The organism is Rhizobium sp. 21-4511-3d (assembly GCF_053522545.1).
Genome location: NZ_JBNWCF010000012.1, coordinates 167271 through 219379 on the forward strand (window position 1 = coordinate 167271; position 52109 = coordinate 219379).

Genomic DNA, 52109 nt, shown 5'->3' on the forward strand with positions numbered 1-52109 from the left:
CAACCCGCGACAATGCTGAGCGGCTTGCGCTTCTTGTTCCCGGCCAGCGCCAGCCGATCGCGCCGACCCACTGGAGCTTCGGCCAGCTCTGCAGCCTGGTTGGCGCGCCCGCTACCTATATGCGCCAGCTTCCGGCGCCGCTTGCGGCGATCAATTTGCAGCATGGCCTGCTCAATCACCGCGCCGAGCTCGTCAAGACGCTGGAGATGGACGATGGCCGGCTGGAACTGCGAGCGGTGACCGGACCCGACTATGGCCGCATCTGGGACCATGAGCTGGTGTCGGCGGTAATGGAGATCGCCGGCAATGGGACCGGCGACACGATGTGGAAAGTGCCGGGCGTCCTGGATTGGGCGACGATGACCCACAATCCCTTCGTCGATATCACCAGGGATACGACGACGCTCTATGCCAGCGACCGTGACGTCTTCCTGTTTTTGGTGGACGACACCCACCCGATCGAAGCCGGGCGGTTGGCGAACGGCGAGCCGGATCTCTACTTCCGCGGCTTCTACGCCTGGAACTCCGAGGTTGGATCGAAGACGCTCGGCATTGCTTCATTCTATCTCCGCGCGGTCTGCGCCAACCGCAACCTCTGGGGAACTGAGAATTTCGAAGAGATCACCATTCGCCATTCGAAGTTTGCCGCCCAGCGCTTTGCCCATGAGGCGGCACCTGCGTTGACGAGCTTCGCGAACTCCTCGCCGGCGCCCTTCATCGCCGGCATCAAGTCAGCCCGCGAGCGGATCGTCGCGCGCAAGGACGAGGATCGCGAGACCTTCCTGCGCCGCCGCGGCTTTTCCAAAGCCGAGACCGGTAAGGTGATCGAAATGGTGCTGTCTGAAGAGGGCAGGCCGCCGGAATCGATCTTCGATTTCGTCCAAGGCATCACCGCGCTTGCTCGCACCAGGACCAATCAGGACGCGCGTCTCGATCTCGAAGGCAAGGCCAGGAAGCTGCTAGAAAGCGCTGCCTGACAGGTTGGCGCGCCTGGCCCACAGATCCGGCGCGACTGCCAACCCCTCGTCATCTCAGAGCCCGGTCAGGCGCCGGGCCTCTTTGTCTGGGCCACCCTGTGCGTGATGGGCTATCCCCGATCATGCCGGGGCAATCTTCGGCACCCCGCTTTGCGCTTCGCAGCCGATGGGAATCTCGATCTTCTGGAACGCCTCGATGGGTCGACACGCCTTAGGTGCTTTGCGGCGTCGGCTGCAGTTACGGCAAACACGTCTTTGCGTCTTTGGCCATCTTCCTGATGCCCACCCCTCTGACCTCCACCGCCCGACGCCGATGATCTCATCGGCGTTATGAACAGCCAGACACGCTAAGCGCCGGTGATCATCGGCGCTCCTTGCTGGCGATCGCCGATCCCTCCTTGGCTGGCCGATGACACTTGTCCAGCCCATCCGGCCGGGCGCCGAGCCAGGTCGCTCTTTCTCGCTTCTGGAGATACTTCGATGACAATCCTCTCGCACCCACACCGCCTTTCCGCCGTTCCGCGGGTTGTCAGGTCCGGCCTTCACGCGCGTCTCGCGGCTGAAGAAACCAGGTCGTTTCTGCAGCGGAGTCGCGTCGTTGCTGGAGACAGCCTTGGCGCGAACGTGACCGCCATGTTGGCCGTGACCCGGACCTTGCGGGTCTGGACGGTCGATGTCGCGGGCTGGTCATGACGGAGGCCCGCCATGCTCTCCCCAGCCGAACTGGCGGAGCGTCTCGCACAAGACGCGGAGGCCGTCTGCCGCCACTATCTCTCCGCCGGCCGACGGGCCGGTCACTACTGGCTCGTCGGTGATGTCGACAACACCAGGGGCGCTTCGCTCTACGTGCATCTCGCCGGTCCGCGCGCCGGCCGATGGACAGATGCAGCGACCGGCCAGTTTGGCGATCTCCTCGATCTCATACGCGAGACCTGCGGTCTCGTCGATTTCCGGGACGTTGCCTTTGAGGCCCACCGGTTCCTCAGCTTCCCCGATCCGGAGCCGCTATCGCCCTCTGGAAGCGGCAATCAAGATCCCGCGGTAGTCGTCCTGCCGGCTTCTGAGCGTGCCAGACGTCTGTTTCGGGCGACGCAGCCTCTTGCCGGCACACTTGCCGACGCCTACCTCAGGGGGCGCGGGATCCTGCGCGGTTCTGACCACGCGGTACTGCGTTTCCATGCAGCCTGCTACTACCGCGATCTCGTCACCGGCCAGACGAGCAGCTATCCGGCGCTGATTGCCGCCGTGACAGGCTCTGGGGGCGAGATCACCGGGATACACCGCTGCTTTCTCGATCCGGCCGGCGGGGGCAAGGCGCGGGTCGATAATCCTCGCCGAGCGCTTGGAGCGTTGCTCGGCAATGGCGTTCGCTTCTGCTTCCCGCTCAACGCATCGATCCCGGTCGTGGCCGCGGGCGAGGGTCTCGAAACCGTGCTGTCCCTCTCACAGGTGATGCCCGGCATGCCTATGGTCGCGGCTCTCTCGGCCAGTCACCTTGCTGCCTTCCGCTTCCCGCCCGGGTGCCGGCGCATCTATATTGCCGCCGACGCTGATGCCGCCGGCCGCCACGCAATCGAGCGATTGAGCCGGCGCGCGCAAATCTCCGGGATCCTGCCGCTGGTGCTGTCGCCCGAGCTCAGCGATTTCAACGAAGATCTGCGCTGGCTGGGACCCGACCGGATGATCGCAAGCCTGAGGTCGCAACTCACGCCGGAAGACGCGATGACCTTCATGGCCTGACGCGGGGTGGTGGGACGGAGCCGCAGGTTGGGTCGCAGGCGGCCTGGGCGGAAGGATCGGGCCAGCTTTCCGGTTTCCCTTGGCGCGCCTGCGGGCCTGCCGAGAGGCGACCGGTATCACGCGGAGCTCGACCTTCAGCGGGTCGGTCGGGTTTCTTCCCCTGACAGTCCGCGGGCGCGGCCTGTCATTCCTCTCGCGTCAAGAAACCCTCCCTCCGCCGCCCGGCGCTTCGCTGGGCCGCCGCGCTCCGCTTGCGGTTCCGGTCTCGATCCGCATGACCGGGTTCGCCGTCAGGCCGCGAGAGGCGCGGCCCAAAATAACGGAGATCATCATGGACCCGATCCTTCACGCCGACGACAGCTTCGAGCGCAACCATTCTTCCTCCCCGACCGATTGCTTCATCTACGAGATGCAGGTCCTGGGCTATCGCCCCTTCCAGGACGAGCCGGATCCCCGGCCGTTGCCGGAGGAACCGCAGGTCCAGTCATCAATCACTGCGATCTTCGATGCCTTGGCCGACATGCTCGGAGACACCCGACTGGAGCCTGATCTCGAAGATCTGTTCTGGTCGATCCCCAATCTCTTCCATCGCGCTGGCGAGCGCATCCAGCGCGAGCTCCACCGCAACGAGGAAGCGCAGCGCACCGGCCAGCGCGAGCAGGACGGTTCGGAGGTGAAGAGTGTCGAGCTAGAACGCCTCGTCGCCGAAGGCATCACGCTCCTAGAGCGCCGCAATGCCTTTGAATTCATGCGCGACTACGCGGCCGACCTCTTCGAGGCGCAGACCGGTTCGTCCTGGCGGCCGCGCACCGGCTCCAAGGTCAACCACGCCACCGTGACGGCGGCGATGATCGACAGCCGCGACTTCCTCTCCGCCCGCCGCCGCGCCGAAACCGAGGTGCTGATACCGGCGGGCACCAAGATCGCGTTTGCCGGCGGCATGGACTATAACGATCATGAGCGCATCTGGGCAAAGCTCGATCAGGCGCGTGCCAAGCATCCCGACATGGTGCTCTTGCATGGCGGTTCCCCGAAAGGTGCTGAACGCATCGCCGCCTGCTGGGCAGACGCCCGCAAGGTCACGCAGATCACCTTCAAGCCCAACTGGACCAAGCATGCGAAGGCCGCGCCATTCCGGCGCAACGACGAGATGTTGTCCGTCATGCCGGCCGGACTGATCGTCTTTCCAGGAAACGGCATCACCGGCAACCTCGCCGACAAGGCGCGTCGCCTTGGTATTCCGGTCTGGCAGGCGACAGGAGACGGCGCGTGAGCGCCGATTCCTCGAACGACGCAAAAGACGGAAAGCATGTAAAAATTCGATATATGGAGAACCATACAGGAGACCAAAGCTATGAAGCAGTTCACCACGGGTGATCTGAGTAAACAAATTGGCGACATCACCGATGCCGCGAGCCGCGAGCCGGTCATGCTGACGCGACATAAGAAGCCGTGTTTCGTGCTGATGAGCTATGAGCACTATGAGCACATGCGCGCAGGCGGCAATCCACGCCGCGCCTATCATGTCTCAAAAATGCCCGCCCAGCATGCAGAATTATTCGATGAGGCGCTCGATCGGCTGGGGCGTGGCGAAGGCTACAATGATGAGCCATGAATTCCGCCCCGGCGAGGTCATATCTTGTCCGTACCTCTGCGCCCGGCAGCAGCGCAGCGAGGCCGAGGGGCGCAAGCTGGGCCCGATCTGTGTCGTCATCGTCATCCGAAGCGCCTCCGATTGGATTACCCGCTTTTCGCTATCACCACGCAGCCACCGCAGACGGGGCCGGCCGCTTTGGAGATCCCGGAGATCGAGCGCAAGCGCGCTGGCTTAAGATCGAAAGCAGTGCTGGATCATGGCCGATGAATACATTTATGATATCGTCAAACGCTCCCGGTACTTCGAGCCCGGTCAGGACGCCCTCGGCCGCTTCCCCAAATCCCTCATGGTGAAGATCGCAAGACTGTTGCCGGGACGCGCGGACGCTCTGGCCGGGTGAATAGCCTCGATTAAGCGGCGCCGATACGGTCATCATCCGGCACATCTCCGGCGGTTGCATCGTCGGGCTACCAAGTCGGAGGCCGTCCTCACGAGGCAAGTCTCCGACTGCCGGGTGTTTTCGGCTGGTCTCCTTTTCCTGATCATCACCGGCGCGGGAGCGACGCCGGGCAATCAAACCGGTGTTGTGATCTCACTGCACCCGAGCTGCAGTCGCGCAAGAGCGAGCAGCGATCCGAGCGCCACACCGACTGAAGCCATCTCTCCCAATGACGATAAGATCAGGACGGTGCTTATCTCTGGCGTCGCGTCAGATGAGTGGTGGTCAGGATCCCTTGACCTGAACACCCATCGAAGCAACCGACAAGCGCGGCACTCGGCGGGTCCGCAAAGGGCAGCGACGGCGAGGTCTCCTGCCGACGTCGCAATCAAGGACCATTCCCGTTCTTTGTGTCGCCTTTCTAAGGGACCGGCCGCGTTCGGCGTCAACCCCGCAAGGGGGTTTCCCTTCGCTAAAGCTTCGGTGACGCTTGCGGCGCAGCCCCTTCTTCGGGCGCCATCGGGAATGGTCCCGATGCAACGAAGGAGACAATTCCATGGCTACCACGATCGCAACCCTCACCGAAAAGACCGACGGCACTTTCGAAGGCGTCTTCGCCACCATCCGGGTCAATGCCCCGATCGCCCTCGTCCCGAACGCCAGCAAGGCGAGCGAAGAAGCCCCCGATTACCGCATCATCCATCGCAAGACCGGCTTTGAGATCGGCGCCGGCTGGAACCGCATCTCCCGCCAGACCGGCGAGGAATACATCTCGACAAAGATCGAAGCGCCCGAGATCGGCGTGATCTTCGGCAACGTCGCCCCGGCGCCCGGAGGCGAAGCCGGCAAGAAGGTCATCCTCTGGAACAACCCCGCATGAGCCGGATGCCGGCCCCGAAACGGGGGCCGGCATCCCCTTTTTCAAGGAGATCGCCATGAGCCGCTGCACGATTACGGTCACCCGCACCGCATCCTAGCACTCAGACCGGATGCCATCATCGGCTACGACCGCCCGCTCCAGACCTTCTTCCCCCAGGCATTTCTTGAACCCGAAGGCGATAACCTGGAGCTTTGGCTGGGCACGAATGACCAAGAATTCGAAACACTGTCGCAATTGAGGATCGCTGCGATCGCCCGCGGTCTCGACTTCATACGGCTCCCATCCGGCATCCTTCACAAGCTCTTGGATGACCATGCTCGCGAGGGGTCAACCCGCGGTCAGCGATACGATCGTCCGGGATCTCATCAACAGGCCGCTCTTCACTGACGCGCCGAAAGCAAAACAATAGCCCGGCTACGGCCGGGCTATTTTTACCAGGACTGCAGAATTACTTGTTCAGCGCGTCCTTGAGCGCCTTTGCCGGCGTGAACGCCAGCTTCTTTGCCGCGGCTACCTTGATCGTCGCGCCCGTCGCAGGATTGCGCGCTTCGCGCTCCGGCGTCGCCTTCACTTTGAACTTGCCAAAGCCCGGGAGCGAGGTCTCGTTGCCAGCAACCGCTGCCTCGGTGATCGAAGCGATGACCGCCTCGACGATGGCTTTGCCCTGAACCTTGGTGAGGCCATGCTCGCCTGCAATCTTGTCGGCGATCTCGTTGGTGGTGGTCACTTGATGTCTCCTTTTCTTAATCAATACGAAATCCCTGCCACTAGAGATGCTCGCTGTCATCGACGCGATGCCGCAAAACACCCCGCTCCGTCGGGATTTCCACAACTACCATTCCGGCTGTAGCCCTTGGCCTTCTTCTTGCGTGTAATATCCAGAAAATGGATTGCTGCTTCAAGTTCGCTACTGAACACATCAGTCTTCTCGCCGCCCGCCTTGCCACGCGGCCCCATGAGCGAAGGACCGAGGCCTCACCGAACAATGTCGGCTGTATGGAGATCGCGTAATATCGCGCCATGTTCCTGGTGGCATTGATACGCTGGCAGTAGAGACGGAATGAATTAACTCGGCACGGCGCGAGGTTTGCGAACTCGGCCGGCTCCGTCCAACGAGAGTTTTGAATCGGTCAACGGGGTTCGAAAGGCTGCCGCGACGGCAGGCAGAACAATATCCGCGCCGGCAACGCTCTCGGTTAGGCGACGACGAACGCGCTGCCCGAAGTCTATCACCGCCTTCTTAACGCTGCGCCAGGAGAGTGATCTCAACCATCAACCCGGCATTGCTGGCATGTCGCCTTCGGCGACGCGCCAGATCCAGGCGCCAAGATCAGGCCGCGCTTCTATCATGTCCTTCAGTGCTTCTTCGAAGTCAGCGTCGGCGGACGGCGGCACGATGTAGAGCGCATGTGGACAAGGTCTCGTCTCCAGCAGCATCGCATTGGCCAAAGGCCGGTTTTGGGCAAGGTTGAATCGCAGGCCCTTAACCGACTTCAGCCGCAAACGCGTCAATCGCTCGACCAGCCTCTGCTCGAAAGCATTTTCGATCGGCAGCCACTGTTCGCTAACGCACATCAAGGCGATCTCATCAATGGTGACGATCCCGGCCTTGCCGCTGCCGATCGTTGCAATCAGCATCAGGTGTAGATTTTCCCCGCTTTGCCAGAGCGCAAATTCTGCCTCGAAGCGGCGTTGCACGCTCTTCCAGGCGTTTTCATCAAGATAGAGGCGGAAGCCCGGCATATGCTTGACCACCACGAGGCGCCCGTCCCTCGTCTCCGCGAATTCCTTGACCTCGCCGAGAAGCAACATCAGGCGCTTCGGGCCTTGCTGGAAAAGCCCGGCCATCTTCTGCGCCCGCCTGTGTTCGATTACTGTCTTCTCCTCGGCCTTGAAAGGCTCCGGGATAATCAACCTCTCCGACAGGCTCTCGCCGCGCACCGCCATGTTGCCGGCGGCCTCCAGCAGATGATGATAGACCTGCCACCAGTGCCGCTTTCCGGCCCAATGCGCCGTCCATTCCGTCAGACCGCTCTCGTGCCACAGGAAATGCAACAGGGCGCGTAGCGACAATTTCCTACCTTCCGCTTTCACGCTTTCACCGGCAGGTTCTGGCACGCCGGGACGATTGGTCGCCGCCCGCTTCGAAAGGGAAAAATCAAGCTTCAGTGAGGCCGTTCCGACCGAGGCATCCATCTGGATTGCAGTTCCCATCAGCGGGCCGAGCCCGGACAATTCATACGGCGGCTCATAGGAGGGACATGCCGGGTCATGGCCTCCACCGGAAAGCGGCATGCGTTTGATGACGAGTTGATTGCCGATATCGGCGATGTACATCGGCGCCGCCGGCTCCCGGCAAAGGCAAAGCGGTCGGACCTTGGCGCGGTAGGCGCGGGCCAACAATCCAGCGAAATCCGGGTGATCCTCGTCGCATTCGACACTATCGAACCGGAACCGTCTCATGGCAACGGCTGTCCGCAGTGGGCGTGGGCAATCAAAAAGGGGTGCCACACGCGAGAGAAACCTGTCTGCTCAGATCGGGCGATTATGCCGGGCGGGAAGAGACAGCTCAAGGCCGCGCGGCCCCTCCAATTTTCTCTCCGTTCCGTTTCACTGCACTTCGACAAAATCGGTTCCTCCGCGCGCCGGCTCCGCCGGTCGTGTTCCACGAGCCTTGACCTGCCTCTCCCCACCCTGCGTGCCGCCGTCACCTTTCACAAACCTCAAGGAGACGACGATGACAATCGACCAGCACATCGAAGAACTGCGCGCTGAAGCCCGTAACGCCGAAACCACCTTGGAACGCCGGGCGCTCGAGGCCGAACTCGACCTGGCGCTGGCCGAGCGCGAAGTCATCTGGGCCGATCTCGACGGCCGCATCGACGCCGAGCCGCCCTTTTGAGGCGGCTCACGCCGCACGATCGAGATGTGCCGGATCGAACGACGCATCGCAATCCCTCCCTCAATAGCCGTTGTCTTCGAGATAGGTTTCAATGGCAGCCTGCATGATTACCGTCATTTTGACTTCGTTTTCATGGGCCGCTTTCACGAGACGCGCCTTCATCTCCTGCTCCAACGGCACGTTGACGTAAAATTTGATGGCGCGGTCCTTGGCGCGCTTCAGACTTTTCAGCCGCCGGCGGCTTTCGTCCTGCTCTGCCGCCCTCTTCGCGCTACGCTGTCGCCGCTCCCCTTCGGTGAGCCTCGGTAAAACCGTCTGACGGTCGGTGGAATTCTCTGGTTCTTGATTGACCGGTGCGACTTCTTCCGGAGCGGCTACCTCAAGCAGCCCTTTGCTCGTATCCGAAGTCGTTGGCTTCCGACGTGGCGCGAGCGAGAACTGCTGGAAGTCGATTGTCCCCTTGTTCATGCCGCCGCCTCAGCCGGTCCGCCCAACCGGCGGATTTCGATCTCATCGACCAAAGCCTTCACCTCGAGACGCGCCTTTCGGACTGAGTCCGTCAGGTCCTGCATTTGCAGTGTCCCGAGGCCGTTTTGGATCTCGCGATAGATGTTGCGCTCGTAAAGCTCGGTTTCCAGAAGCATCGTCTGGTAGTTCGCGTCGAGAAGACCCGCCACGAACGGCCGGATGTAGCGATAGGCTTCAAGATTGCGGCCCGGCAGCGTGATACGGGTGCGCACGTTCATATGCACGATCGATGAACCGAGGCGATCGTTGATGTCGTTCACCTCGGCGACGGTCTGGCCGGCGGCCTCGATTTCCTTGATGCCCGGCTGCACCGGTGACAGAACCACGTCCGACGATCGAATGATCGTCGTCTGCAGCACGCTATCGACGCCAGGCGCATCGATCAGGATGACATCGAAGGAGTTGGCGAGCTTCTTCAGAACATCGTCGATTGCCCGTTGAGTCGCGGCAATCGTCACCTCGATATTATCGGGTACATTGCCCTTGCTGTGGCAGAGCTTCCACCAGCCGGCCAGATTCTGACGGCTGTCGGCGTCAATCAACAGGACGCGCTGATCCGAAAGAGCATATTCGCCGGCAATCAATGTCGCCATCGTTGTCTTTCCGGCGCCACCCTTGTTGCTTACGACTGCATAGGTGCGCGGCATGGCCTTCTCCTGCTAACGGACTGTCCCGATGTCATGCTCGAAACATGAACCAATATAGTTCGTATTTCTCAGAGGTCCAGTCGGTTTTTTTGAAAGCGTCGCGTGGAAGATCATCCACTCGGTCTATCGATATCGTTGAGACCCATGATTGCTTGATTCGATGTGGAAGATCATCCACTCGTCAAGTTTCATCGCTATTTTCACGCCAAATGATACCATCTCACCCTCGCGCAGCCCTATCGAAATTCCACACGAGTTGCTCGTGTGATGTGGAAATAGCGACCTGTCATAGAACCTATCGAGCGCTTTCACCTTCACGCAGTTCATCGGTCGTCTTGCGTTTCCGAACTGAAACAGTTTATATTGGTTTGGCAGGATACGCAAATTTGTGATACAAATTTGCTGACGATCGACGGACCAGCCGTCGATGGCGCCTGCGGCGCAAGTGGACGAGGCATTGCTTTGGCGGATGGTAAGCAGAAGGCATTAGCTACGAGGCGCGTTGGAGAGCGCAAATCGAGGGTGGTGCATGCACGTTTCTCGATGTCGGAGCTGGCGGCGGTCGAAGATGCGGCACAGCGAGCCGGGATGACGGTTTCGGCGTTCATTCGGTCGCTGACGCTCGATGGCGCTGGTATCCTGCCATTCCTCACCGACGAGGATCGCGCCGTCTTGGATCTTCTTCACCGCGATCTCAGGGCCATCGGCGTAAACCTGAACAGTCTTGTTCGGTTTGCCCATCAGCGCTCCATGCCGGCCGACGCCGCCGATCTTTTGTCTGAGCTCTCGCCGCTCGTCGCAGGGCTTGCTCTCGAACTTCGCCGGCTCTCCACCCGTCCAGGTCGGACCATTGAGGGGCTTCGCTGATGGAGATCTTTCTCGGTGCATTCACGGATGATTGGGAGCAGCGGCGAGCCGCATACCTGCATGAGCGGCTCATTGGTAAATCACCTGCTGATGATGACGAGGAACGCCGCCGGCGTGGTGCTACGACGGCTGGCGCTTCGGCCAGCCGGGCACGAGCAACGCGTATCGCTGGACGTGCAAGCTTTCGAGGAGATGCATCGGTCGCCCGGCCGATGGCGAACCGTTTTGCCGGGCTCGCGAGCGGCAGCCAGCCCGCAGTAGTCAAGATGGCGTCGTTTGGCGGCGGTGGGCGACTGGGTGCGATGGCGGCCTATATCTCCCGCAATGGTGAGGTCGCGATGGAAAACCAGGCCGGTGAAGGACTGCGGGGGCGTGAGGCGATTGCAGAACTGTCGGAAGACTGGGCTCACCTCATGGGCAACCGCGCCGAGAGCCGCGATATCGGAACGTTTCATATCGATGTCACAGGGGAGCCCGCGGAGGGGGTGGCACTCAATGCCTGGGCGCGCGACGTCGCCAAATCGGCATTTGGCGATCGATCGTTCGTCTTTGCGGTCGAGGAGCGTGAGGGGCACCGCCGTATCGAAGGTGTTGTTGTCCTGCGGGACCGCAGTGGTGAGCGACTAACGGCCGATGAAAAGGCGGAAGAGATAGTCCGGTCGCGCATGTCTGGTGAGGGAACCGGCAGGGCAGACGCCGAGTTCCACTTTTCGGGTTACGGCAACGGCGTCGAATATGGCACGGCCCGTGTCCGAAAGCTTGTTGAACGTCATCAGGGGTCTGTCGAAACAGATCGCGGCGAGACGGTTGCGGATACCAAAAGTGCAGGGGATCTTGTGCAGCTACAATGGCGGGGAGAACTGCATAGCCGAAAGCCGCGAGACGTGATGCACTTGGTCATGTCCGCAAGAGCCGGGACTGACGCCGAAGCCTTCCGAGCCGCGGCACGAGATTTTCTTGCCAGCGAATTTGCTCACCACCGATATGTGTTTTCGATCCATGATCCAACCCAGGATCCGAAGGGCGAACGGGAGGGCGGTAAGCGACCGCACGTGCACGTCCATGCCATCGTTGCCATGCGCTCCGAGGATGGTGAGAGGGTAGAAACTTCGATCGCGGCGTTCCGGCGCTGGCGCGAAGGACTTGCCGAAAGTGCCAGAACGCACGGCATCCGGATGGAGATGACGGATCGCCGGGACCAGGCGAATGCGCCGGCGTTCACGCGCAACCAAGTGCGGCCCGTCAGCCGCGATGGCCGAACGGAGCATGAAGGAACGTCGCCATCTGCGCAGGAACGTTATGGCCGCAAGCGGCGCGAGACCCCGACTGTCTCTCACACCAGTCGCAGCAAGAACTATGCTGAAACGGTTCGCACTGAATGGTCAAACCTCGAGCAATTATCTGTCAACAACGTGAGAGATTTTGCGAGGGCTAAAGTTTATCGTTTGGAAACAGCAGCAAACCATCAGGCCTCTGACTTTGCTCACCCTCGCAAGGCCGCGGATTCCCACTCGCAATTCCGAACTGAATTAGTTAAGCTGTCTGCGCTTACGGAGGTCGATACCATGAGTGCCATGACGCGGTCCGAATTCGAAGCCTATGAAAAGCGAGTGGAGACGGCATTGTTCCGCGCCGAGCGTATCATGCCGGAAGAGCAGCGAAAGAATTTCGAGGAGATCGCCGCCGCAGCACGGGAGCATGTCGGTGTCCGTCGTGAGATTATGGAGCAGGCGGAACTCGCGAGTGATCGCGATGAGACCGATCCAAACCGGCAGTGGGATGAAGCCGTTGCCCGCCATGGACTGCGGGTAGTGGAAGCGGCGAACGAGATCATGATCGAAATCGAGTATTATCGCGAGCGGATCGAGCAGGCCGATGACGAGGAGAGCCGGGCGGACAATGTGTCACTGCGGGCGAGCCTTAACCTCGAGCTCGCGCGTGCGGGCGAGCTCGGTGCCGCCGGCAACGCTTACGTTCGCGAAATCGCTGAAGTCGACGAAGAACTGCGGATAGCGGTCGACGCGGCGGAACGTTCACGCGACCGGTCAAAGAGCAAGTTTGATGGCGCTGGAGATCGTAGTTCGCCGCCGCAGTCTTTCGATGATGGACGGCCGACGCGACAGATTGAGGATGGCCAGAATATCGAAAAGGCAGGTGTTCGAGAGGCCGGTGACACGACCCGATCGGATCCCGCCAAACAGCATGTTCCGCGCCTGGAACAGCTTGAACGTGAGGCGGAACGCGACCGTGACGAGCACGAGCGATAGGGGGCCCCATGCGTGATGACCGTCGGATTTTCATCCCTGACCCGGACCCGAAATCGGATGATGGCTACTGGAAGCTCGCAGCCTGGTTGTTTTGCGGTGTCATGACTGTGGCGCTGCTCGACAGAGGGGCGACCCTCGCATGGCAGGCTGCAGCTGGATGGTACGAGCGGGTGGTAGCTGCAATCTTCTGACAGCCACCGCCATCCCGCGCTAGCGTCTTAGGAACGATCTTCTGTATTCCCCGCCGAACTTGGTCATATCTCAACTTCAGCCGGGTCGGGGACGGTTTGGGCCAATATGTCCTGAATACTTTGCCGCTGTATCCTGGTGACCGCGGGAGCTTCTAGCGAGGCATCCACTGCTACCTTCAACCGACGCGCGCTGCTCACGAGTCTGGCATCGGTTGACCCTGTTTTGGGCGAAGGATTTTTTCCAAGGGATTTTTGCGACGCAGGTTTCACTGGCCTGAGTGGGCGTTTTGGAATCGTGGGAACGATGGGGCTTTCCTCGATTGCGGGTAAAGTTTCTTTTCCTTTGCTTTCATGGGACGGGTCATTCCCCGCATAGTCCTCAACGGTTGCGGGGACGGCCGGCAAAACCAGAAAATCCACCTCAGGGATTTCCACTTTCGTGTCTTGCGAGCGACGGGCCGCGCTCTTGAACGGCTCGATCCCGTAGTAGCGCACTTTGCTTGCAAAAATCGGCCGTTGACCTTCCACCAGCAGAATTGCGCGATCTTCGGGCATTTGCCGCACTTCTTGCGGCATCATAAGGTCGCGCTCACGGATCTGTTCGACTTTGGTGCGGCGCGGAAGTCCGAGTAATTCAAGCGTGCGGGATTCCGACTGGTATCGGATGGTTCGCTTGCCGAGAGCTCGAGAGGCGTACTCGGCGGTGGCCTGATCGTTTGCGCCAAGGATAAGCTGCAGACCGCAATTGCCGAGCAGCGAGTGACGCGAGGTCTCCCCGTAGATCTCGTCGATGTTTTTCAGGTCTTGAATGACGAAAGCCATCTTGATGTTATAGCCAGCGACATACGGAAGCTTGTTGAGGATCTCGTCCATTTTCTTCAACTGGCGGAATTCATCGAGAAGGAAATAGACGGGCAGGGCGCTCGTGTTGTGTTCGCGGGTCAACAGATCCATGACCTGCTGCACAAACAAGGTCAGAAGCGTCCGCAAGATCGTCATATCCGTGATGTTGGGAGCCAGATAGATCGTCACCGGCCGCCGCTGCATCGATACTATATCCATATCGGTCACGGCGGTTGCGGCGACGACCCGCTCGTTGCGGAAAGGGGCAAGTGCCTTCTGTATGTCGAGGAGGGCCGACCGCGCAGCCCGCTCGTTCAGTGCAATGTAGGCGTTGAAACTGTCGACCGTGAAGCGGGACAGGTCGATCTCTGTCTCCTTCACCAGTTTCATCAGGAGCTGAAGATCATGCCCTGCATTCAAGAAAGCGTTGACCTCGCCCAAATGGCGGCGGTTCTTATAGCGCCTGCTTTCCAATACATAGCTGATGACACCGGCGATCACCTGCTGCGCCGTGCCCTGCCAGACGGCGTTGTCGGATCCCGCAGTCTCCGGAATGAGAATCGCCGCCATATTCTGAATGTCGATCGTGCGGCTGCCGCGATCAGGCCGCACGAAGTCCAGCGGGTTCCAGCGATGCGACTTTGGCGATCCCGGCGAGAACAAGAAGACCTGGTGACCAGCGGCCTTACGATAGGCGGCTGTGAGATCGAAAATCTCACCTTTGAGATCGGTGACGATCATCGAGCCGGGAAACATCAGCGCGTTGGGAATGACATATCCGACGCCTTTGCCGGAGCGCGTCGGTCCGATGATCAAATGGTGGCGATCGTCCTGGCGGCGGAGGATGCGGCCGCCCAATTGCCCGAACACATGACCGCCCTTCCGAAACCATCCGGCGCGCCTGAGGGATGCCACGTCCTGGAAAGCCGCATCGCCAAGCGGATTGGTCGGCCTGCGCAATCCGAATGCTGCGGCCGCCACCGCCGCAGCAATCGCCGGAACTGCTGCCGCCAGGCCCACAAGCTGCAGGGACCGGTTGTTTGAATAGGCGAGAAACTGTCGGAAAGGTGCTGCCGGGTCGGACGTCGTCATCAGGTGAAGGATCCGACCGTCTTTCCAGACGATCTGAAGGATGAGGCTGTAGCTCAACATCCAAATTGCGACCGCGATCAAGAGGCAAAATAGAAGATAGACGGCGACGTATGGACGGTTCATGTCGATCGCCGCGCATAATAGATCTCGGACACGCCCCGCCGTCCGCCGTCACGTCTCAATTGGATGACGATCGGGATGACCATGCGGATGTAAGACATCAGGTCCTGCTTGGAGTAGCCGGAGGACATGCCGGCTTGCATCATCATCATCGCGAGTTGCTCGTATGCGCCCATTGGCGTATCGGCATGAACCGTCGACATGCTTCCGGGGTGGCCGGTGTTGATGGCGCGCAGAAATGCGAACGCCTCGGCTCCGCGGATCTCACCGACGAACAACCGGTCCGGCCGCATACGAAGCGATGCCTCAAGCAGGGTCTGGATCGACACGTGCGCCGTGCCCTGGTCGCCGCGTGACGCCAGCAGATGCACGCTGTTGCGATGGGGCGGGAAAAGTTCGCGGGTATCCTCAAGCGTCAGGATACGCTCGTGCTGGTCGATGCTTTTCAGGCACGCATTCAGGAAGGTGGTCTTTCCGGTCGATGTACCGCCGCTGATCAGCATCGACACACGCTCGCGAATGGCAGTTTCAATAAAGTCGTGGATCCGCTCAGCTTCGAGCAGCGCTGTCAGCTTCATCTCGATCTCGCTGGCGCCGCCAACGGTGACCGATACTTTATCGAGGCCGCCGCTGTCACGATACTCTGCCAGCGTGAAGTCGTTGACGACCTGCTTGCGGATTGAGATCGACCCGCCGTCCGCGGCAGCAGGCGGCAACACGATCTGGATACGTTCCCCGGTTGGAAGCGCTGCACTGAGCAGCGGATTGACGCGACTGATAAACTGATTGCTGGCCGCAGCGACGCGCTCGCCGATGTGCTCTATCTCCTTGGTGGTGAGCGCGGCAATGGCGTGAAATTCCATCGCAGCAGCTCCGAGGCGCTCGACGAACACCTCCCCCGGCCGATTGACCGATATCTCGATGACGGCAGGGTCACTGAGAAATTCGGCAAGCGGCGCCAGCGCCCGCCGCAGGAAATAGTACGGATCGTTACCGGCTACGACCTTGATCGAGGCCTCGTTCATGTTTGATCTCCTTCAGCGCTTCCTCGACCGGATCCGGATACATGGCGGAAAAGTCGAGATCCTGCCGGACGTAGACAAAGATGCGCTCGCCCTGATGGACACTGATCGTCGGTGGGATTTTAAGGTTTTCCGAAAGTGCCTGGTTCGCCATGTCGGAAAAGGTCTGGGCGATCGTCTCGCGCGCCAGGTCGGCGGCGCGATCGGAATTGCTCTCACCATTACTGCTACCGCTGCCCGAACTGTACTGGCCGCTTCCATAACCTGTCAGATAGGACGAGCCTGCGCCAACGATGGAGAGCAGGATCGCCGAGCCGAAGCGCTCACGCCACTTGTTGTCGACGAGACCGGTGAGACCGGACCTGCCGAGGCTGTCGGTCCCGATACTGTTCAGGCGCACGCTCATGCTGTCGTCGCGCAGCAATCTGGTCCAGATGACGAAGATGCGCTTCTGGCCACGAGTTACGTCCGACTGGTATTCACCGATCAGTCGCGTGCCCGTTGGGATCAGGACGCGCCTACCGTCGAAGGAATAGACGTCCTGGGAGGTGATTGCGCGGATCTGACCGGGCAGGTCGCTATTGATCGCAGTTTCGAGAATACCGGGGATAAGCGTCCCTTCCGGGATCATCGCATCAATCCTGTCGATTTTACGGGCTTTCGCTGACCGGTCGCCGACGGCCGACGCTGTCGCGAGGAACTTGCTGTTGCGATCTTCGCCCGCCACGGTGGGGCCGCCAGCCGCATTGCTGCCATTGAGGGATGATCCGTCGATGCCAACCTTGGCGGAATCGACGACGATCTGCTTCGAGTGGTATCGCTCCGGGAATTTTTCCGGTTCCGGTTCGGCTGCGGGCGCCGGTGTGGCAATCGTTGGCGGTGGCGGAACCGTGAATTCCGTCGTATCCGCCGGTGCGGGCTTTTCTGGCGGAGGCTCGGGTATCTGGATGATATTGTCCGCCGGTTTCGGATCGGGCTGAGGCTCCGGACGCAGGAATGACGGCGGCCTGAAGGTTGTCGTCGAAAATTCCTCGTCACCTTGCAAGACATCACGGGCCGGCTTTTGAGGCGCGAAAATGACGACATAGACGAGTGCCGCGCCGCCGAGCAGTAGTGCGGCGCCCCCAAGTAGTTGTTTCCGGCGGGCGCGGGTATCGCGCACCGCCACTTCGTCGCCAGCCAACATGGCTTCCAGTTCGGGGGAAAGCTGCGTCAATTGCCGCTCCTTCTGCGTGTTGTCGCTCGTATGTCCGGAGAGGGGCCAAGAACTGCCGGGTCCGGCTGGCCGAAATCCGGCTTGCGTAGATTGAAGATGCAGGTCCACTGGTCGCCGTCGCGCAGCGTGTATTGCGTTGCCGTACCATCGACGACGATGTATTCGCCCTCTCGGCGAAAATTGCGTAGGGTCTCGCTGAAATCGCTGTTCACCGCAAAGATCGCGGGTACCTTCGGACCGAACTTGAAGAACGTCTTCTTCCCGTCGTCGAACACCATCAGCGGCTTGAGACCCTGATCGCCGGAGAAGGAATAGTCGATATTGACGTTCGCCTTGTCGATGACGGAAATGTTCGGATAGCCCGCACGCGCTTCGGCTTCCTTGCGGAGTGAGGCATTCAGATCCTTGTCCGGATAGACGAAACGGATCCCGAAGACTTTTTTGTTATCCTCGGGCGCGTAGTCGTTGAGTTCCAGGTAATAGATCCGCTTCGTCGTCACGACGTTCATGTTTGTCGCGACGTTCTTCGCTTTCGGCTTCACAAAGAGGATATTGCCTTTGTCGGTCGGGACGACATCCCAGCTCGACGTGTCGCCGACCGCAATCGTCTCGAATTTTTCGTCTTCATCGAAGATGATCATTGTCGAGATGCCGTAGGTGGCAAACACGCGAACGACGTTGTTCGGCTGATAGACAACGCTGGTCACGCGCGGATCGAGCCGGCCGGCGGCGGGCGTCTCGACCGCATCCGATGTTTTCGCCATGGAAGCTGCGATCAGGAGACCGATCAGAAGGGGGCGCCTCACGGATTGCTCTCCGTCACCGTTTCCTGATCCCGCCGGTAGTCGTAGACCTGGAAGCCAAGTGGGTTTTCGAAGCGCCATTCGTTGGTAGCGGGCGTGTCCGTGTAGCGATAGCGAACCACCGCAATCCAGTGACGGGTAACAGCGTCCGTGTCGGAAACTTCGTTCGTGGCAAATCGAACGATCCCGGTCGAGTTGTTCGAAAACGTCACGGATGCGATTTCGGTCGTGACCCGTTTCGCTTTCCCGTAGACCTTCGCAGGATTTTTAGCGTTGGCGGCGCTATAGAGATCCTGCAACTCGCGGGCGGCGTTGCCGGTCGAAAGGAGTGCTGCTATGCCGAAATTCTGCTCGATCGCATAAGGATCGTAACCCTCTCGCGATCTAATATAGCGCACGATATTGGCTTGAGTGATTGCCTGCTGTTCGGTGAGGCTGGCCGGCCGTGTCAGGCCGCTCTTGACTTCAACATAGCCGGTATTCTTGTCGACCTCGACGATGTAGGGCTCAAAGGTCTTCAGCGGCACCAACATCACCAAGGCCAGCAGGCTCAGCAGTGTTATGCCGGCGAATATCATGGTTACGAACCAGGCAAGGGCACGGGAACGCTTTGCTTTTTTGACGATCTCCTGCTCCCAGATGGCCCCACTTTGATAATAGGTTCGAAGGTCAAGCTCTTTCGTGTCTGCCATTAGGTGCAATATCCGTTTGATCAGCCAGGGAGGCCTTGGCGGGAAATCTTCGTTTGCATCGCAGTCCTGGTGCCGTCACTGTCGCTGTCACCTCCTCCACGGTTCCCGAACCTGCTGGCGAGTGAACGGCCTGCACGATATGCGCTGCGGCCGGTGCTCGCGCTGCCTCGCGCCGCTGTCACAGGGAGTTGGATTCCGACGAATTGGGAAATGCCGCGTGCCGCGCTGCCGACGCCGACGGCAATTCCGCCGGCGATCCCCTGGCCGATCGACTGGATATAGAGCATTACGAATGCACCGGCTATGCAGAGCAGCAGGAAGCCGGCGATGTCGGCAAGGGTAAGTGTCCTTGACCCGCTCGCAGCATCGATCTTGGTAAGTTCCGGGTTCATCGCCGCAATCAGGAAAGCGGCGATGACATAGATGAACAGCGGAATGAGCGCATAGGTCAGGACCTGGTTGAACCAACCGATGCCATATCCCCGGGTGCGCTCGAAGAGCATGCAGGCGATGAAGATCGGCGCGGTGCCGATCAGCACCCAGAGCATCACCTTCGCGAGGATGAGGATTGCGAGCGCAATCGCGATGAAGACGCCAGCTCCGACCATGATCAGGATGCCGATCATGCTGGGAAGGATGGAGAAATAGCCGGATTGCTCGGCGAAGGCTGAAGCCGCCTCGTTGGCCGTCTTCCAGATTTGCGAAAGGCCATTGGTCGGCTCGGTGATCCCAGTCCCGGAAGCAGCAAGGATGGCCCGACCAACATCTTCGGGTGTGTCGTTGAGCCAGTGGTAAAAGAGATTGTTGAAATTGGCCCAGGAGCCGACAAGAGCAAGGATGATCATCATCCTGACGATCCGGCCGATGATATCGCCGACCGATAGACGCGAGGTGCCCACTACCAGCTGCAGGCCATACCACGCGACGTAGACCATCAGCATGATCCGCAGGAGCGGCATCAGCTCATTGCCGACCACGGTATAGGCTTGCTGCGAGAACGTCGAACCGGAGTCCTCGATGCGCTGCAGCAGATCGCCGAGAAAGTCCTGCATCTCGAATTCCTATTCGCTATTGGGATCGTCAATGCCTATTGCGGCAAAGGCGGCGGCGGGATTGTTGACCGCATGCATCGGCCCGCAATGGTGGCGGGCATCAGCTGCAAAGGACGTCAGGTTGGCCGGCCGTTTGCAAGGTGCAGTCTTTTCCTTGGCGGTGCCGCAGCCCGCCAGCATCACAAGGCTTATGACGACGGCGCTCAGTGTTGCGATCTTCATCTGTCAGTTGCCGTAGCTGAGCGCCTTCTTGGTGTTGGAAATATCCGTCAGCCGCCGTTGGTTCTCTGCCTGTAGCGATGTGACCGCGCCATTCATCACGCCGATCATCTCGTTCAAAGTCAGGCCCGACTGGACCTGGAGCTGGCTGTTCTGATCGATTGAGCCCTTGATGTCCTGGGAACTGCCAATCTGCGATCCAGCCTGCTCGAAGGCACTCCGGCGTGTTTCGATTGCCTGCTGTGACCCGTTGATGAGGGCCGAAACGCTGAGCACGGAGTTGACGAGCTGCTCGTAGGATTTGTCGCCGGAAAAGCTGCTGTTGTCCTTGCCGGACAGACTTTTCACCAGCTGCAGACCGTTGATGAAGACAGTGGCTGCCTTGGCGATATCGACGTTCATCGATCCGAAGTTGGGAACACCCTCTTTCAGGATGCTGTCAAAGGACGGGATGGACGAGACGCTGAAGCCGTTTCCGATGGCGAGATCCTTCAAAGGGGCAGCCGTGCTTCCGCGATCGCCGGTCACCGCTTTCAACGTATCCTGAACGGTCGTCAGGATGTTCTTGTTGGTGTCGAGGATCTTGTCCGTCGTCTCTGCGGTTTGTTTGGCGACCGCATAGTTGGTCTTATCGATCACCGGAACGTCGGCGAGTGCCGCCACCGGCGGCAAAACTAGAAACAACGTGCTCAAGGTCTTGGATATCATTGCAATCCTCCATTATTGCGGTTGCAGCAGAAGCCGCACATTGTTGCTGTCGGGACGTTTTTGGATGCAGGTGTGTTCTTGCTCGCTCCACACGAGGTTCTGCTGCGGGTCGCACAGACCGGTTGTATCGCGTGGCGAAGTGTCGTTCGCCTTGCTTCTTGCGGTCCGCGATGAGCCGGAGAGATTGGCTGATGACATCGCATTGCGAGAATCGACGAGATCTGCCATCGCCGTCGTCAGCTTGATGACGTTGTTCATCATTTCGAGATTGGCGTTGCGGACTGTGGAATTCTGATCCCAACTGTCCTGGACCGTTCCCGTCTGCACGGCGCCCAGTTGCTGGTACCAGCTGGCGACATTGCCGAGGCTGTCGGACGTCGAGGCGGTGGTGCCCATGGCATTGAGCGTCGATAAGCGCATGCCCGTATAGGCAGTCTCTCCACCCCCGAAATTCAAGGGGATTCCGGACTTTTCAGATCCTCCGAAGGCCGGCAACCAGTTCTGCGTGATCGAGGCGACGTAGCCTTGCGTTTCCTTGAACGGCGGAATGCCGCCATACTTGCTCACCGCTCCGGGGCCGGCATTGTAGGCGGCAAGCGCGAGATTTGTGTCGCCGTCAAACTTGCGCAGTTGCTGCTTCAGATACCGTGCGCCTCCGCGCAGATTGTCTTCGATATTGTTCTCGTCAACGCCAAGACCCGCTGCTGTTCCGGGCATGAGCTGTGTCAGCCCCGTCGCGCCGGCGGAGGACTTGGCACAGGGATTGAAGCGGCTTTCCTGATAGATGAGAGCGAGAAAAAGGCTTTCGTCGACGCCTTCTTCCTGCGCGACGCGACGGGCGAGCCCGGCGATTTCCGGATTGGCCTCCGCGGACCCTACAGGATCGTTTCTCCGGCCTGGCCGATACATCGAACACGTCACCGACGTATGGACGGTATATCGATCGTGATCCGTGTTTTCGAGGTTACTCGTCGTTTTATCACGATGATCTCTTGGGTCGAGATTGGTGTTGTCGATGGTTGGCACATCGGCCAGGGCTGGATCGGGGCCAACGCCAAGCGCGCATGCGAGAAGCATGAGGAAGGCCGTGGGATATGCCGGAGCGCGGCTTACTCTCATGGCTGCTGCTCCCAGCCGCAGAATTTTGCGAGCCACCGCGAGGGGGCGTCGCCGAACTCCTCGCGAAGCGCTGCGCATTCCTCGACCGTTTCCTTCCGCCCGGACAGCACCTTGATCAGGTCGGGCATGGAGCCCAGGTCGAGCCTGGCGATGACGCTGTCATTGCCGTGTTTGATGAGGAACGAGCGCTTTTCGGGCGGCGTATTGCGGATGAAGCCGAATTCCTTCGCTGTCAGCCCGAAACGGTTGATATAGCTTTCCTCATCGGCGCGGGGGTTCGGGAAATGAATATTGGTCGCCGACTGCTCGATCAGCGTATGGGCTGCCGGCGAGCGCACGATATCGGCGGCAGACTGTGTGCCGAACCCGACGATGCCGTTCAGTTTACGGATGGTCTTCATCTTGTCGATGATGAAGTCGCTGAAGGTCTGATCCCGCAGCAGGCGCCAGCCTTCATCCATGAAGATCATCACAGGCGTGCCGTCGAACAGTTCATCGAGGCGGTGGTAGATATACATAAGAGCCGGTGTGCGGACCTCGTCATTGTCGAGGATGCTCGTCATGTCGAAGCCGAAGACACGCTGGTCGGCGAAGGACAGGACGTCGTGCCCGGCGTTGAAGAGCCAGGCCTTTTCGCCATCGATCCACGGCCGAAGCCGAGCATTGAGATCGTTGGGATCGGCACGCGAGCGGCCGGTCAGGAGGCCGGCGAGGTTGACGAGGGTTCGCTCCGCCACCGGTTCGGACATGATCCGCACGATCGCCCGCTCAAGCGTGTCTTCTTCCTCCTGATCGAAGGCATCCTCGCGATCCTTGCGCAGCATCGCCTTTAGCAAACGCAACAGAAATTCCCGGTTTTCACCGGTGTTTTCGATCTGTAGCGGATTGAAGCCGGTTGGGGTCTCGGGTGAGAGGATCTCGTAGGAGCCGTTCATTGCCCGGATGAAGATCTCCGCGCCTCGATCCTTGTCGAAGAAGACAGCGCGCGGTGAGGGTTTTACTCGGAAGGCCTGGGCCAAGAGAAAGGTCAGCGCGACGGTTTTGCCGGATCCGGTCGGCCCAGTGACGAGGAAGTGGCCGATATCGCGCCGGTGGAAATTGAACCTGTAGGGCGTCTGACTCGTGGTTTCCAGGATGTGATCGGGCTTCCCCAATGCATGCCGTCCCCTTGTCCGGCCGCGAAATTGTGCATCGACGAAAGGCCGGAAAAGTTGGCGCTCGAAAGCATGGCCCGCCGGGCGATATAGGCATGATTGCCGGGCAGTTGCGCCCAAAAGGCTGCCTCAAGGTTCAGATCTTCGCGCAGCCAGTTGATGTTCATGTCGGTAAGACAGGCGCCGAGGTCGGAGACCGACTTGTTGACCCCTTCGAGATCCCGCGACAGGCAGAGGAGCGACAGATGGTGGAAGCCGAAGACAGCTTCCTGGTTCAGCAGGCTGTTCAGCGCGAAATCGATATCGGTTTCGACATCGCTTCCAGCCTCGTCCGAGGCTCCGATCTGTCGCTTCAGACGTGTGATCCGCTCCTGGGCGATCGGCTTGTCCGCCAGTGTAAAGGACTGGGTCAGGATGAATTCGTGATTCACCTGGAGGAGACCGTCCAGCATCCCGGGACCGGTGAAGGGCGGATATTCCTTGATCGACAGCATGGCGCCGAAGCGGTCGTCCTGCTTGACCGGCCCTTGCGCCTGCATGGTCCGCCTGGAGAAATGGAGACGCGATGTGCCAACGAAATTCGAAAGCCCCATGCGCGGCAGGCGCATCTTTCGGGGCACGCCGCACGTGAGAATAGAGTTCAAAAATTCGGCCGGCTCGGAATAGGGCGACCCTTCGATTGAGCGGATGCCGAGCGCTCTTGCGCCGTATTTGTTCAAGTCACGGACGATATTGCCGACAAGTTCCTCGAGTTCATTGATCATGTCCCGGCTCTGATCAGCTTCCGCATCGCGCCCGGACGCGCGGCCGAGCAGTCGGCGAGCGCGATCGCCTGCGGCCAGCGCGCCGCGCATCCCCGATCGAAGCACCGTCAGGTAAAGCTCGTTGGTGAACATGCGCTTGCCACCAAGGGCGGCCGCATAGCGCCGATCGAGCTCTGCGCAGAAAGGATCGTCGAACTCGCCGTCGATCGATGTATCGACCTGCCGCCGGACAACGGTCGACCAGAGCGAAAACCGGCTCGAACCGAGCGCCCTGATTAATGTGTTTTGCACGACCGAGCGCATATTGATCTCAGCCTGATCTTCCGTCTGAAAGAACAGGCCATCGAGCTTGATGACGCTCATAAGCGAGCCGCCTTCGAGCTTGATGACGGTGTCGGCGACGTGACGCAGATAGGGGATGTGCTTTGCCATGGGCCGTTCGCGGTGGCCAACCGAGCCGAAGCCGAGTTCTTCGCGGATGACACTAAGCATGGTCACGGTCCATAGGAATTGGCCCCCCAGAACGTCTTGTTCGGCGTTCCGGGCGTCAGGCGGCTGGAGACCTGGAGCACATCGAGTACGCGCGCATCCCAGCTGCAAAGGGTGAAGAGAGCCGCGTAGGCGACGGGTGCCGTGAGCAGTGCCCAAAGAGCATTGGTAACCAGCCAGGCGATGATCGTTAGGCCGATCACCAGGACGACCGCCATGTAGGGGACGCCCCAGAGCGTGGGTGACCGGGTCAGCCCGATCACCAGCGGGGTCAGGTGAGGCTTGTCATCCTGTGTGGTCAGCATCGGTCAGTTCCCGACCGTTGAGATCAACTGGTCGACAATTGCGGGCGCCCCGAAGACCAGACCTATGCCGAGAACGACCGCGCCCGCGGTAAACCAGCTTAGCCGGCCGGCGAACGCGAGAAACCCGAGGCCGATGACGGCAATGATAGCGATGAGGCGACCGAATGGCCCGGTGATGAAATCGACGACCGCCTGCACGACCGTCTGGAGCGGAGCGAACGCCTGATTGGTGGCTTGCGCCATCGCCAGATCCGCTGAGACGAGCTGCGCGACGATGAGGGTGCCGACGATGGCCGCGACCTTCGTTAGGCGCTTTTGACGACGAGACAGGATAAGCTTCATGGTCAAGACTCCCGTGGTTTTCAAAATTGCATGACGCCGCCGACGAACTTCGGCGTGCGCGCACCGATGACGTCGCTTGCGACGGCGACGCTGGATTTTTCGGGTTGGTCGGCCCCGCCCTTCGCTCGCTTTACGGGGATGCTGAGGCCGAACTGATGGTTGATCACCGAGGCGACGTAACGGATTGTCTCGAGATAGGCCGGGATGCCGCCATTGTCGTAAACCGATTGCTCACCGGCGTTATAGGCTGCCGCCGCAATGATCGGGTTCTTGAACTCGTCGAGAAGACCGCGGAGATAGCGCATGCCACCATCGATGTTTTGGGAGGGGTCGCACACGTCCTCGACGCCGAAACGCCGAGCCGTATCCGGCATGAGTTGCATCGCTCCCCGGGCGCCCTTCGGACTGTTGCGGACTTGATCGAACCGGCTTTCGGTCCAGGCCACGGCCAGAGCGAAATCTGGATCGACGCCGTATTTGTTGGCTGCGGACGTGATCAGCCCCTTGATGTCCTCCACAGAAGCCGACGATGGGCCACAGGCGGTTGGTTTTGAACCTGTGCCGATATGAACTGTATTAGTTCGCAAATGCAGATCGGAAAGCTCCACAACGCTGATTGGCTGGAGGATGCCGGCATCGGCGGAAAGCGAACCATTTTTGACGGTATTTTCGGTAGTAGACCCGCCGGTATTTACCGGCTTTGCGATGCCGTCTCCCTGGATTTCGAAGGAGGTTTGAGTAGGTGCTGGTTTGACGACGGCAGCGGGCGGCATGCCGGAAAATCGCGCGTAATCAAAGGCATGTGCGCTCTGTGCTCCCGCCGCTAAGGGGCAGAGGCATGCTGCCGCCACAACCGAAGCTATCCGTCGCGTATTTGACATCAGACTACCCTTGCGTGATATCCAACGCTAACCGACAGCAAAAATTGATAGTTGTCAACTCTAAAAATGAACTGTTATAGTTCAAAACCGGCGCGGTATCGTGCAGGTGTTTTAGGATGGGAGCCGGAGTATGAAACGAATGCTTGTGGTTCGAAATACAGCGAGGGCGGTCGGAATGGCGTTAGCGGCGGTCGTGGCCGCGGTCCCGATCGCTAGTGCCGCGGGGCCCGTCGACCCGACTTACATCAAATCGCTCGCGGCGCCGGGCAAGACAGTCCTGGTCGTCGAATACTACGATGGCGCAAACGCGGTCGTATCCCGTAAAGGCTTCGCTTCGGCAACGGGGTTTCGGGCAAGCTCACCGGTCGACATCGACGTCAATGGCAAGAGTGCGTTGCAGCTCTACGGTCTGGAACCCTGCGCGGGAGAGATGGTCAATCGGAAAGAGAATTATGCGGGCAGTTGCCGCGCTTTCGCGCAACAGCAACTGCAGATTCTCCTCAAATCGCCCAGGGTGATCCTTTGCCGCGCTTTTCTGTCGGAAGAGAACGCCGCACGGCAGGATGTCACGTGCTTCGGCTATTATAATTTTCCCGGATCGCTCGACAGCATCGACAACTTCGAAGAACAGCTTCTGTCGCTCGGGGCGCTCCGCTTGGAAAAAAACCGCGATGGTTCCCTGGTGCGGGCAGATCTTGCCGCCGCCGAGAAAATCGGGCGGCAGGGCTTCGGGATGTGGGCAGATCCGAGGACAGAACAATGAGGTGGGCTTCAGCTTCCGTGCTGGCGATCGCGTTTGCCTCCAGCGTCGGTCTTGCCGCGTCCGGACCTGAGATCCGTCTCCATCCCGGCGTCACCCTCGTGACGGGCGACACCTGGATCGACGGTCAAAACCGCTATCGCCTTTTCGGCGTCCAGTCCTGCCTTCGCCGCACCTATTTTACCAATACGACCGGCCGGCGCCTCGATTGTGGCGAGGCCTCGATGGCGTTTCTCGCTGCCTTCATTAAGGACACGGCCCCACGTTGCACGGCGATCGCGACAACGCCACAATTGTCTTACGTCGTCTGTTCGGCTTCGGTCGGCGATCAGGAGGTGGATCTCGGCACGGCGCTCATCAGTCGGGGTTACGACTTTGCGTCGCTCGATCAGAACGGTCTGCCGGCAAACCCGGCCTATGCGGTTGCCGAACAGCAGGCACGGCGATCCAAAGCGGGGCTGTGGCAGTTTCCCGACGTGCAGCATCCCTCGCTCACCCTTGGCGAAGCTGCGACTCGGGCGAGGGGGGAGCGACAATGAAGACGTCGGGCCTTCCCAGCCTCGTTCTTGTGAGCTTCTTGATCATCAGCGGCGCGGCGAACGGGGCCGACCTAGTAAAAGCTTTACCCGAGGTCGGGCAAACAACAGGACTCCCCGGCTCGCAAGCATTGAGCGGTAGAGCCTCTGTCGTGGACGGCCGCACGCTCTGGTTTCCACGCTACGGCGTGCAGGTGCGCCTTGCGGGCATCGACGCCTGCGAACTGCCGCAGTGGAGTTTCGAGCCCGACCCGCACGTGGCGACCGACAGGCAGTTGAAGCCCGTTCCCTGCGGTGCGTTCGCCAAGGCCTGGCTGAAGAGAACCATAGGGACCAGACAGGTTGAGTGCAGCGCTGAAGGGGATCGTTTGCTGTTTGTTGGGCGATGCCGTGTCGGGGGCCGTGACCTTGGTCTTGAACTGCTGAGCGTTGGTTGGGCAAAAGTTTCGAGCGGCGCAACGCCCACCGGAGCATATGGGCTTGCCGAGCGCCGGGCGAAGGCCGCGCGCTACGGAATGTGGGGCACTTACGTCCTCGATATGGAAGAATGGCGGGCGCAAGCGATCGACCGCACGAATAGTCGCCGTCCGATTGCCGACCTCAACCTTCTGCGCAATCGGCGGTCGGAGATTTCACCACCTTTTGCCGATGCCCGACGCTTGCCGAGTCGTACCGACCGATAATCTTCCCGGAGGCCAAATCGTGAAGCATTTTATCCTCACAGTCGTCGTTCTGGTGATCTCGATCCTGCCGCGCACGGCGATGGCGGATGAATGGGGATGCGAGGTTCTGCTTTGCGCCGCCTCATCGGCCCCATCTTGGCATGCCGTACCGGAATGCCAACCGCCGATGGAAAGGCTTATCTTGGCAATGAAGAAGCCGGGCTTCACCTGGCCGACATGCCCGGAAGGCGGAGCGGGCAAGCCCGGATACGAGCCGTTCGAGAATTGCCCGACTGGCTGGTCGCCGACCGAAGGGGGGGATGGGGGTGATGGCTATTTTCGCGCGGAGCAATCGAGATGCATGCGCCCGGGACACAACTGCCGGAGCGGTGGCTTTCGAGACCGAGACGGTTACGGCGCAAGCGATACCGGCGCCAATGGCGTGACTCGGATCTATCATGGCGACCGGGGCTGCGACTACACCGAATACATGTCTAGAAGTCGGCGCCAGCAGCCGTATTTCTTCGACATCGTCGACCAGACCACAAAGGTGCCGACGCGTTATTATTTTGACCTGCGCTAGCCCAACGTCGCGAGGCCACGTCTAGGGACCCGCCCTTGATTGTTGCGGTACGATGAAATCTATCACTTTAAGCCGAGGAAAACTGCTCGTAGTTATCGCGTGACCACAGGATTTCGATGCTGTGCTTCGACCTGCGTAATCGGAATATACACCGGTGGCGACACGACATCTTGCCACTTGGCGGCTTTCGGCACAGCGCGGCGACGTTATCTGACATGTTTGCAATATGCCTAAGCGGGACCACTGCATTCGGTACGTCGTTATCAACGGCCGCATGACCGCGGCGGTCTGACGGCGTCAGTACCCGCCCATTCATGGCCCGGTATCGCGAAACCGCTGCAGCTCGTCAACGATTGCAGCCAGAGAAAGCTCGTCGAACCCAAGGTCGCCTACCATCGCATGTATTAACAGATGAGTGAATTTCTCAATTGCAAAACGGCGCGCTGGCGGTACCCAGTCCAGGAGAGAGGTACGGGCTGCAGCCTCCGCCGCAACTGCAACTAGCAACGCGTACGCGACAGGTTGGCCCTGATCCGACTGCTCCCGGATGCTTACGAGATGTGAAACCGATCGTTTGTGGGCATTTATAAGCCGAAGTAAGTCGGCCCGAATATTGTCATCGTCCATGACGGAATTGTTCTGAATGGCATCAATCAGCGAAATATCTAATTAACATGCAACCTCCAACGCATCCGACAAAATGCATGGCCATTTGCACGGCAAATGCTATATCTAGCCGGAAATATCGGATGGGAATGCATGACGGCGAAAACGGACGAATACATCAATGAGGTGGGGCTCGTGGCAACGTCGGACCCCAAAGTCGAGCGTCCAGTATATCGTAAGCGCGGCTTCGGTGGTACCGCAACTCCACAGCAGATGGATAACGCCATTGCCGCGTCCTTGCGTTATGTCCGCCTAGAAAAACGCTTATCCAGAGCGGAACTATCCCTTCTCTTGGGATCAATGGAACAGGTTTATGGGCGATACGAGCGCGCATTGACGAAACTCCATGCCACTCAGGTTCTGCATCTCTGTGAGATACTGGAAGTGTTTCCTGACGATTTGCTGTTCGACGCTGCGCCGCATTTATGGGGCTCCTCTGAGGAGGAGGCCAGGGAACGCCGACGGGTCATGAAGCTTGTCCAAAAGCTCTCTCCTGAAACGCTTAAGACGGTCGGGACATTGCTTGATTCAATCTCAGCGCTGCAAAATTTGGACACTTAATCTTCCTCGAACGACTCGAATAATTCTCCTGCCGAGGCAGCTTCATGCCTAGTAGCTGTTTGCTGTCATCGGCAGCTTGCGTGGCAAGGTTTCATAAACGTATTCCCTCGGTAAGGCCGGGCGCCCCATCTTGCTGACGAGACTCCTCACATTTCGAGCGCTGTTGCTTGCTGCGATTGTGTAAAAGTTGCCGCTGTTCCACGTAACGTAACTTTCGACAAAGACCTTAGACAGGACCTCTGCGAGCTCCGCTAGAGTGACCTCGTTGTCGTTCATCCGTGTCAGAACTTCATCTTCTTTTGCCTGTATTTGCTCGGTGCTGAAGTAGCGGCCCTTGAATCCGAGGTCCTTCTGCTGCTCGCGACGGCGATACTCATCGACGTCCTCGTGCTGAAATTTTTCGACCAGGAGAAGGATCCCATCAGCCTTCAAATGCTGCATGACAAAAGCAATTTGATCTTTCCTGTTTGGCGAATACATCTGAAACGTCGTGTCTTCCATGATGATGTCGAACGCATCGGCGAACGCCCGCAGATCTTCGCGGCCCAACATCACACTCGGCGTCAGATGATGGAACGGGCCGCAAAAGAATGTCGCATAGGGTGGCGTGCCATATGCCATGAAGCTCCTCTCGTTTTCGACGTTAGGGCTGCATGACAAGGATCTGACGCCACCGGCAGCAAGCTCGCTAATTGTGCGTGCCATCGTGGCCTCGGCAGTGCCTAAACTGTAGAGCTTCAGCGGTTCAATACGATCTTCGGCGTATCGCAGAATTGCCGTTCCCAAGCGAACTTCTTCTTCAAACCTGTATGGTATGCTGCTCAGATAGTGCTGATCGAACGGACCCTGGCGCTTCTCATGAAGGTTTATAAACTTCGTTACCAGCGGGTCTCCTCGAAGAAGACGTCGATCAACATCTGGTCGCCTCCACGGCATACCGGAACGGCCCGCGGCAGTCGCCGAGAAGAACGAAGCCAGTTCGTTAAGACGGGGCGCGCGGTCACATTCCGCGATAAAGTCGGTGAAATCATGCATCGCAGTTTCCTCTTGCTCGGCCGCATCTCACTCCCGCTTACCTATCAGTGTTGCTACCTAAAGGAGGTGTAGAGCGGCTTCTCGGCCGGTACTTTGAGCGCGCATAGCGTACGGTCGCTTTCGAAAATTTGATGCACTTTCAGAATTTTGCTGTGATTTATGACCGGAAGTTAACAAGCCTTTGATTGGCAACTATGGGTAAACCTGTTTACGCTCACGGTTGTCATATAAAAGCGGTAAGGCCAATGCGTTTTGGATCTGACGACCACCATTTGAGGTCATCGACAGGCAATATCATTCTGCAGAGAACCGGCGCTTGGGACGGCATCACGGCCGAGCTGGTGCGCCGTCGGAGCCTGGGGCGGCAGGACTTTCGAGTGGGCGGCGACAAACACGCCATATTTCTCAATCTCGAAGGCACAGCTCGGTTTGGTGAGAACTTTCTGGACGGCAAACGAGCCGAGTTCGTTGCGCGGCCGGAGGGGTCGATCGCCTATATTCCTCCGCATCGGATATGGGCCGGTTGGGACGATGGCGATGAAACCGCTGCCTATCTGTTCCTTGCGGTTGACCGGGAATACGCCTCGCGGTTCTTTCGCGACGCTCGAAGGGCTGACGACCTGAAGCCAGAATTCGGCATTCATGATCTCGCTATCCAGCTGGCCGCACGCAAGATCGCGGCAGAGCTCCCTCGAATCGACCGCGCCAGCGGGATGATCGTCGAGGGCTACCTGACAACGATCTTCGGCCATCTCTTCAGACGCGCAAACATTGCTGAACGTCAGGTCAAAGGGGGACTGGCTCCCAGCGTCCTCAAGCGTGTACTTGACCGTCTGGGCGACATCCAGGATAATAGTTTGACGATTTCCGGACTTTGCAACGAAATCGGAATTTCCCCGTCCCATTTCAGTCGAGCATTCAAGCAGTCGACAGGCATGACACCGCACGCCTATTTCAACGGCCGAAGGATCGAGTATGCGTGTACGCTATTAAGGGGAACCGATTTACCAATCACGGAGATTGCACTCATGTGCGGCTTTGCTAATGCTAGCCACTTCTCGACCGCCTTCACCCAAGCGCTTGCCGACAAGCCCACAATATACCGTTCGATCTGGCGCGAGCAGAGCGGAAAAATAATATCAAATTCTTGAAAGCGGAAATGTTCAGCCCTTGTTAGCGTGGCCTGCAAAGCAGCTTCACAGGATGGTTGGACATGAGCAATTTGAGGAAATCCGATATTTGGATGCGTTACATGGCCGCCGTTTCCGCATCTGCGGCGGGAAGAAATGCCTATTTCGTCATTGTTGCATGGCTTGCGGTTGATCCGGCCGATGGGCCATCGGTTATAGCGATCCTCCTTGCAGCGGGCAGCATTGCTGAATTACTCACGACGAACCTCGGTGGCATAATCGTTGATCGCTACGAACGGCGAATGATCTGCCTCGTTTGCGACTTTCTTCGTATCATCCTAATGATTTTGACCTTGCTCGGTTTATCGTTGTTCGATGTTCGCGCGGTCCTTTGCATCTCGTGGGTCCTCTATGCCATTCTCGACCGAACATATTTGACGACACTCCACGCAATCATTCCGACGCTCGGACCACCAGACTCCCTAGTTCGTAACAACTCAATTTCCTATATCAGCATGCAGGCTGGGAACCTGATCGCGGCCGTCGCTGCAGGCGCATTCCTCGTCCTGGTATCGCATTCCGCCGTCTTGTTGCTGCCCGCCTGCTGTTTTGCGGTGTCACTAATGGCGATGTCCAAAAAAGATTTTGAAAGTACTTACAGCGGGACGGCCGCTACTAAAGTCGCGAGAGTTATGAGTCGTAACGCGCTGCCGACAACTTTACCGTCTAGCGCATTGCGCCTTCTCGCAGTCGTTTACGCTCTCATATACGCGATGGGGATGCTTGTCAGTGTTCTGGCATCAACACTCGTTCTCAAGCAGTTGGCAGGGACTGCGCTTGATTTCGGCTTTCTTGAAGCGGCTTGGGCAGTAGGCTCGATCTTGGGATGCGTCGTTTTCTGGGCCGGTCCGGCGCGAACCCCTGAGCAGGTTGGCCTACTTTTGATTTCAGGGTGGCTTCTGTCAATCTTCCTGATGTTCGGATATCTTCACCTCGCCATCCTGCAATTTACTGTCCTTGGCGTCACCTACAACATCTCTCGCCTCAAAGTGGACGTTCATATCCAGAGATTGATCCCTTTGCAGGAACTCGGCCGATGCAGAGCGCAAGTCCATACGATATGCGTTGGGGTTGGGCTTCTCACCTACGGATCTATCGCTGCAATTGGCAACAACGCAGAGCCGAAAACGATTTTTGGTCTCTTCGGCCTTCTCATGGTGGCGACCGCCTTACTTGTATCGGTGAAAGGGAGCGCCGCCGCACGGGCGTCGCGTGAGACATGAGTGAGCGCCGATTTGACCGGGAACAGTTGCTGGGAACAATTTTTGACTTGTTTCCTTGGACGCGTCAGTACCGCGACGAGCCTATAAGGCATTACGCGGCGGCGCTCTATGACTACCGGCCGGCTGTAGCGGATTCGACTCGTCGCGAGGCCCGCAATACCCTCCGCAGATGGGTAACGAAGAAGGCGCTAGAACGTGGCTTCGGCCAAGCTCAGGCCGAACGGCTGGCCGATGATATTGATCAATATCCTGTACTGCAGACTGGACCGCATCTTCATCTGCTGATCGAGCCAGACGCTTTCTTCACCCATCTTTTTAGTCTGATGGGGCTCGCCGCACTTGGTAGCCGATCCTACATCTCCTATGCGTGTTCCACCGTTAAATTCGCGGAAAAGAGCCGGAAAGGGCCGGGCTGGTTGCGCCTCGATGGCCAGGCCATCAACGTTTTCGGGCTCAGCCGCCGGGAGATGATTCCCTACAGTATACTGGCCAAAAACCAGAAGTACGAGTTTGCTTTGAAGCCCGCTGAAGGCTTCTCGCACCCACATGACGCGATCGCCGCGCTGGAGCCGCTGCTTCCAGCCGGGCCGTTTCCTTCCGCAGCGGCAGCGATCAAAGCTGCGAACCTACATCTCTGGAATGCCCACTTCGACCAGCATGTCGATTTTCTCCAACTCGATGACGAAGATGTTTCCGATCTTGTGCTCATGCATCTGGATGATCCGAACTCATGGCTATGCCGCAAATTCCTTATTGATCCCGTACTGCCGGTCAAGATCCTGAGGACTATTGACAGACTGGCTTCCACCCCCTGGAGGGACTGGCTGAAAAACAGCACTCATTTCTTCTGGGGATGCGACCATGGCCGCATATTCCCGATGGAGCTCGGCGACGGCTTCCTGAGCCCAAGTAATGGTGAAGGTGATACCATTGCGTTGACGCGCGAAGGGCTGATGGAAGCGCTTGCGGCGGGCCGGATAATTCCAAACCTGCTCCTCGTCTTCATTGTTATTGCCATCTTGCCAGGTATCAGAGTCCTTGGCGGCAGTCGCCATACGGTTTACTACCCGCTGATGCGATACGCATTCTGTGCTGGTCTCGTCGATAGCGGTTGCGATGACAATCTCTTGCGGTCTCTCGTTCATGAAAGGCGAGCAAGTGCCTGGGGGCACCGTGTCATCCTGGAAACGGCAGAACCTTTTGCTCTGTTGCGTTCAAAGAGTGGGGCCGTTCCAAGTTTGATGTCGCGTTACGGCGCGGTGAGCTTGGACCAGGCGTGCGGATCGCTGGACGGGTTCTTGGAGGATCCCCTTTGGCAGGATCTTTCTTCCTCGCTGAAAAACGGGGGAGTTAGCACGACGGGCGGACCCTGGGCATTTGTTTAGGTACTGCTGGATTCCCGCGATCATGGATATGGAAGAGCTAAAACAGAAGCCTTTGAATCTGCTGTGATTTCGCTTGAAGCCTGCACGTTCCGAGTGTATGTTTTGATGTGAGGCAGTACGTGCTGCCTTGGGGCTTCGAAACCCCTGCTAGTGGCTGATACCGGCCGAAACGGTATCGCACTCCTTGACTTTAGGTCGGGGAGCCTGTGACGTATGTCCAGGTTCTCCGGAACTAAAGGTCACAGGGCCGTCTAGCACGGTTTCGAACTCCCCGATCACGGGTTAAGTGAGTTTCTTCAAGCGGGGACGTACCGCTTGAAACTCTCGCACGGGGAGTTTGCAATGAACCGCCAATCCGTAGTGCGTTTGTCACAGTCCAAAATTGCTAAGAAACCAGCGGCGCTGGCGCCATCAGCCGATGCTCACCCAGTCGACAGACATGTCGGCCAGCAGATCCGCATCTGGCGTATCCAGTCCAATGTATCGCAGAGCGATCTTGCCAAAAAAATCGGCGTCAGCTTCCAGCAGGTCCAAAAATACGAAAACGGTCGCAACCGGGTCAGCGCCTCGATGCTTTATCAGGTAGCAAGCTGCCTGAATACCCCGGTCAGCCGGTTCTTCGAGGGCCTGCCGGAACCCGAAGGTAGCCTCACATCAATTCCGGTTGCTGAAATCGATGAGCGTATTGCGTACATCTCCACAACTGAAGGTCGGCGCCTGATCGAAAGCGTCCTCAATCTCTCACCGCGGGTTCGCAGCAAGTTTGCGGCGCTGGTAACCTCGCTTGTGGATGACGAGGACTAAGGAATCAACGTCCGGAGCGGCTCGACGAACCGCTCCGGACTGCAGCCGAGAGTGAATTTTTAGATGCGTGCCTTGTAGATCGCGCGCTCATTGTTTCGCGCAATTGTCGTACCGAACCCTTCGCAGCGTTCGACCAGGTCGCTTAGGATTTCATCTGCGAGCCAGCCTTCTGCCAAAACAGGATAGGGTAGGCGCTGCTGACCTCGGCTTTCAAGGGCTTCTGCGCCGCCAACCACAATCGGCCGGAAATCTATCTCGTCGATCTCATTCTTCTCATTGAATGTGCACGTGGCAACCACGCTTTTCCAGACCTCTCGCGGGCTCCATTCGGTCTCATCCTTTGATGTATGGAACAGGAAGTTGCCGAGCCCGTAAAAAAGGGGAGCGTGCTTATAGATTTCCATGCCCTGTAAAACTGGTGCGCCGTGGCTGACGAAAGCGGATGCTCCATTGTCGATGCATAGACGCGCGAATTCCTGAACCCATTCCGGCACACGATGCCAATCCGGCTCCCAATGGTGATGATGGAGATAGGCGATGACGAAGTCGCCGTTTGCTCGCGCGCGCCGGATGGCTGCAAGCTGGGTGATCGCGCTTTCTGGTTCAATCTCGATGCGGCGCGCACTCGCAGATGCCCGACGGAAGACGGTCCCGAAGAAGTCGGCTTCAGCGCCGCTTATCGATGGAGGATCATTGGGCTGAGCATAGTTTGCGAGCTCCAGGCTTGTCGTTCCAAACCGCTGTTGGACTTGCTGCAGCAACGCAAAAGTTTCGTCGTCGACATCGAAGCTGCGCTCAACCTGCAGACGGTTAACACCGGGGCGTGCAGGCCGATTGTCAGTTCCATCGTCGGCATACATGAAAGCGGGACCAGGGCCGGCATCCATGGAAACCAAAGCAACTGCCTTTCCTGCGATGGAAGCGGAGGCCGCCCTGGACGCACTGCGTCGGTCTTTGCCGATCCCCGCATGGAGGAAGCCACGCAGCGAAGCCTCTTCGAGGGTCGACAGGACGCCTGGTGGGCCAAGATCGAAGGCGTGATTATTGGATAGCGACAGGACCGAAAAGCCGAAGTCTTTCAGGGCATCCAGAACCTCCGGCTGAGCGCAGCCGAAATAGGAGCCTTTCAAAGGCCAGCCCTCGTGGCGGCCGTAGATCGTCATCTCGAAGTTGGTAAAGGAGACGGGCGACGATCGAACGAGAGCTTTGATCGCCGCAAGCCGCGGGTCGTCGATGGCGCGCAGGTCATGATGTATAAGCGATTGCCCTGTAACAAGGAAAGTGAACGGTTTGGGCATGAGAACTCCAGCGATGGTGTGAAGCCGCCGCACAAAGCGGCGGCGCGCTCAACCTATTGATTGGGGGAAACATCGAGACCGAACCATTGCAGGCTGAGCCGCCGGAGCGTCCCATCCGCTTTGGCTTCGCCGATCGCCTTGTCAAAGACCGCGACGAGGTCTTTGTCCGATTGACGAAGTCCGATCCCGACACCCGGTCCCCAGGGGCCACCGGAAAGCTCCGGGCCATAGAACGCAGCATCGGCTCCATCAGGACCGTCAAGGAACGCCTTCCATGTAAAGTAGTCTGCGAGACCGCCGTCGATCCTGCCGGCGGCAAGATCAAGCTGCAGGTTATCCTGGGAATCGTAGCTGCGAATTGAGGCCGCTGTTCCGACCAGCTCGTTGAGAACGACTTCAGAATTCGATGACCGCAACACGCCGAGCGTCTTGCCGCTGAGAGCCAGCCTGATAGTGGCAAGGGTCGATTTCTTGGCGGCGTCGATGTCGGTGAGGTCGAGCTTGGCGGCGGTGTCCATAGGCGCCACCTGGAGGTCCTTGCGCAGCACAATCTGATTGAAGCCGCCGGCATAGGGTTGCGAGAAAGCAATGGATTTCTTGCGCTTCTCGGTAATCGCCATCCCCGACATGATCGCATCGAACTTGCCCACGGTCAGAGCGGGTATGATCCCGTCCCAGTCCTGGGCGACAAAACGGCAGTCGAGATTGGCGCGCCGGCACAGGTCCTTCCCGACATCGATGTCGAACCCGGCCAGTTGGCCATCCTCGCCTATGGCGTTCCAGGGTGGTGATGCGCCTTCCGAACCGATCGCTACGGAGCGTGGAGCGGCCATCGCTGTGCTTCCGATGGCAAGCTCCAAGCACATTGCAAAGAGCGTCAATTTCATGCGTGTTCCCTTTCTTATTGCTGGAGGCCGACTACTGCGATCCGGTTTTCAGGGCCGGCAGCCTGAGAAGACGGTTGGTTGCTTTCGTGCTGGATCGAAGATCGTTCGACGCGGGTGTTAAGCCGTTCCAGGCGACGCGCGAGGGCTGTAATCATGAAGGTCACCGCGAGGTAGATCAGCCCAGCCACGACGAAAACCTCATATGGCGCGAAGGTTGCCGCGACCAGCTGACGGGAAAGCCCGGTGACCTCGAGAAGTGTCACGGTGCTGCCAAGCGAGCTGGCCTTCAGCATGCCAATGACTTCATTGGTGTAGGCTGGGAGGACGATCCTGAACGCGAGGGGAAAGCGAATAAGAAAGAAGGTCTGGAGATGCGAAAGGCCAAGCGCCTGCGCTGCCTCGGTCTGTCCTCTCGGGATCGCGCGAAAACCGCCTGCGAGGATCTCGGTCGTGTGGGCGGCGCTGTTGAGGGTAAAGGCGATAACGGCACACCAGAAGGGCTCGCGAAATACGGGCCAGAGCATGCCGTGCCGGACGAGCGGCAGCTGTGCTAGTCCGTAGTAAACGATGAAGAGCTGGACGAGCAGCGGTGTGCCTCGAAAGACATAGGTGTATGAGAATACCACCGCTGCGGATATCCTGGCCTCGGAGGCGCGAATGAGAGCAAGGGGCAGGGATATCAGGAACCCGGCGATCAACGGTGCAACCGTCAGGAGGAGCGTGAGGAGCAGGCCACGCGGTAGTGAAACCAGTGCCTCGGAAAACGCATCCAGGTTCATTTTGAGCGCTCCGGAAGCTGAAATCTGTTGTTCAACAGTCTGAAGCCGAACAGCGCGACAGTCGTACAGGCCAGGTAGATCGCGGCGGCTGCGAGATAGAAGGGCAACGGGGCACGCATCGTGCCCGCCCCGATGAACGCAACACGCATGACGTCGCTGAGCCCGACGATCGAAACGAGGGCAGTGTCCTTGATCAGTGAAATGCAAAGATTGGTGTAAGCCGGCAGAGCCAGCGGGACCATCTGCGGCAGCAGGATGAAAACCCATCGTTGCCAGCGCGACAGGCCCAGGGACAACGCCGCTTCACCCTGTCCCTTAGGGATTGACGTCAGCGCGCCGCGGAAAATCTCCGCGGCATAGCCCGCAAAGACGATGGTCAACGCGCCAACGCCGGACGCGAAGGCATTTACCTCGATGTATCTGCCGGCAATCGCACTGATCGCAGCCGTCCCTCCGAAGAATGCCAGCAGGATGATCAGCAGCTCCGGTACGCCGCGGATTGTCGCGACGTAGGCTTGAGCCGTGCTTCGGAGATACGCTGAGTTTGCCGAGGTCCCCGCCGCCACAACCAGGCCGACCGCAGTTCCCAGGCAAACGCTGACGGAAAAGACCGATATCGTCACCATTAGTCCGGATAAGAAATGGTAATACATGCAGCAACCTCGGTTCTCGGAATGGAAGGCCGTGAGTGGTCGGTTAGTCACTAGTACTTAGTTGGCTTTAATTTATAAATGTACTTAATGAATAACCTATCGGCGATTTATTTACCCAATTTAACCTTCGGTTTATCATGCTGTATCTACTAAATATACTTTACAATTTGAGCGTCAATTTATAAGTTTCCGAAAATTGCGATAAGCAGAGCTTATGGGGTTTCGCATGGAAGTCGCCGGTACCGGGATCAAGCTCCGCCAGCTTCAGGTTTTCCGCGAAGTTATTAGAGCGGGATCGGAGCGCCTCGCAGGGCGTCTTCTCAACGTCACGCAACCGGCCGTGAGTCAGAACATCCGGCAGCTTGAGGAAGCCGTCGGCTTCCCGCTCTTCCTTCGGGAGAAGGGGAAAATGCGGCCGACTGACCAGGGATGGGAGTTGCTGCGTTCGATCGATTCAGCTTTTTCGGGCCTTGATCGCCTGCGGCAGAACATAGATGGCATACGGTCACGGGATCGGCGCTCGATCGCGATTGCGGCGCCTAGCGTATTCACGTTGCGCCTGCTGCCCGAGGTCGCCAAAGCTTTGAGACAAGAGCACCTTTTCGATCATTTGCAAGTTAGGTCAGGACATTACAAGGAAATCGCGGACGAAGTTCGTGACGGCCACTCGGACATCGGTCTGTCACGGCTGCCTATCGACGAGCGTCTGTTCGACTACGTGCCAGTTGCAAAAGCCACAAATGTCTGCCTGTTCGCCCGTGGCCACCGATTTGAAGACCTGCATACGGTAACTCCCGAGGATTTGGTGGGAGAACCACTAATCGACATCGACCCTCAGTTCTCGTCGCATCAGATGAACGTCAATGCGCTGCGCTTCATGGGTGCAGACCCCGACATCGCGGTGGAATACGATCTTCATGGGCATGATGCAGGCTTCGTTGCTGCTGGCATCGGTGTCTCGGTCACAAACAGTGTCATTGCGAGGGAATATCAGCAATTCGCACTCGATAGCCGAGGTTTCGAGCCTGGTGCTGCCTACCACTACGTCATATTGTGGCAAAAAGGACGAACGCTTGACGTCTCAACGAAGCGAGTGGTGGAGATTGCCGCCAGCGCGATGGCAGTGAACTAGGCTATCGACCGGCGCCCGACTTGATCGGCCTGGGGACGAGCAGGGGGCGCGTTGCCTGCCTGCTAGACGAAGCTTCCGTTGATCTCCGAACAAGTGCGCGAGGTGCGAGCAACCGAAGTGTCGATCGTCTGGAACGAGATTTTGTGGATCTGATTGAGGCAGTCTGCCGATGTGGCAGATCAGGTGCAGCATGACGCCGGATTGCTTCTCGGCAGCCTCATGCTTGTGCCCCGCACAAGACAAGCGGAATGTCATTTGCCTTTGCCGTACTCAGACGATTCGGCTAGTTCGCCATCTGCATCCTACACGTAATCAGTTTGTCGCCGGCAGCAGAGAAAGCGCCTCGTGGGTATCCATGCTGCCCTCTCGGAAGAACAGGGCGCCCGCTTTGGTTTCGATATCAATTCTGCGCGAGACGTGCGTCGGGTTGTAAGACTTTTGCGGAACGCTGATAGCAAAACTCTCGGGCATGGCCTGAGCACGTTAATGCTGACGCATCAAGCGGAGATCATATCGAGTTCCGGAACTCGGAGGTTCGCCCCGCTACGCGCGTCGTTCTCGCGCCAGCCCAGAGTATTTGTGCTGAAAGGCTCCGGCGATACGCTGCAACGCACTTTCACGTAGAGCGCTCGCACAACATTGACTGAGATCACCGGCCCGTAGTGAGGCTCGAAGCCGACAGCAACCTGCATAAGCCTACATACTCCAAGAAGCGCCATATGTATCGTAGTCTGAGGGGTTGAAAATTCTCATCGAAAAATCCATCTCACGCGCGGATTATTTGCAGTGGGGATTGCCGATGACAACAACACAGAAACAGCCAGAACAGCATGCATTCGAAGCCGACGTCAGCCGACTTTTGCACATGATGGTGCATTCGGTCTACTCGGATAAAGATGTCTTTCTCAGGGAACTGATTTCCAACGCAGCCGATGCCTGCGAGAAACTTCGTTATGAGGCGATCGCCCGGCCGGAACTCGCAGGCAGCGGATGGAGCCCTCAGATCCTGGTGACGCTCGACGAAGTGGCGCCCCTCCTCGTCGTCGAGGACAACGGGATTGGCATGAGTCGCAACGACCTGATCGACGCACTCGGCACGATCGCTCGATCGGGTACAAGGGCCTTCATGGAACGTATCGAGGCCGCCAAGGGCGGCGAGAGAGCCGAGCTGATCGGCCAATTCGGCGTCGGTTTCTACTCGTCCTTCATGGTCGCAGGCAAGGTCGACGTGATCTCCCGGCTAGCCGGAAGCGAGGATGCCTGGAAGTGGTCTTCAGATGGCAAGGGAAGCTACGACGTGGTGGCTATCGATCTCGCAGATGCTCCGACTAGAGGAACTCGCGTCGTTCTGCATCTTTTGGAGGACGCCAAGAAGTACACCACCAAGTGGGCCGTGGAAAAAATCATTCGCGATCAGTCCGGGCATGTGCCCGTGCCGATCAAGCTGATCGAGAAGCTCGGCGCCGAGCCGACTCAAATTACAGACGGCGCCGCACTCTGGACGAAGCCGAAGGGCGAGGTTTCGAAACAGGATTATGACGATTTCTATCATAATGTCTCCGGTCAGTACGACGAGCCATTGACCAACGTTCACTTTCACGCCGAGGGTCGCCACGAATACACGACGCTCGCGTTCATTCCTGGTTCTCAGCCCTTCGATCTGTTTGATCCGGACCGACAGGGTCGTATGAAGCTCTACGTCAAGCGCGTCTTCATCACCGACGACGCCGAATTGCTACCGCGCTATCTGAGATTCGTACGCGGTGTCGTCGATACGCCGGACCTGCCGCTGAACATCTCGCGCGAGATGATCCAGGAGAGCCCGGTTCTTTCGTCGATCCGTAAGGGTGTAGCCAGCCGTATACTTTCGGCGCTCGAAAAGATGGCGGAAGGGGAACCCGAAACCTTTACGAAATTCTGGGATCTGTTCGGCACGATCGTCAAGGAAGGCATCTACGAGGATTACGAACGCCGAGAACAGCTACTGAAACTGGCGCGATTCCGCACGACCGCGTCCAGCGAAGCGACCCGGACCCTTGCCGAGTACGTTGGCGCCATGAAGGAAGGGCAGTCGGCGATCTATTACATAACCGGCTCCAGTGTCGAACAACTCAACTCTTCTCCGCATCTCGAAGGTTTCCGCGCCAAAGGCATCGAAGTTCTTCTGCTTACGGACCAGGTCGACAGCTTCTGGCCGACCAATGCTCGTGACTTTGATGGAAAGCCGTTCAGATCGGTTACGCAGGGTCAATCCGATCTGGATGCGATACCGAGTAATAAGGATTCCGACGACAATAAGCCTTCGATATCAGCGGATGTGACCGCGTTCATCGAGTTCGCTCGTGGAGTGCTTGGCGAGGAAGTGGCCGACGTGCGTGTTTCTCAACGGCTAACCGAAAGTTCAGTTTGCTTGGTTGCGCCGGATGATGGGCTGGACCGACAGTTGGAAAAGATACTTCAGGGGGCCGGGCGGCTGCAGGCCGCGTCGAAGCCGATTCTCGAGATAAACGCGCAGAGCGAACTTGTGCAGAATATTGCCTCAGTCGCTGATCACGCGTTCCGAGAGGACGCCGTTCGCCTCCTACTGGATGAGGCTCGAATTCTCGATGGTGACAAACCCGGAGATCCCCGCGCTTTCGCCGGCCGGCAGGCCCGTCTGTTCAGTCGGGCAATCGGCCAGCACTGATCATCGTGCACCGAAGGATAGCTGGGGCAGAACTTTGATGGGATGCTCGCGGTCTAGAATACTAGCGTCCTAGGGCATCGCCTAGGTCATTGACGCCGCCCTACACCGCCCGGTTGCTGGGGCTTGTTGGAGGCGTTTTCAATGATAATAACGAGAGCGTTGCGTCAACGCTCTCGCAATTGGAGGTCTCGACGGCGGTGCGGCGCGTGCACAGTCCTCAGCCGCTTGGTTTGCTAGGCAGCTTTCGATAACTTTGCGTTCCTGAAACGAGTTTGATCACAACACGGGATTCGGGACGGCGCTCGAGCAAGATGGTGGTTCGGACTTTGAAGTTGCAGGTGTCGCGGGACTGGCAGCTGATGGGCTTGTGATCAGGTTCACGGTTCCACCTGATCCTTCGCGTTTCCTCATAGCCGGGAAACGCAGAACGCCATGCTTGTTGGCCGTTCTTCGTAACACACGAGGCGACGTCCGGTGTAGGCGCGCCCAAGCAGATGGGGTCGCATTGCGTTTTAATCTGAATTGACCAAGTCGAGACACCTCTTATGCGAAAAGAACGCGACCTATGATGCTGGCAGAATTTACCGCCTGTTCAGAAGCGGGCACGTTCGAGCCCCAGGGCGTGGTCGATACGATGACGCAGCCGAACGTCGCCCTCGATCAGCGGCTATGTATGACCACCAGCCAATAACGCTTTCATTAAAACCTTCCAGGTGGAGTGCGACGATCTCCTCGAAGAGAGCCTGTTCGAGCTGGGCAACGGACTGTAGGACATTCGCGAACTTCGTGATCTAATCGTCAGCGTTATCCCGAGAGTTAGGGATCGGGCAGCGTACCTTCCTGGTCGATGCCCACCGTCTCGTCCACCCTGATGGCAACAGCACTAACATCCTGGTGCTCTCGACGACGTCACCAAGCGTCAACCGCATGATGCGGGGAGGCATCATTTCATTCTGTATGAAACCCGCCACCGCATGAAGAATATGTCGCCGTTGGTCGGTCCCTTGTTCTGCAGACGGAGGTGGAGGGCGCAGGCGGCGCTGAGTACCGTCAGACATTCTCCTTGGTCGCCTCGAGGTCACGCTGCGGGCACAGGAAATCGCCGCGCGCAATGACGGGCCGACCTGTGGGACCTGGTTCAGCAAGCAGGCAACGCATGGAGCGAGCGGAGAAGGCCTTGCCGTTCAGCCCGGACCCTCCAAAATCCTTGCCACAAGCATGATTTCGACGAGCTCACGACCAACGCGGTCTAAAGCGTTTCGCGCCAAACCAGATTCGGGATTCGTGGCGTAGCGGGATATCAACTTGGCGAGTGCTTCAGCGGGTTCGGTCATGCCGGTATAACCTGATCAACGCGGCTGGCTCCATAGGATTAGCGGACAAAGCGATCGTCTTCCCCTGAGATAAGGCGGGCGTGATCAAGCCGCTTTGTGTAGCGGTGCAGATCGTTTGCGGGCGGGTAGAGGCAGCTCAGCTGTCGGCTGCGAGAGCCGGAGTGCTCGCAGAGCCTGCGTTTTCTTACTCCTAGCCGCTGATTCTGCCTCAAGATTAGTGCGGACCGTGGCGTTGAATAGAACTGCCTTGGCATCCGCCGACAATTTTTCGGGCTTAAAAAAGTGGTCTTTCGTAGCGGTCATGTTGTTTCTCCTGATGGGCTTTTATCTTCGAGCACCATGCGAAGCGCGGCGCGCTCGGGACCTTGAGGATGCAGGTACAGAAAGCGCTCGATTCGTATCGGGTTTAATGCCCACCAGCTTTGTTGGCGCGGTGCAGGACATGATCCATGCCTTCCGCGTTTCCCGTTGCAGGAACCGTCGATCCCCGTTGCTGCTCGATGCGAATTCAGCTCGTTCCATGTTGACCTCCAGGTGTCACTGCGATGAGCGGGCTGTCAGCCTTTTCGGGAGCTTCGACGGCTGCTATCGGCCTTGCCTTTCGCCGATGATGTCTTTGCATCATAACCCTGACCAAAATTCGTGCCACCGAGATGGCCGCCGCCGCTGGTGTTTTTCACCTGGCGCACCGCTCTCTGGATCTGCTGTTCGGCGTTGGTTTTTTTCATGTGAGGTTCCTTTTAACAAAAATAGGCCGAGGACATTCCTCGACCTTGTGACATACGGTCAATGCCAGTACATCCGTGGTCAAAGACCGGCGAGGTGTCAGGCTGCCTGAAGATTTTCGGCTGCGCTCTTGCCCGAGCGGCCGTCAGCCACGATGTCGTAGCTCAACTTCTGGCCCTCGGAGATGTAGCTCATCCCGGAGCGTTCGACGGCCGAGATGTGAACAAAGATGTCTTTGGAACCGTCGGTCGGCTGGATAAAGCCAAAGCCTTTGGTGGTGTTGAAAAACTTTACGATACCTGTATTCATGACGATTATCCTTCCAATCGCACGATTAGTCGCTGCCCGGCGCGAACCGCCGGCAGTCATTCGATCGATGTCTGAAAGAAAAGGTTCGCCAGCTGCGGCTTACCGCAAAGCAAAGCTCAAAAAGCAAATTCGATAGTTCATATATGGTCATAAAATTACATTCAGCAAGGCTGACACCGGCTTTTATTTTCATGTATCGCAGCCTGGAGCCTGAAATTATCGCCTCGATCTGCGGATCTATGCTTGTGACCAGTGGCGCGATCGGGTCTTCAAACTCGTTAACGAGCCGGGCCAGCTGTGCAGGAGCAGGAGCGGGGGCTTGGTGCTATCGCCTGTCATGTGCACGACCGCTGGCTTCGATCTCGGCCGCGAATTGGCGTCGCTCCTGAGCACGCCAGTCAAAGCTATCCATCCAGTAGCTGACAGACCTAAAGCTCTGCGTACTCCCTTCTCCTCGCACAAGCCGCGCATTCTGATCCTCTACGGTTCCCTGCGCACCGTGGCCTATAGTCGGCTTTTGGCACAAGAGGTGGCGCGCTTGCTGAAGCATTTCGGCTGCGAGGTGCAGATCTCCGATCCGGCTGACCTGCCGCTTCCCGATGCGGAACCCGCCAGTCATCCGAAGGTGCCGGAGCTGCGTGAGCTGTCGGCGTGGTCGGAGGGCCAGGTCTGGATCAGTCCGGAACGCCACGGCTCCATGACCGGCATCATGAAGGCGCAGATCGACTGGATCCCGCTTTCGGTCGGTTCCCTGCGGCCGACGCAGGGCAAGACACTCGCCGTTATGCAGGTCTCCCGCGGCTCGCAGTCGTTCAATGCAATCAATAAGCTTCGTGTGCTCGGCCGCTTGATGCGGATGATCACCATCCCGAACCAGTCGTCGGTCGCCAAGGCTTTCCAGGAATTCAACACTGACGGCCGCATGAAGCTGTCGTCCTACTATGATCGGATCGTCGACGTCTGTGAGGAACTGGTCAAGTTCACGCTCCTGACCCGTGATGCGTCTGCCTACCTCACCGATCGCTACAGCGAGCGAAAGGAAGAAGCCGAAAAGTTGGAGCAGCGCGTGAGCCTGAAATCCATATGAATGAGCGCGTTCCTGTCGCCGCGATCCTTGCGCTCCTTCTCACGCAGAACATCGGCTATGACACCCCCTATTACAGCTTCAGCATCCTGGCGCCCGACATGGCTGCGTATTTTGCGTGGTCGGCCGAATGAATCTCCGGCGCGCTTTCGGCCGCCCTGCTGATCGGCGCCTGAGCCCTGGCTCGGCAGCTTTTTCGACCGCATCGGGGCCGGGCGAGTGAGGACGATCGGCTCGATGGCGAAGGGTAGCCCTAAGATCCAATCTTGCACTTGTTAAATCCGAAACTGTACCCACATATGTGTTATCGACCAATGCTTGTGATTTTGAGCTCCGCGGGGCTCCGGCGTCTCTACCGGGCGGTCGTTCTTTCCGGCGGGTGTCGCCGGGACCAGGCGGGTTTAGCCGTTCCCGTGGGCGTCAAAGTTTCTGCTGACGGCTTTACCCCAAACAGAAGGAGGACAAAATGTCTTCCAATGAATATGCAGCATGCGTCTCGCAAAACCTGGTGCGAACGAGTTCTTTCGAGTACAGAGAACGAACAAATCCCCTCAGACATGTATTAAGCACAAGCAGCCTGAAATCGCTACCGTTGGTGGTAATGAGGGCGCTCTCACGGTCCGCATCGCAGTGGCATAGGGATCTGCCGCCAGCCTCATAGCGGCGGCTGCGCCGTCCCGCGCACGCGGGGCCCTCGTCCATATATAGCGGATGATCAGATAAGCGGACCGAGACCCGGGCCAAGCTTTTTAGCGTCATCGACCACTATCACCATTCAAGGAATTCATGATGAACCACATATTCCGCAAATCGGCGGACAAGCTCTTTCGCGTTGCAAATGTCGAGCAAGGCTCGAATGCCGAAAAGCTCCAGGACCTGCGACGGGAGATGCAGAAGCGATTGCTCGAGCGGAGACAAACGGAGCGAACTCTTAGGGAAGCCTCCCGTCTCGAAGCTCAGCGTCGCTCCATGACCTGGAGGGCAACCACCTGACCCAGTTCGATTATGCAAGTTCGGCGGGGTTGTACGCTGGGAAAGCGGTTCGAGGTCACAACGGGCCTCGCTACCGGCGTTTTGAGACAGCGGCCGAGGCCCTTCGTTTTGCGGTGGAAGATATGCCTGGCGCACAGCAGTTGGGCTGTCTTCTCGAAGTCGATGAGGCCCGTTTCGATCATCGACAGATCCGTGCGCTTTACGACGCCCCCTCGTATCCTCTCCACCGACGCGTTAAATGATGCAACCTTTTGTGATTTGAAACGAGATAGCTTGTTCCGCCGCAAGCGTTGGATCTCATGATGCGAAAGATGAAAATTGACCACGACTAAACAGCCTCTCAGCCTCGACGTGTGCTCCGAACTTGTCTGGCTCAAGATCATCGCTAGCTACCGTAATCCCGTGCGGGCGCGAAGCTTTTTCGAACTCGCTGTCACTTTGATCCCGTTTGTGCTTTTATGGACCGCCGCGGCAATCGCGCTGCAGTCCGGTTACTGGGTCGGCCTGGTGTTGGTCATCCCGGCTGCGGCTTTTTTGCTACGGCTGTTCATGCTGCAGCATGACTGCGGGCACGGGTCCTTATTCGCAAATCGGCGTTTGGATGATTGGACCGGTCGCGCCCTCGGTGTCCTGACGCTAACGCCTTACGATTACTGGCGGCGTGCGCATAATGACCATCATGCGTCGGCCGGCAATCTCGATGAACGCGGTGTCGGGGACATAACGACACTCACGGTATCGGAGTATCGCAATCTGCCGCTGGTGGGTAAGCTTGGCTATCGGTTGTATCGGAATCCATTTGTGATGTTCGGGATCGGCCCTGCTTTTCTGTTTCTCATCAAGCAACGGCTGCCGTTCGGAATGATGCGATCGGGCGCACTGCCGTGGATTTCCACCATGGCGACGAACCTCGCCGTTGCCCTGTTAGCGGCAGTGTTGATTTGGAGCGTGGGCATCATTCCTTTCCTATTGATCCATCTGCCGATCGTCCTCATTGCCGGATCCGCGGGCGTCTGGCTGTTCTATGTCCAGCATCAGTTCGAGGAGACCCACTGGTCGAGGCCGCCAGAATGGGCATTCCCATATGCAGCGATGCATGGAGCCTCCCATTACGATCTGCCTCGCCCCTTGCGGTGGATTACCGGCAATATCGGAATGCACCATCTTCATCATCTCTCCAGCCGGGTACCGTTTTACCGGCTGCCTGAAGTGCTTCGTGACCATCCTGAGCTCGCGAATATCGGCCGCATTGGAATTCGCGATAGTCTGGCGTCAGTCCGGCTCGTGCTTTGGAACGAGAAAACGCAGCGACTGATTTCCTTCAGCCAGGCCGAGAAGGAAGCCCAATGATTGCCTTATCTGCCGGTCTCACGTGGTATTTGCAGTGAACTCGGCCGATCTCTTTTCCGTACTTGCAATTGTGCAGTGCAGCATTACCTAGAGTATCCGGGACGTCGATTGGCATTCCGCAAATAGCGAGGATGCTCCATGAGAAGTCTTTCGGATACATTGCAGCGGCTACAACGATACCGCACCAGTCCGGTGATGGATGCGGGTCCAACCAGACTAACGCGGTTGGAGATCGCTAATGCTAATCCCGGCAACCTGTTCGGCTGGTACTATGCTCCCGAATCGGGCGATCGATCTGGCCTGCTTGCGCTTGTTGTCGTCCTGCATGGCTGCACCCAGACCGCGGCCGGCTACGATGCCGGATCGGGGTGGTCGAAATTGGCGGACGAATTCGGTTTCGCAGTTCTGTTTCCGGAACAGTCCCGCCAGAACAACCCCAACCTTTGTTTTAACTGGTTTTCCGACAACGACATTGAACGCGGTCGCGGAGAGGTTCGCTCGATCCGAGAGATGATCGATACGATGGTTTCTGACCATGGTATCGACCCCACTAGAGTGTTCATTACGGGGCTCTCAGCCGGCGGCGCGATGGCAAACGCCATGCTTGCCGCTTATCCGGAGGTGTTTTCCGGGGGAGCGCTTATTGCAGGTCTGCCCTATGGTGTTGCATCCACGGTCCCGGACGCGTTTGACCGGATGCGGGGCCACGGCCTGCCGTCCCACCAACGGCTCCAAGAGCGTCTCCGATCGGCATCGCCGCATGTTGGCCCGTGGCCCACGATATCGGTCTGGCACGGTACGGCCGACAAGACAGTCGATGAGTTGAACGCACGGGCCATCATTGAGCAGTGGAAGGCTATACACGAGGTTGGCGATCGGCCGGCGCGGTCTGACGCAATGGATGGACATGAACATCACATTTGGACAAATAGGGCAGGCGCGGACGCCATTGAGCTTCACCGCATTGGCGGCATGGGACACGGCACCCCGATCGACACGTCGAGCGGCTATGGCGTGCAAGCCCCCTATATGCTCGACGTCGGCGTCTCCTCAACGGAACACATTGCCCGCAGTTGGGGTCTCACGCCCTCCTTCGAGCGTCGCGTCCAACTCGATGCGAGGGCGACGACCTCCAACGAGACGAGAAGCGATGACCGCAAGGATGTGACGAATTATATCCAGGATGTCATCGAGAGCGCGCTGCGATCAGCCGGGCTTATCAGATGAGATGTCCTTGGCTGCCCCCGAGGAAGAAACCTGCCCTGAACTTACGCGCACTTAGGGTACTTCTGCGCGAGGAGCGGAAATGGCGAAGCTTTCCATAGAGCACCGGACGTCCTACAGCTACCGATGTCCCGTCCAACTCACGCCCTATCGGCTGTTGCTGCGGCCGCGCGAGGGACCGGATCTCCTGCTGCGACATCACCAGATCACGGTCTCGCCGGAAGGCAAAGTCGCGTGGACCACGGACGTGTTCGGAAACGCAATTGCGACCCTGACGTTCTCGGAGCCGACCTACCAGATCGAGATCATAAGCCATGCCGACGTCGACCTCAGATCGCAAGCCTGGCCGGTATTCGACATCGCCGCATCGGGCGCAACTTACCCCTTCCTCTACGACGAGCAGGATTGGAAGGATCTTGGCTCTCTCAGGAATGCTCAGTACCCAGACCCCTCCGGCGAACTGCAGCAGTGGGTCAGGGGCTTCGTCATGGGGAACTCGACAGATACGCTGTCGCTGCTGAAAGACCTCAGTGCCGGCGTTGCGAACGGCGTTGCCTATCAGGCGCGAGAGATCGAAGGCACGCAGGCTCCGCTGAAAACCCTTCGCCTAAGGTCCGGGAGCTGCCGGGACCTCGCGACGCTGCTTGCTGAAACTGTCCGGGTCCTTGGCCTCGGGGCGAGGATCGTGTCCGGATATCTCTATGACCCAGCGAGCATCCTCGTCGGTTCAACGCCGGGCGGATCGACCCATGCATGGGTTGAAGTGTTCCTCCCGGGCGCAGGATGGATCGCGTTCGATCCGACAAACAGGAGCATGGGTAGCGGCAACCTGATCCCGGTGGCCGTCGCGCGCGACATTACCCAGCTTATGCCTGTTTCGGGAACGTTTATCGGTCCTGCGGATGCATTCGTGTCGATGGATGTCGCCGTGGAAATCGCTTTGATCGCCTGATGGTGCGAGCGACAGACGAGAGCGGTTGAATTTTCCGTGGGCCGAACATAAACCCGGCGCGCTCTTGTAAAATCAGAACTTGCACCCATATATTGTTTATCGACCATTGCTTGTGATGTTGGTCCGGAGCTTCGCTCCCGTCGGATTCCTCTCAAAACATCGATCTTATCCCGCAAGGCATCGCGGGAACTACAACGATTGTTCTGAAAGGAAATCGTCATGACTACTGGCACCGTCAAATGGTTCAACTCCACCAAAGGCTTCGGCTTCATCCAACCGGATAACGGTAGCACGGACGTCTTCGTCCATGCGTCTGCCGTCGAGCGCGCCGGAATGCGTTCGCTCTCAGATGGCCAGAAGATCTCCTACGAGGTTATTCAGGACCGCAAGTCCGGCAAAAGCTCGGCCGAAAATCTTCAGACAGCTTAAGTTTTCATTCGCCCCGCTGACCACGGATGTACTGGCAGCAGAGCTGAGTGACTGTGAAAGGTCGGGTTAGCGCCCGGCCTTTTTGTTTTTGGCCGGCCTCTCCTCCGGCTTCGGTTCAACCGTCGACGTTTCGGATGCGTCCGAGCGACAAACCGAAAGAGGATTATCAGCATGACGAAGCAGGAGTTATTAAGCCGGAGAAGGTCTCCGCACGAGACAAGGCCGCGACCACCAGCCAAGTCGCGCGGCAGATCATTGACACGGAAGCGGCCGCGCGAATCCGCAAAACCGAGCGCTTGCGCGTATTACGAAAAGCGCATGCGAACGAGCTGAAATCAACTCGTCCCACTCGGCGCCGGAAGATGGCGTCCGCGGCAGCGTGAGGAGGGAATATCAGCGGGACCGGCGGTCGCGACCGACACTCTAACTGAAGGAGAGGATATGCCTCCCACCTATAGATTTTATTCGCCAAGCCCTTCCAACGCTGCACCAGCAGCGGTTGCTGTAGCGAGCTTCGTCTTTGTCCTGTTCTTGATCGCGGAGGGCTGGCTGTGGTGAACATATCCGTCGTGAAGCAGTCTCTTCTACGTAGGCTACTCAAAAGAGCAGACTATGCGACGCTTGATCTGAAGCCCGAAGCGGGAGCGGACCATGCGGCGGAGACCACTCTCATCGAGCAGATCCGGGCTGCGATGATTGCGCCGGATGACTATCCCGCCTCGACAGAAGTCGCGCAAAGGGCGGGCGAGCTGGCAGATCAAGAAACGATGTCTCGCAAGCAGGCTCAGCCCCTAGACGAGATGATTTTTATCGAGGAAAGCTGCGGACCGGAAAAGCAGATGGAATTCGCCACCAGCTCCAACGGCGACCGCTGGTTCGTATGCGATCAGAGCAAGGGTGAAGATGCCTTTGTTGTTGATTTCCACTGAGAGCTGACCCGGCGTTTCCACCGAGAAGTGACCCGCCTTTAGGTATCGTTTGTATTGGTCGTAGTGGTCAAGTTCCTGCGTTT

General features: G+C 58.4%; 52 protein-coding genes and 4 pseudogenes (1 of these 56 only partly in view). 30 read left to right on the forward strand and 26 right to left on the reverse strand.

Translation table 11 applies throughout. The features are described 5' to 3' along the window. The 6 genes and pseudogenes from ACQZ5H_RS24425 to ACQZ5H_RS24450 form a co-directional block, all read left to right on the forward strand. Positions 1–977: the 3' portion of a DUF932 domain-containing protein gene (locus ACQZ5H_RS24425; protein ID WP_449099178.1), read on the forward strand. It extends 214 nt beyond the left edge of the window; only the last 977 of its 1191 coding nucleotides appear in the window; its start codon lies off the left edge, out of view; its stop codon occupies positions 975–977. 705 nt (positions 978–1682) lie between these two features. Next, positions 1683–2717, forward strand: coding sequence for a toprim domain-containing protein (locus ACQZ5H_RS24430; RefSeq protein WP_130279804.1), 1035 nt, complete (start codon positions 1683–1685; stop codon positions 2715–2717). A 331-nt stretch (positions 2718–3048) separates the two neighbouring features. Next, entirely contained in the window at positions 3049–3990 is a 942-nt protein-coding gene (locus tag ACQZ5H_RS24435; RefSeq protein ID WP_130279805.1) for a DUF2493 domain-containing protein, read from the forward strand. A gap of 81 nt (positions 3991–4071) precedes the next feature. Further along, a complete protein-coding gene (locus tag ACQZ5H_RS24440) occupies positions 4072–4332 on the forward strand; it encodes a type II toxin-antitoxin system Phd/YefM family antitoxin (protein ID WP_130279806.1) in 261 nt (86 codons plus the stop codon). After that, positions 4322–4728, forward strand: a pseudogene (locus ACQZ5H_RS24445) (hypothetical protein). The gene ACQZ5H_RS24440 and the pseudogene ACQZ5H_RS24445 overlap by 11 nt, the downstream one beginning before the upstream one ends. A gap of 581 nt (positions 4729–5309) precedes the next feature. Continuing rightward, the gene (locus ACQZ5H_RS24450) at positions 5310–5633 is read left to right on the forward strand and encodes a DUF736 domain-containing protein (RefSeq protein WP_130279807.1); all 324 of its coding nucleotides are present in this window, start codon (positions 5310–5312) and stop codon (positions 5631–5633) included. A 448-nt stretch (positions 5634–6081) separates the two neighbouring features. Here the strand turns inward: ACQZ5H_RS24450 and ACQZ5H_RS24455 are convergent, their stop codons facing one another. From ACQZ5H_RS24455 to ACQZ5H_RS24465, 3 genes and pseudogenes are all read right to left on the reverse strand, one after another. Beyond that, complete coding sequence (locus ACQZ5H_RS24455; RefSeq protein ID WP_049730551.1) at positions 6082–6360, reverse strand: HU family DNA-binding protein; 279 nt, start codon at positions 6358–6360, stop codon at positions 6082–6084. A gap of 56 nt (positions 6361–6416) precedes the next feature. Next, a pseudogene (locus tag ACQZ5H_RS24460) lies at positions 6417–6760 on the reverse strand (WGR domain-containing protein). Between the two features lie 145 nt (positions 6761–6905). Beyond that, a complete protein-coding gene (locus ACQZ5H_RS24465) occupies positions 6906–8096 on the reverse strand; it encodes a DUF1173 domain-containing protein (RefSeq protein WP_130279808.1) in 1191 nt (396 codons plus the stop codon). Between the two features lie 274 nt (positions 8097–8370). Here ACQZ5H_RS24465 and ACQZ5H_RS24470 point away from each other — a divergent pair, with 274 nt between their 5' ends. Then, positions 8371–8535, forward strand: coding sequence for a hypothetical protein (locus tag ACQZ5H_RS24470; protein ID WP_449099179.1), 165 nt, complete (start codon positions 8371–8373; stop codon positions 8533–8535). Positions 8536–8595: 60 nt separating this feature from the next. On the opposite strand, the gene ACQZ5H_RS24475 is transcribed toward ACQZ5H_RS24470, so the two are convergent. Together ACQZ5H_RS24475 and ACQZ5H_RS24480 are read right to left on the reverse strand one after the other, a co-directional pair. Continuing rightward, entirely contained in the window at positions 8596–9003 is a 408-nt protein-coding gene (locus ACQZ5H_RS24475; protein ID WP_112717271.1) for a hypothetical protein, read from the reverse strand. Then, positions 9000–9710 (reverse strand): ParA family protein, encoded by a 711-nt coding sequence (locus ACQZ5H_RS24480; protein WP_112717273.1) that lies wholly within the window; start codon positions 9708–9710, stop codon positions 9000–9002. Before ACQZ5H_RS24480 ends, ACQZ5H_RS24475 begins: the two co-directional genes overlap by 4 nt. A 399-nt stretch (positions 9711–10109) precedes the next feature. On the opposite strand from ACQZ5H_RS24480, the gene ACQZ5H_RS24485 reads away from it, so the two are divergent. Genes ACQZ5H_RS24485 through ACQZ5H_RS24495 form a run of 3 tightly spaced genes read left to right on the forward strand, consistent with a single transcriptional unit; the run spans position 10110 to position 13035 of the window. Further along, positions 10110–10577: a plasmid mobilization protein gene (locus ACQZ5H_RS24485; RefSeq protein WP_449099180.1), complete on the forward strand. Its 468-nt coding sequence runs from the start codon at positions 10110–10112 to the stop codon at positions 10575–10577. Continuing rightward, a complete protein-coding gene (locus tag ACQZ5H_RS24490) occupies positions 10577–12844 on the forward strand; it encodes a relaxase/mobilization nuclease domain-containing protein (RefSeq protein ID WP_449099181.1) in 2268 nt (755 codons plus the stop codon). Before ACQZ5H_RS24485 ends, ACQZ5H_RS24490 begins: the two co-directional genes overlap by 1 nt. A gap of 8 nt (positions 12845–12852) precedes the next feature. Beyond that, complete coding sequence (locus tag ACQZ5H_RS24495) at positions 12853–13035, forward strand: hypothetical protein (protein ID WP_112717279.1); 183 nt, start codon at positions 12853–12855, stop codon at positions 13033–13035. Positions 13036–13098: 63 nt separating this feature from the next. On the opposite strand, the gene ACQZ5H_RS24500 is transcribed toward ACQZ5H_RS24495, so the two are convergent. The 13 genes and pseudogenes from ACQZ5H_RS24500 to ACQZ5H_RS24560 form a co-directional block, all read right to left on the reverse strand. Further along, positions 13099–15093 carry a type IV secretory system conjugative DNA transfer family protein gene (locus ACQZ5H_RS24500; protein WP_449099182.1) on the reverse strand — a complete coding sequence of 665 codons (1995 nt, stop codon included), beginning with the start codon at positions 15091–15093 and terminating at the stop codon, positions 13099–13101. After that, positions 15090–16100, reverse strand: coding sequence for a P-type DNA transfer ATPase VirB11 (gene virB11, locus ACQZ5H_RS24505; protein ID WP_449099207.1), 1011 nt, complete (start codon positions 16098–16100; stop codon positions 15090–15092). Before virB11 ends, ACQZ5H_RS24500 begins: the two co-directional genes overlap by 4 nt. Then, positions 16081–17298 carry a type IV secretion system protein VirB10 gene (virB10, locus tag ACQZ5H_RS24510; RefSeq protein WP_449099208.1) on the reverse strand — a complete coding sequence of 406 codons (1218 nt, stop codon included), beginning with the start codon at positions 17296–17298 and terminating at the stop codon, positions 16081–16083. Before virB10 ends, virB11 begins: the two co-directional genes overlap by 20 nt. 26 nt (positions 17299–17324) lie before the next feature. Then, positions 17325–18092 (reverse strand): TrbG/VirB9 family P-type conjugative transfer protein, encoded by a 768-nt coding sequence (locus ACQZ5H_RS24515; RefSeq protein WP_112717584.1) that lies wholly within the window; start codon positions 18090–18092, stop codon positions 17325–17327. 38 nt (positions 18093–18130) lie between these two features. Beyond that, on the reverse strand, positions 18131–18823 hold the full coding sequence (locus ACQZ5H_RS24520; protein ID WP_449099183.1) for a virB8 family protein: 693 nt from the start codon (positions 18821–18823) through the stop codon (positions 18131–18133). 20 nt (positions 18824–18843) lie between these two features. Next, the gene (locus tag ACQZ5H_RS24525) at positions 18844–19875 is read right to left on the reverse strand and encodes a type IV secretion system protein (RefSeq protein ID WP_449099184.1); all 1032 of its coding nucleotides are present in this window, start codon (positions 19873–19875) and stop codon (positions 18844–18846) included. A 9-nt stretch (positions 19876–19884) separates the two neighbouring features. After that, positions 19885–20097 (reverse strand): hypothetical protein, encoded by a 213-nt coding sequence (locus ACQZ5H_RS24530; RefSeq protein ID WP_449099185.1) that lies wholly within the window; start codon positions 20095–20097, stop codon positions 19885–19887. 3 nt (positions 20098–20100) lie between these two features. Continuing rightward, positions 20101–20802, reverse strand: coding sequence for a type IV secretion system protein (locus tag ACQZ5H_RS24535; protein WP_449099186.1), 702 nt, complete (start codon positions 20800–20802; stop codon positions 20101–20103). Between the two features lie 12 nt (positions 20803–20814). Continuing rightward, the gene (locus tag ACQZ5H_RS24540) at positions 20815–21879 is read right to left on the reverse strand and encodes a lytic transglycosylase domain-containing protein (RefSeq protein WP_449099209.1); all 1065 of its coding nucleotides are present in this window, start codon (positions 21877–21879) and stop codon (positions 20815–20817) included. A 38-nt stretch (positions 21880–21917) separates the two neighbouring features. Then, positions 21918–24331: pseudogene (locus tag ACQZ5H_RS24545) on the reverse strand (VirB4 family type IV secretion/conjugal transfer ATPase). A 2-nt stretch (positions 24332–24333) separates the two neighbouring features. Beyond that, positions 24334–24633 (reverse strand): VirB3 family type IV secretion system protein, encoded by a 300-nt coding sequence (locus tag ACQZ5H_RS24550; protein ID WP_112717295.1) that lies wholly within the window; start codon positions 24631–24633, stop codon positions 24334–24336. A gap of 3 nt (positions 24634–24636) precedes the next feature. Continuing rightward, on the reverse strand, positions 24637–24975 hold the full coding sequence (locus tag ACQZ5H_RS24555; protein WP_449099187.1) for a TrbC/VirB2 family protein: 339 nt from the start codon (positions 24973–24975) through the stop codon (positions 24637–24639). A 20-nt stretch (positions 24976–24995) separates the two neighbouring features. Beyond that, a complete protein-coding gene (locus ACQZ5H_RS24560; RefSeq protein WP_112717299.1) occupies positions 24996–25856 on the reverse strand; it encodes a lytic transglycosylase domain-containing protein in 861 nt (286 codons plus the stop codon). Positions 25857–25986: 130 nt separating this feature from the next. On the opposite strand from ACQZ5H_RS24560, the gene ACQZ5H_RS24565 reads away from it, so the two are divergent. The 5 genes from ACQZ5H_RS24565 to ACQZ5H_RS24585 all read left to right on the forward strand — a co-directional run bounded on the left by ACQZ5H_RS24565 (position 25987) and on the right by ACQZ5H_RS24585 (position 29624). Continuing rightward, entirely contained in the window at positions 25987–26619 is a 633-nt protein-coding gene (locus ACQZ5H_RS24565; protein WP_449099188.1) for a hypothetical protein, read from the forward strand. After that, complete coding sequence (locus ACQZ5H_RS24570) at positions 26616–27155, forward strand: thermonuclease family protein (RefSeq protein ID WP_112717301.1); 540 nt, start codon at positions 26616–26618, stop codon at positions 27153–27155. The genes ACQZ5H_RS24565 and ACQZ5H_RS24570 overlap by 4 nt, the downstream gene beginning before the upstream one ends. Next, positions 27152–27835: a thermonuclease family protein gene (locus ACQZ5H_RS24575; RefSeq protein WP_449099189.1), complete on the forward strand. Its 684-nt coding sequence runs from the start codon at positions 27152–27154 to the stop codon at positions 27833–27835. Before ACQZ5H_RS24570 ends, ACQZ5H_RS24575 begins: the two co-directional genes overlap by 4 nt. 19 nt (positions 27836–27854) lie before the next feature. Then, positions 27855–28397, forward strand: coding sequence for a hypothetical protein (locus ACQZ5H_RS24580; RefSeq protein ID WP_449099190.1), 543 nt, complete (start codon positions 27855–27857; stop codon positions 28395–28397). Between the two features lie 759 nt (positions 28398–29156). Beyond that, positions 29157–29624 (forward strand): helix-turn-helix domain-containing protein, encoded by a 468-nt coding sequence (locus ACQZ5H_RS24585; protein WP_112717305.1) that lies wholly within the window; start codon positions 29157–29159, stop codon positions 29622–29624. Positions 29625–29672: 48 nt separating this feature from the next. On the opposite strand, the gene ACQZ5H_RS24590 is transcribed toward ACQZ5H_RS24585, so the two are convergent. Next, on the reverse strand, positions 29673–30659 hold the full coding sequence (locus ACQZ5H_RS24590; protein WP_112717307.1) for a class I SAM-dependent methyltransferase: 987 nt from the start codon (positions 30657–30659) through the stop codon (positions 29673–29675). A gap of 245 nt (positions 30660–30904) precedes the next feature. On the opposite strand from ACQZ5H_RS24590, the gene ACQZ5H_RS24595 reads away from it, so the two are divergent. From ACQZ5H_RS24595 to ACQZ5H_RS24610, 4 genes are all read left to right on the forward strand, one after another. Beyond that, positions 30905–31810 (forward strand): helix-turn-helix transcriptional regulator, encoded by a 906-nt coding sequence (locus tag ACQZ5H_RS24595; protein ID WP_162708711.1) that lies wholly within the window; start codon positions 30905–30907, stop codon positions 31808–31810. A 62-nt stretch (positions 31811–31872) separates the two neighbouring features. Continuing rightward, positions 31873–33072 carry an MFS transporter gene (locus ACQZ5H_RS24600; RefSeq protein ID WP_449099191.1) on the forward strand — a complete coding sequence of 400 codons (1200 nt, stop codon included), beginning with the start codon at positions 31873–31875 and terminating at the stop codon, positions 33070–33072. Beyond that, positions 33069–34457 carry a hypothetical protein gene (locus ACQZ5H_RS24605; RefSeq protein ID WP_112717313.1) on the forward strand — a complete coding sequence of 463 codons (1389 nt, stop codon included), beginning with the start codon at positions 33069–33071 and terminating at the stop codon, positions 34455–34457. The genes ACQZ5H_RS24600 and ACQZ5H_RS24605 overlap by 4 nt, the downstream gene beginning before the upstream one ends. Positions 34458–34799: 342 nt before the next feature. Then, positions 34800–35261 carry a helix-turn-helix transcriptional regulator gene (locus ACQZ5H_RS24610; protein ID WP_112717315.1) on the forward strand — a complete coding sequence of 154 codons (462 nt, stop codon included), beginning with the start codon at positions 34800–34802 and terminating at the stop codon, positions 35259–35261. 59 nt (positions 35262–35320) lie between these two features. On the opposite strand, the gene ACQZ5H_RS24615 is transcribed toward ACQZ5H_RS24610, so the two are convergent. Genes ACQZ5H_RS24615 through ACQZ5H_RS24630 form a run of 4 tightly spaced genes read right to left on the reverse strand, consistent with a single transcriptional unit; the run spans position 35321 to position 38878 of the window. Next, on the reverse strand, positions 35321–36559 hold the full coding sequence (locus ACQZ5H_RS24615) for a CapA family protein (protein WP_449099192.1): 1239 nt from the start codon (positions 36557–36559) through the stop codon (positions 35321–35323). A 53-nt stretch (positions 36560–36612) separates the two neighbouring features. Further along, positions 36613–37446 (reverse strand): transporter substrate-binding domain-containing protein, encoded by an 834-nt coding sequence (locus tag ACQZ5H_RS24620; protein WP_449099193.1) that lies wholly within the window; start codon positions 37444–37446, stop codon positions 36613–36615. Positions 37447–37460: 14 nt separating this feature from the next. After that, the gene (locus ACQZ5H_RS24625) at positions 37461–38225 is read right to left on the reverse strand and encodes an ABC transporter permease (protein WP_449099194.1); all 765 of its coding nucleotides are present in this window, start codon (positions 38223–38225) and stop codon (positions 37461–37463) included. Continuing rightward, on the reverse strand, positions 38222–38878 hold the full coding sequence (locus ACQZ5H_RS24630) for an ABC transporter permease subunit (RefSeq protein ID WP_449099195.1): 657 nt from the start codon (positions 38876–38878) through the stop codon (positions 38222–38224). The genes ACQZ5H_RS24625 and ACQZ5H_RS24630 overlap by 4 nt, the downstream gene beginning before the upstream one ends. A gap of 226 nt (positions 38879–39104) precedes the next feature. Between ACQZ5H_RS24630 and ACQZ5H_RS24635 the strand changes: the two genes are divergently transcribed. Next, the gene (locus ACQZ5H_RS24635; RefSeq protein ID WP_449099196.1) at positions 39105–40010 is read left to right on the forward strand and encodes a LysR family transcriptional regulator; all 906 of its coding nucleotides are present in this window, start codon (positions 39105–39107) and stop codon (positions 40008–40010) included. Between the two features lie 312 nt (positions 40011–40322). On the opposite strand, the gene ACQZ5H_RS24640 is transcribed toward ACQZ5H_RS24635, so the two are convergent. Further along, positions 40323–40481 (reverse strand): hypothetical protein, encoded by a 159-nt coding sequence (locus ACQZ5H_RS24640; protein WP_162708712.1) that lies wholly within the window; start codon positions 40479–40481, stop codon positions 40323–40325. Positions 40482–40809: 328 nt separating this feature from the next. Here ACQZ5H_RS24640 and htpG point away from each other — a divergent pair, with 328 nt between their 5' ends. Next, complete coding sequence (htpG, locus tag ACQZ5H_RS24645; RefSeq protein WP_449099210.1) at positions 40810–42696, forward strand: molecular chaperone HtpG; 1887 nt, start codon at positions 40810–40812, stop codon at positions 42694–42696. A 565-nt stretch (positions 42697–43261) separates the two neighbouring features. Then, a complete protein-coding gene (locus tag ACQZ5H_RS24650; RefSeq protein WP_449099197.1) occupies positions 43262–43387 on the forward strand; it encodes a hypothetical protein in 126 nt (41 codons plus the stop codon). A 1200-nt stretch (positions 43388–44587) separates the two neighbouring features. Here ACQZ5H_RS24650 and ACQZ5H_RS24655 read toward each other — a convergent pair. Both ACQZ5H_RS24655 and ACQZ5H_RS24660 read right to left on the reverse strand, forming a co-directional pair. Then, the gene (locus tag ACQZ5H_RS24655) at positions 44588–44758 is read right to left on the reverse strand and encodes a hypothetical protein (protein ID WP_165402667.1); all 171 of its coding nucleotides are present in this window, start codon (positions 44756–44758) and stop codon (positions 44588–44590) included. Between the two features lie 97 nt (positions 44759–44855). Beyond that, positions 44856–45065, reverse strand: a complete 210-nt coding sequence (locus tag ACQZ5H_RS24660) for a cold-shock protein (RefSeq protein ID WP_025555398.1) — start codon at positions 45063–45065, stop codon at positions 44856–44858. Positions 45066–45402: 337 nt separating this feature from the next. Between ACQZ5H_RS24660 and arsH the strand changes: the two genes are divergently transcribed. The 8 genes and pseudogenes from arsH to ACQZ5H_RS24700 all read left to right on the forward strand — a co-directional run bounded on the left by arsH (position 45403) and on the right by ACQZ5H_RS24700 (position 52026). Beyond that, positions 45403–46152, forward strand: a complete 750-nt coding sequence (gene arsH / locus ACQZ5H_RS24665) for an arsenical resistance protein ArsH (protein WP_130279905.1) — start codon at positions 45403–45405, stop codon at positions 46150–46152. Continuing rightward, positions 46149–46386: pseudogene (locus tag ACQZ5H_RS24670) on the forward strand (arsenite efflux MFS transporter ArsK); the annotation flags it as partial. The gene arsH and the pseudogene ACQZ5H_RS24670, both read left to right, overlap by 4 nt. A gap of 1074 nt (positions 46387–47460) precedes the next feature. Further along, positions 47461–48492 (forward strand): fatty acid desaturase, encoded by a 1032-nt coding sequence (locus tag ACQZ5H_RS24675; RefSeq protein ID WP_130279810.1) that lies wholly within the window; start codon positions 47461–47463, stop codon positions 48490–48492. A 138-nt stretch (positions 48493–48630) separates the two neighbouring features. After that, positions 48631–49719 carry an extracellular catalytic domain type 1 short-chain-length polyhydroxyalkanoate depolymerase gene (locus ACQZ5H_RS24680; RefSeq protein WP_130279811.1) on the forward strand — a complete coding sequence of 363 codons (1089 nt, stop codon included), beginning with the start codon at positions 48631–48633 and terminating at the stop codon, positions 49717–49719. A 79-nt stretch (positions 49720–49798) separates the two neighbouring features. Then, on the forward strand, positions 49799–50668 hold the full coding sequence (locus ACQZ5H_RS24685; RefSeq protein ID WP_130279812.1) for a transglutaminase-like domain-containing protein: 870 nt from the start codon (positions 49799–49801) through the stop codon (positions 50666–50668). 219 nt (positions 50669–50887) lie between these two features. Further along, the gene (locus tag ACQZ5H_RS24690; protein WP_413708575.1) at positions 50888–51097 is read left to right on the forward strand and encodes a cold-shock protein; all 210 of its coding nucleotides are present in this window, start codon (positions 50888–50890) and stop codon (positions 51095–51097) included. Positions 51098–51231: 134 nt separating this feature from the next. After that, a complete protein-coding gene (locus ACQZ5H_RS24695; protein ID WP_449099198.1) occupies positions 51232–51480 on the forward strand; it encodes a hypothetical protein in 249 nt (82 codons plus the stop codon). A 171-nt stretch (positions 51481–51651) separates the two neighbouring features. Continuing rightward, a complete protein-coding gene (locus ACQZ5H_RS24700) occupies positions 51652–52026 on the forward strand; it encodes a hypothetical protein (RefSeq protein WP_449099199.1) in 375 nt (124 codons plus the stop codon). Positions 52027–52109 lie beyond the last annotated feature (83 nt).

Excerpts from the sequence above, each read along its gene's own strand:
- ACQZ5H_RS24570 (WP_112717301.1), top strand. The coding sequence starts at position 26,616 with ATGAGGTGGGCTTCAGCTTCCGTGCTGGCGATCGCGTTTGCCTCCAGC.
- ACQZ5H_RS24555 (WP_449099187.1), bottom strand. The coding sequence starts at position 24,975 with ATGAAGCTTATCCTGTCTCGTCGTCAAAAGCGCCTAACGAAGGTCGCG.
- ACQZ5H_RS24465 (WP_130279808.1), bottom strand. The coding sequence starts at position 8,096 with ATGAGACGGTTCCGGTTCGATAGTGTCGAATGCGACGAGGATCACCCG.
- ACQZ5H_RS24525 (WP_449099184.1), bottom strand. The coding sequence starts at position 19,875 with ATGCAGGACTTTCTCGGCGATCTGCTGCAGCGCATCGAGGACTCCGGT.
- ACQZ5H_RS24590 (WP_112717307.1), bottom strand. The coding sequence starts at position 30,659 with ATGCATGATTTCACCGACTTTATCGCGGAATGTGACCGCGCGCCCCGT.
- ACQZ5H_RS24620 (WP_449099193.1), bottom strand. The coding sequence starts at position 37,446 with ATGAAATTGACGCTCTTTGCAATGTGCTTGGAGCTTGCCATCGGAAGC.
- ACQZ5H_RS24430 (WP_130279804.1), top strand. The coding sequence starts at position 1,683 with ATGCTCTCCCCAGCCGAACTGGCGGAGCGTCTCGCACAAGACGCGGAG.
- ACQZ5H_RS24500 (WP_449099182.1), bottom strand. The coding sequence starts at position 15,093 with ATGAACCGTCCATACGTCGCCGTCTATCTTCTATTTTGCCTCTTGATC.
- ACQZ5H_RS24610 (WP_112717315.1), top strand. The coding sequence starts at position 34,800 with ATGAACCGCCAATCCGTAGTGCGTTTGTCACAGTCCAAAATTGCTAAG.
- ACQZ5H_RS24575 (WP_449099189.1), top strand. The coding sequence starts at position 27,152 with ATGAAGACGTCGGGCCTTCCCAGCCTCGTTCTTGTGAGCTTCTTGATC.
- ACQZ5H_RS24515 (WP_112717584.1), bottom strand. The coding sequence starts at position 18,092 with ATGGCGAAAACATCGGATGCGGTCGAGACGCCCGCCGCCGGCCGGCTC.
- ACQZ5H_RS24625 (WP_449099194.1), bottom strand. The coding sequence starts at position 38,225 with ATGAACCTGGATGCGTTTTCCGAGGCACTGGTTTCACTACCGCGTGGC.
- ACQZ5H_RS24435 (WP_130279805.1), top strand. The coding sequence starts at position 3,049 with ATGGACCCGATCCTTCACGCCGACGACAGCTTCGAGCGCAACCATTCT.
- ACQZ5H_RS24630 (WP_449099195.1), bottom strand. The coding sequence starts at position 38,878 with ATGTATTACCATTTCTTATCCGGACTAATGGTGACGATATCGGTCTTT.
- ACQZ5H_RS24615 (WP_449099192.1), bottom strand. The coding sequence starts at position 36,559 with ATGCCCAAACCGTTCACTTTCCTTGTTACAGGGCAATCGCTTATACAT.
- ACQZ5H_RS24475 (WP_112717271.1), bottom strand. The coding sequence starts at position 9,003 with ATGAACAAGGGGACAATCGACTTCCAGCAGTTCTCGCTCGCGCCACGT.
- ACQZ5H_RS24600 (WP_449099191.1), top strand. The coding sequence starts at position 31,873 with ATGAGCAATTTGAGGAAATCCGATATTTGGATGCGTTACATGGCCGCC.
- virB10 (WP_449099208.1), bottom strand. The coding sequence starts at position 17,298 with ATGTTGGCTGGCGACGAAGTGGCGGTGCGCGATACCCGCGCCCGCCGG.
- ACQZ5H_RS24690 (WP_413708575.1), top strand. The coding sequence starts at position 50,888 with ATGACTACTGGCACCGTCAAATGGTTCAACTCCACCAAAGGCTTCGGC.
- ACQZ5H_RS24655 (WP_165402667.1), bottom strand. The coding sequence starts at position 44,758 with ATGAAAAAAACCAACGCCGAACAGCAGATCCAGAGAGCGGTGCGCCAG.
- ACQZ5H_RS24595 (WP_162708711.1), top strand. The coding sequence starts at position 30,905 with ATGCGTTTTGGATCTGACGACCACCATTTGAGGTCATCGACAGGCAAT.
- htpG (WP_449099210.1), top strand. The coding sequence starts at position 40,810 with ATGACAACAACACAGAAACAGCCAGAACAGCATGCATTCGAAGCCGAC.
- ACQZ5H_RS24565 (WP_449099188.1), top strand. The coding sequence starts at position 25,987 with ATGAAACGAATGCTTGTGGTTCGAAATACAGCGAGGGCGGTCGGAATG.
- ACQZ5H_RS24520 (WP_449099183.1), bottom strand. The coding sequence starts at position 18,823 with ATGGCAGACACGAAAGAGCTTGACCTTCGAACCTATTATCAAAGTGGG.
- ACQZ5H_RS24660 (WP_025555398.1), bottom strand. The coding sequence starts at position 45,065 with ATGAATACAGGTATCGTAAAGTTTTTCAACACCACCAAAGGCTTTGGC.
- ACQZ5H_RS24470 (WP_449099179.1), top strand. The coding sequence starts at position 8,371 with ATGACAATCGACCAGCACATCGAAGAACTGCGCGCTGAAGCCCGTAAC.
- ACQZ5H_RS24450 (WP_130279807.1), top strand. The coding sequence starts at position 5,310 with ATGGCTACCACGATCGCAACCCTCACCGAAAAGACCGACGGCACTTTC.
- ACQZ5H_RS24560 (WP_112717299.1), bottom strand. The coding sequence starts at position 25,856 with ATGTCAAATACGCGACGGATAGCTTCGGTTGTGGCGGCAGCATGCCTC.
- ACQZ5H_RS24440 (WP_130279806.1), top strand. The coding sequence starts at position 4,072 with ATGAAGCAGTTCACCACGGGTGATCTGAGTAAACAAATTGGCGACATC.
- ACQZ5H_RS24540 (WP_449099209.1), bottom strand. The coding sequence starts at position 21,879 with ATGCTTCTCGCATGCGCGCTTGGCGTTGGCCCCGATCCAGCCCTGGCC.
- ACQZ5H_RS24550 (WP_112717295.1), bottom strand. The coding sequence starts at position 24,633 with ATGCTGACCACACAGGATGACAAGCCTCACCTGACCCCGCTGGTGATC.
- ACQZ5H_RS24585 (WP_112717305.1), top strand. The coding sequence starts at position 29,157 with ATGACGGCGAAAACGGACGAATACATCAATGAGGTGGGGCTCGTGGCA.
- ACQZ5H_RS24680 (WP_130279811.1), top strand. The coding sequence starts at position 48,631 with ATGAGAAGTCTTTCGGATACATTGCAGCGGCTACAACGATACCGCACC.
- arsH (WP_130279905.1), top strand. The coding sequence starts at position 45,403 with ATGTGCACGACCGCTGGCTTCGATCTCGGCCGCGAATTGGCGTCGCTC.
- ACQZ5H_RS24480 (WP_112717273.1), bottom strand. The coding sequence starts at position 9,710 with ATGCCGCGCACCTATGCAGTCGTAAGCAACAAGGGTGGCGCCGGAAAG.
- ACQZ5H_RS24635 (WP_449099196.1), top strand. The coding sequence starts at position 39,105 with ATGGAAGTCGCCGGTACCGGGATCAAGCTCCGCCAGCTTCAGGTTTTC.
- ACQZ5H_RS24605 (WP_112717313.1), top strand. The coding sequence starts at position 33,069 with ATGAGTGAGCGCCGATTTGACCGGGAACAGTTGCTGGGAACAATTTTT.
- ACQZ5H_RS24695 (WP_449099198.1), top strand. The coding sequence starts at position 51,232 with ATGCGTCCGAGCGACAAACCGAAAGAGGATTATCAGCATGACGAAGCA.
- ACQZ5H_RS24535 (WP_449099186.1), bottom strand. The coding sequence starts at position 20,802 with ATGATATCCAAGACCTTGAGCACGTTGTTTCTAGTTTTGCCGCCGGTG.
- ACQZ5H_RS24490 (WP_449099181.1), top strand. The coding sequence starts at position 10,577 with ATGGAGATCTTTCTCGGTGCATTCACGGATGATTGGGAGCAGCGGCGA.
- ACQZ5H_RS24650 (WP_449099197.1), top strand. The coding sequence starts at position 43,262 with ATGATGCTGGCAGAATTTACCGCCTGTTCAGAAGCGGGCACGTTCGAG.
- ACQZ5H_RS24685 (WP_130279812.1), top strand. The coding sequence starts at position 49,799 with ATGGCGAAGCTTTCCATAGAGCACCGGACGTCCTACAGCTACCGATGT.
- ACQZ5H_RS24530 (WP_449099185.1), bottom strand. The coding sequence starts at position 20,097 with ATGAAGATCGCAACACTGAGCGCCGTCGTCATAAGCCTTGTGATGCTG.
- ACQZ5H_RS24495 (WP_112717279.1), top strand. The coding sequence starts at position 12,853 with ATGCGTGATGACCGTCGGATTTTCATCCCTGACCCGGACCCGAAATCG.
- ACQZ5H_RS24640 (WP_162708712.1), bottom strand. The coding sequence starts at position 40,481 with ATGCCCGAGAGTTTTGCTATCAGCGTTCCGCAAAAGTCTTACAACCCG.